Below are 42623 nucleotides of genomic sequence, written 5' to 3' on the forward strand. Positions count from 1 at the left end.
GGTCGGCGGGGGCTCGGCGTCGGCGCGGCGCGGCGGTCAGGCCACCGGCACCGCCGCCATCGGCGCGGCCACCGGCAGCACCGGGGCGGACCGGAACCACCGGCGCGAGCCGAACAGCAGCAGCCCGCCTAGGGCGATCCCGCCCACCGCGCAGAGCGCCACCGAGCGCAGCGACTCCTCCGCGAGCACCCCGGAGACCGCGTAGCCCAGCGAGTTGCCGGTCGCGAACAGCGTCACCAGCCAGGCGAACGCCTCCGTCACCGTGCCGACCGGCGCCAGCTCGGCGACCAGCACGAACGCCGCCGCCAGCAGCGGGGCCAGCGCCACCCCGGAGACGAAGGCCAGCACCGCCATCGGGTACGGGCCGGGCACCAGGAGCAGCGGAAGGTAGGAGAGCGCCATGACGAGCGCCATCACCCAGGTGCGGGTCGCCGTGCTGCTGCGCCACTGCACCGCGCCGTACGCCAGCGCCCCGAGCAGCCCGCCCAGGGCGGCGAGCGCGAGCAGGGTGCCGGCGCCGCCGGGCAGGGCGCCCGCGTGGTGGTCGGCGTACGCGATGAAGAGCACGTTCTGCGCGCCGACCGCCCAGCCGGCCCCGGCGAGGCCGATCAGCAGCAGCACCAGGCCGGGGGAGCGCAGCGGGCCGAGCAGTCCGGCGGAGTGCTCGCGCGCCGGCGCCTGCCAGGCGCGGGCCGGAGCGGTGGTGGCTACCACCAGTGCCCCGGCGAGGCCGAGGGCCGCGGCCACCCAGAGGGCGGCGACCGGGCTCGCCAGCCCGGCGATCCCGGCGACCGCGAGAGGTCCGGCCACGTAGAGGATCTGCTGCGAGGCGGAGTCGAAGGCGTAGGCGGTGTCGAGCTGCTCCTCGTCGACGACGTCCGGCCAGAGCGAGCGCAGGCAGGGCTCCAGCGGCGGCATCGCCAGTCCGGCGATCGCCGCGCCGACCGGGGCGGCCAGGACCGAGCCGGGGGCGAGGGCGAGCAGTGCGTACCCCGCCCCGGCGACGACGGCGGAGGCGATCAGCACCCGGGGCTGACCGGTGCGGTCGACGATCCGCCCGAGCACCGGGCCGCCGATCGCCGCCGAGATCGCGTACGCGCCGGTGGCCAGCCCGATCCGGCTGTACGGGGCCCCGGCCTCGCGCAGGGCGAGTGCGATCACCAGGGCGGTCATGCCGGCCGGGAGGCGGCCGAGCAGCGTGCCGAAGAGCAGTCGGCCGACGTTCGGGGCGCGGAGCAGGGCGACGTAGCCCATGGGCGGGGGCCTCCGGTTTCTGTGGGGTGCTCTTCGTGCGGCCTTGTGGTTGCCTCTTCAAGTTATACGTATAACTGGATGCCGGTCAATCGGCGCCGGCGGCAGAACTGATGGGGCGTCAGCTTCGTTCGTGGTCGGAGTGGCCATTGGGGTTGGCCGGAACTCAAACAACTACTTTGAACATCTCAAACCTTTACTGCTAACGTATCGGCCATGACCACCTCAGGCGCACCGCGGAAGAACGGCCCGGGCTCGATGCCCGCGACCGCCCGCGCGTGCCGTCTGCCGGGTGCTGTGGACGGCCCGCGGCCCTGTCGCGCGATGAGCTGTATGCGGGCGGCACGCCCCTGATCCCCCGGGTCCGGATCTCCCCGTCCGCCCCCGGCGCCGTGCCGCCGCCCCGCCCGTCACCCCTGTCTTCCTGACGCACTCCCCGGAGCCGCACCGTCATGTCCACAGCGCCCGAGGCGACCACGTCGCCCTCCGTGCTCGCCAGAATCCGCCGGACCCCGTTCTGGGCGCAGATCGTCGCCGGCCTCGTGCTCGGCGTCCTGCTCGGCTACATCGCCCGGACCGCCGAGATCTCCTGGCTGGCCACCACCCTGGAGACGATCGGCAAGATCTTCGTCCAGCTGCTGAAGCTCGCCGTCCCGCCACTGGTCTTCACCGCGATCCTGGTGAGCGTGGCCAACCTCCGCAACGTCACCAACGCGGCCCGCCTGGCCGCCCGGACGCTGCTCTGGTTCCTGATCACCTCGCTGATCGCCGTCGCCATCGGCCTCGGCCTCGGCCTGCTGACCAACCCCGGCGAGGGCACCGACCTCAAGACCGAGGGCCTCAAGGCGCCGAAGACCACCGGCAGCTGGATCGACTTCCTGACCGGCCTCTTCCCGACCAACATCGTCACGGCCTTCACCGAGGTCGAGGTCCTGCAGATCGTCTTCCTGGCGATCGTGGCCGGCGCGGCGATCCTCAAGCTCGGCGCCAAGGCCGAGCCGGTCCTCAAGCTCAGCGAGTCCGTGCTGGAGCTGGTGCAGACCGCGCTCTGGTGGGTCATCCGGCTCTCCCCGCTCGGCACCCTCGGCCTGATCGGCAAGTCCGTCGCCAAGTACGGCTGGGACCTCCTGGAGCCGTTCGCGGTCCTGACCGTCGACATCTACGTCGGCTGCGCGCTGGTGCTGTTCGGCGTCTACTCGCTGCTGCTGAGGTTCGCCGCCGGACTCAACCCGCTGCACTTCTTCAAGGGCGCCTGGCCCGCCATCCAGCTGGCCTTCGTCTCCCGCTCCTCGGTCGGCACCCTGCCGGTCACCCGCCGGGTCACCGAGCGCCTCGGCGTCCCGAAGGAGTACGCCTCCTTCGCCGTCCCGTTCGGCGCGACCACCAAGATGGACGGCTGCGCGGCGATCTACCCGGCCCTGGCCGCGATCTTCGTCGCCCAGGTGTACGGCATCCAGCTGGGCATCAAGGACTACCTGCTGATCGCCTTCGTCTCGGTCATCGGCTCGGCCGCCACGGCCGGTCTCACCGGCGCGATCGTGATGCTGACGCTGACCCTGTCCACCCTGGGCCTGCCGCTGGAGGGCGTCGGCCTGCTGCTGGCGATCGACCCGATCCTGGACATGATCCGCACCGCGACCAACGTGGCCGGCCAAGCGGTCGTCCCGGTCGTGGTCGCCGCCCGGGAGAAGACCCTCGACCTGGCCGCCTACAACAGCCCCAAGGGCGACCTGCTGGACGACGTCGAGCCCGCCGCCGTCATCCCCGCCCAGGCCGACGGCAAGGCCGTGGCCACCGCCTGACGGCCGCCGCCCCGCCCCACCGACCGCCCGCCCCCTGCGCCCGTTTCGCAGGGGGCGGGCTGCGTCGTGCGGGGGAGGGCGGGTACGAGGCAGGGGGCCCGCCGCGATTGGCGAGCCCCCTTGGGTACTGCTGTTTGTGCTCCTGAGGCGGCCCGTTGGGGGTCGCCGGCGGACCCGCGGGGTCCCGAGCGATCAGGTCATCAGAGGATGATCAGATAGCGGTGACGTTCTCCGCCTGCGGGCCCTTCGGGCCCTGGGTGACGTCGAAGCTGACCGCCTGGTTCTCCTCCAGCGAGCGGAAACCGCTCGCGTTGATGGCGGAGTAGTGGACGAAGACGTCGGGGCCGCCGCCCTCCTGGGCGATGAAGCCGAAGCCCTTCTCAGCGTTGAACCACTTGACGGTTCCCTGAGCCATGCCGTTCTCCTTGCGAGGGACGTGTCGGGCACCACACCGTGTGGCACCCGGTCCGCTGCGCTGATCGCCCTGCCTCCGGACGAGCCCGGAGTTTTTCGATATTGCTGAAAAACTACAAAAAGCCCGCGGTTACATGCTCCGCAGGCTTCAAGTACTGCAAGGGGAATCAAACTGCAACTGAGGGCAACGCTAGCATGCGTGCGCTGTCACGACCAGGGGTCACCAGCGGTCCGTACAGGTGTGTCGTAAGGCCCCCGGAGAGCCCTCCGGAAGGCCCTCCCGGGGCGTGTCGCAAGGCCGGTGCGGGCCTGCCGAAACCGGAGGCATACCCTGCGGGAAGGCGTACGAACAGCAAGGGAGCGCACGGTGGCGGTGCGGGAGACGACCGGCCGGGAGCCGGGCCGCGGGCTCGGGAACACCCCGGTCAGGCCGAGGGTCGGGCATATTCAGTTCCTGAACTGCGTACCCCTCTACTGGGGCCTCGCCAGGACGGGCAATCTGCTCGATCTCGATCTCACCAAGGACACCCCGGAGAAGTTGAGCGACCAGCTGGTCGGCGGATCTCTCGACATCGGCCCGATCACCTGCGTGGAGTACCTGCGGCACGCGGACGAACTGCTCGTCCTGCCCGACATCGCGGTGGGCAGCGACGGCCCGGTGATGTCCTGCGTGATCGTCAGCAAGGTCCCGCTCGCCGAGCTCGACGGCCGCCCGGTCGCACTCGGCTCCACCAGCCGCACGTCCGTCCGGCTCGCCCGCCTGCTGCTGGAGGAGCGCGAAGGGGTCCGGCCCGAGTACTTCGGCTGCCCACCCGACCTGGACGCGATGCTCGCCCGCGCCGACGCCGCCGTGCTGATCGGCGACCCCGCGCTGCGGGCCTCGCTGGAGCAGGCCCCCTCACAGGGACTGGCCGTGCACGACCTCGGTGCGATGTGGAAGGAGTGGACCGGGCTGCCGTTCGTCTTCGCCGTCTGGGCCGCCCGCCGGGACTTCGCCGAGCGCCGGCCCGACCTGACCGCCGCCGTCCACCGGGCCTTCCTGGAGTCCCGCGACCTCTCGCTCACCGAGGCCGGACTGGTCGCCCGGCAGGCCGCGCGCTGGGAGGCCTTCGACGCCGACGTGCTGGAGCGCTACTTCAGCGAGGCGCTGGACTTCTCGCTCGGCGAGCGGCAGCTGACCGGCATCGCGGAGTTCGCCCGCCGGGTGGCGCACGACAGCGGCTTCGCCCCCGATGTCACCGTTCGGCTGCTGGAGCCCGCCGTCGTCCTCTGACGGGCCGTCCTGCCGGTACGGTCGGCACCCGGGGCCGGACGCGCCACCGCGGGGCACGGCGCCCGGCGGCGGCGGGCGGCCGGGGCAGCGGTCGAGGGGAGCAGGCGGGCATGCAGGCACTGGAGTCGGACGACCCGCGTCAGGTGGGCGGCTACCGGCTGCTGCGGCGGCTCGGCGCGGGCGGCATGGGCCGGGTCTACCTGGGGCGGACGGCCGGGGGCCGCACGGTGGCCGTCAAGGTCGTCCGCGGCGAACTCGCCGAGGACCCCGAATTCCGCGCCCGGTTCCGCCAGGAGGTCGCCGCGGCCCGCCGGGTCGGCGGCGCCTGGACGGCACCCGTCCTCGACGCCGACACCGAGGGCCCCCACCCCTGGGTCGCCACCGGCTACGTGGCCGGACCCGCGCTCGGCGCCGCCGTCCAGACCTTCGGACCGCTGCCCGAGCCGGCCGTCCGGGCCCTCGGTATCGGGCTCGCGCAGGCCCTGGAACACGTCCACGGACTGGGGCTGGTCCACCGCGACGTCAAGCCGTCCAACGTCCTGCTCACCCTCGACGGCCCCCGGCTGATCGACTTCGGCATCACCCGCGCCCTCGACGTCACCAGCGCGCTCACCCGTTCGGGGTACGTCGTCGGCTCGCCCGGCTTCATGTCGCCGGAACAGGCCCAGGGCCGGACCGCAGGACCGCCCAGTGACGTCTTCTCGCTCGGCGCCGTGCTCGCCCACGCCGCCGGCGGGGTGCAGCCCTTCGGCGAGGGGCTCGGCGCGGCCGTCCTCCTCTACCGGGTGCTGCACGAGGAACCCGACCTGTCCGGAGTCGGCGGGCCGCTGCGCGGCATCGTCCGGGAGTGCCTGGCCAAGGACCCGGCCGACCGGCCCACCCCTGCCCGGCTGAGCGACCTGCTCGACCCGGACGGCTCGGTCGCCGCCCTGCTCGGCGCCCAGGGCGGCTGGCTGCCGCCGGCGCTGGCGGCGGCGGTCGGGCGCAGTGCGGTGGAGCTGCTGGACCTGGAGGCGGAGGCGGGGGCAGGCCCGGGGGCGGGTTCCTGGCCGGGGGCAGGTGGGGCTTCCTGGCCGGGTGCCGGCGGATTCGGGGTCGGGGCAGGGGGGCCGGAGGGTTCGACCGGGGGTGGGTTCGGGCCCGGGACGACCGAGCGGGTGGCGGCGGCCCGGTCGGGGCCCGGGCCTGACGCGGCGTCGGGCTCGGGTGCGTCGGGGGCGGGTGCGTCGGGATCGGGTTCCGGCGCGTTCGGGCCGGTGGGTGCGAACGGTGCGGCGACCGGGCCCGTGGACGTGCGGACCGCCCCGACCGGCCGCCGGGCCGGCCGTACCCGGGCCGCGGTGGCCGCTGTGCTGGCGGCGGCGGTGCTAGGACTCGGCGGCTGGGGCCTGTACGCCTGGCTGGGCCCGGACGGGCGGCACGACGAGGCCCGGGACACCGGCGGGACGTACACCGCCGCCCCGCCGGCCGGCACCGGCAGCCCGACCGCCGGAGGCACGGCCACCGCAGGCACGGCCACCGGGGGCACGGCCACCGGGACGACCGGGGGCACCCCGACCGGCGGGTCCGGCACCGTCCCCGCCGCCTTCCTCGGCACCTGGCGCGGCACCATGACCACCCAGAGCGGCAACCCGGGCGGCACCACGACCGTGGTGATCGGCGCCGCCACCGTCGGCCAGGAGAACACCACCAGCCGCAACCAGTCCGTCGGCCTCCCCATCGAGATCACCTGCCAGGGCGCCTGGACGCTCAGATCGGCCACCGACACCGAGCTGGTGTTCACCTCCCGGCTGACCGCCTCCTCGATCGCGGGCGTCTGCACCGGCGGCTCCAACGAGGAACGGCTGGCCCTCCAGAAGGACGGCACGATCCGCTTCAGCTCGATCGACCCGCTCGCCGGCAACCCGACCGGAACGCTGAGCAAAGTGGGCTGACGCGGACCCACGCAACCCCTGGCGTAGGCTGAACCGGCAGCACTGCCACGCCCGCCGGAGCGGCACACGGCAGGCGCTGCAGCCGTACGCGGAGCAGTACCGAACGCAGCACCCCGAGAGAGAGAAGGCCGTCAGGTGTCCGAGCTCGCAGCGACCACCCTCGATGCGCCCAGCACCGACCTGCAGGCCGTCCTCGACCGCGCCGCAGGCGGGGGCCGGATCACCCCCGAGGAGGCGCTGGAGCTCTACCGCTCGGCGCCGCTGCACGCGCTCGGCTCCGCCGCCGACGCGGTGCGCCGCCGCCGCTACGCGGGCGTCGAGCACATCGCGACGTACATCATCGAGCGGAACATCAACTACACCAACGTCTGTGTGACGGCGTGCAAGTTCTGCGCCTTCTACGTGCCGCCGAAGAGCGACAAGGGCTGGTCCCGCGACCTCGACGAGATCCTGCGCCGCTGCGCCGAGACCGTCGAGCTGGGCGGCACCCAGGTCATGTTCCAGGGCGGCCACCACCCGGACTACGGCGTCGAGTACTACGAGCGGGCGTTCTCCGCGATCAAGGCGGACTTCCCCCAGCTGGTGATCCACTCGCTCGGCGCCTCCGAGGTCGAGCACATGGCGAAGATCTCCAAGGTGTCGATCGAGGAGGCCATCACCCGCATCCACAAGGCGGGCCTGGACTCCTTCGCCGGCGCCGGCGCCGAGCTGCTCCCCGCCCGCCCTCGCAAGGCGATCGCCCCGCTCAAGGAGTCCGGCGAGCGCTGGCTGGAGATCATGGAGGCCGCCCACGGCCTGGGCGTCGAGTCCACCTCCACCATGCTGATGGGCACCGGCGAGACCAACGCCGAGCGCATCGAGCACCTGCGGATGATCCGCGACGTGCAGGACCGCACCGGCGGCTTCCGCGCTTTCATCCCGTACACGTACCAGCCGCAGAACAACCACCTCAAGGGCTCGACCCAGGCGACCGTCTTCGAGTACCTGCGGATGATCGCCGTCGCCCGGCTCTTCCTCGACAACGTCGCCCACATCCAGGGCTCCTGGCTGACCACCGGCAAGGAGGCCGGCCAGCTGTCGCTGCACTACGGCGCCGACGACCTGGGCTCGGTCATGCTGGAGGAGAACGTCGTCTCCATGGCCGGCGCCAAGCACCGCTCCAACCTCACCGAGCTGATCCACCTGATCCGGGCCGCCGACCGCGTCCCGGCCCAGCGCTCCACCACCTACCAGCACCTGCGGGTGCTGGACGACCCGGCGAACGACCCGGTCGACCCGCGCGTCGCCTCGCACATCGCCTCCACGGCGATCGAGGGCGGCACCGCGCACCCGGAGCTGAAGATCCTCGACAACAACTGAGCGACGCCGCCGACGACCGCCACCGACCACCGCCGCTGACCGCCGCCGTGCTGACCCTGCACCGGGCCGCCCTGCTGCTGCCGGACCCCGCCGCGTCCGGCGGGGCCGTGCTCTCCGTGCTCTCTGGGCCCTCGGTGGCGTCGGTGCCCTCGGTGCCCTCGGTGGTCTCGGTGTCGGACGGGGCGGTGGTGGTGCAGGGCGAGCGGATCGCCGCGCTCGGCCCGTACGCCGAACTGGCCGCCGCCCACCCCGCGGCCCGGGTGCGCGGCTGGGGCGAGGCGCTGCTCGTCCCCGGGCTGCGCAACCCGTACGGGCGGTGGCTGCTGGAGGACGCGTACCACCCGGACCCGCGCGAGGGGATCGGCAGCGAGCCGGTGCCGGGCGGCCTCGCCGCGGGCGCCGAGGGGGGCGGCGCCGATGACGTGCGCTGCGGGGCGAGCGCCCGGCGCGGGCTGCAGCGGATGCTCGGGTACGGAGTGACGGCGGTGGTCGGCCCGTTCGACCGCGCCGCGGTACGGACCGCCGTGGCCCGCTCGGGGCTGCACGTCCTGTCGGGGGGCTTGTCCGGGGGTCTGCCCGGGGGCCCGTCCGGAGACCCCTCCGAGGGCGCGTCCGGCGGACTGCCCGGGGGCCTTCCGGCGGTGGGGGGTTCCGGAGCCGCGCCCGGTGCGGGCCCGTTGGACCCGCTCGCCGCCCTGCCGCTCGCCGAGGCCGTGCACGGCCGGCTGGCCGTCGGCGGACGGGCCGACTTCGCCGTCCTCGCGCTGCGCGACGGCGCCCCCGGCGCGTGCCTGGCCACGGTGCTGGCCGGGCGGTTGGTGTACCGGCGGCGCTGATCCGGGGCGGGCGGTGCGTACCGCCGTCGAATGTACTGACAGGTAGCCGGATTCCCGTACGACCCCGCGCCCGTGCTTCGTGTGCGCCCGAACTCGGTTGCGCGTCAGAGCGGCTGATTCCCCCTTCGCCGTGACCTGAGGGCCCGCCAGCGGATACGATCCCGGACAGCTCACCCATCCGTACCCTCACCAACACCTCCGCCCGTGCCCGCGGGCGGCGGGGCCCCGTCCCAGGCCCCGACGTGCAAGCCAGGACAGGAACCATGCGACCCGCGACCGTCCACCCGCCGCGCTCCCCGCGGTTGGGCCGTGGTTGGTACCTCGCCGCCGTGCTCAGTGCGGTCTTCGCCGTCGGCATGTGCCTGCTCGGCTGGCGCCAGGCCGAGCAGGCCGACCGGATCGCCGCCCACCCGGTGAGAGTCGAGGGCGTGGTCACCCAGCTGCCCGGCGGCAGCGGTTCCTACAGCACCGTCAGCTACCGGGCCGCCGGCGTCGCGCACACCGCCGCCGCCCTGCCGCTGGCCGCGCACGCCCGGATCGGCGACGCCGTCTGCCTGGAGCACGCGGCCGACGACGCCGGGGCCGTCCGCGTCTGCGGCGACACCTACCCGCAGCCGGTCGGCATCGGGCTCGCCCGGATCGCCGTACCGATCGCCGTGGCGCTCTTCCTGATCTGCGTCCTGCGGATCCGCCGCCACCGCCGGGCCGTCGCCTTCCGGATGGGCCAGCACGGCCGGATCGCCAGCACCGTCGCCCTCGCCACCGGCGCCCTCGCCGACGGGATGCCCGCGATAACCCACGGCAAGCGCTCCCGCCGCAAGCGCCGCTCCACCGGGCGCCGGGCCGCGCACTGACGGCTGCGCACCGGCGGCTGCCCGCTGACGGGCCGCTCCGGGGGCGGGGCCGGTCGGCGGGGCCGGCCGGGGTCGGTAGGGGTATCGCCGGGGCAGGTCGGACACGTCGCCGGGTCGGCCCGTGTGCCCCCTTGGTCCGGGGCGCGGGGTGAGGGTGAAGAATGGGGGCGTGACCCGAGCCTCTCTGGACAAGCAGCCGCAGGAAGTCGCCGCCATGTTCGACGACGTCGCGGAGAAGTACGACCGCACCAACGATGTGCTCTCCCTCGGCCAGGCCCGGGCCTGGCGGCGGGCGGTGGCCGAAGCGGTGGCCGCCGGGCCGGGCGATCTGGTGCTCGACCTCGGCGCCGGCACCGGCACCTCGTCGCTGCCTTTCGCGGAGGCCGGCGCGCAGGTCGTGCCGTGCGACTTCTCGGTCGGCATGCTGGCGGAGGGCAAGCGCCGCCACCCCGAGCTGCCGCTCACCGCGGGCGACGCCACCCGGCTCCCGTTCGCCGACGGCACCTTCGACGCGGTGACGATCTCCTTCGCACTGCGGAACGTGCACGACACCGACGCCGGACTGCGCGAGATGCTGCGCGTCACCAAGCCCGGCGGCAAGCTGGTGATCTGCGAGTTCTCCACCCCGACCTGGACGCCGTTCCGCACGGTCTACACCGAGTACCTGATGCGCGCGCTGCCCCCCGTGGCCACCGCCGTCAGCAGCAACCCGGACGCGTACGTCTACCTCGCCGAGTCGATCCGCGAGTGGCCGGACCAGCCCGCCCTCGCCGCGAAGCTGCAGGAGGCCGGCTGGTCGAAGGTGGCCTGGCGCAACCTCACCGGCGGCATCGTCGCGCTGCACCGCGCGTACAAGGTCTGACCGCCCGCGGCCGGGCCGGTCGGGCGGTCGGGCGGGCCCTTCGTGGTGTGCCTCCGGGGTGCGCCTGCAGGGTGGGCCTTCGCCGTTCGCCTCCGGGGTGCGCCTTCGGGATGCCCCGGGGCCGCCGAACCGTCGACCCGACGTCCCGGGTGCGGCGGGCGCCCGAGTCGCGCCCGACCGCCGGTAAGCACCTCGTAGACTCGTCCAAGCCCAGCCGACCCGCAGCAGGAGTGTGCCCACCGTGTCCGAGACCGCAGTCGACCTGAGCGCAGGGGCCGTCGAGAGCACCGCCGACGTCATCGTGGTCGGTGCCGGCCCGGCGGGTGCCACCACCGCGTACTACCTGGCCCAGGCCGGGCTGGACGTGCTGCTGCTGGAGAAGACCTCGTTCCCGCGCGAGAAGGTGTGCGGCGACGGCCTCACCCCGCGCGCCACCAAGCAGCTGGTCGACATGGGCATCGACGTCTCGACCGAGAACGGCTGGCTGCACAACAAGGGTCTGCGCATCATCGGCGGCGGCGTCCGGCTGGAGCTCGACTGGCCCGAGCTGTCGGCGTTCCCCGACTACGGCCTGGTGCGCAAGCGCGCCGACTTCGACGAGCTGCTGGCCCGTCAGGCGGAGAAGGCCGGTGCCCGGCTGTACGAGCGCTGCAACGTCAGCGGCCCGGTGCTGGACGACCGGACCGGCCGGATCGTCGGGGTGACCGCCAAGCTCGGCGACGAGAAGCGCGCGGTCACCTTCCGCGCCCCGCTCGTCGTCGCCGCCGACGGCAACTCCACCCGGCTCTCGCTGTCGATGGGCCTGCACCGCCGCGAGGACCGCCCGATGGGCGTCGCCTACCGGACGTACTTCACCTCGCCCCGCCACGACGACGACTACCTGGAGTCCTGGCTGGAGCTCTGGGACACCCGTGGCGGTCAGCGGAAGCTGCTGCCCGGCTACGGCTGGATCTTCGGCATGGGCGACGGCACCTCCAACGTCGGCCTCGGCATCCTCAACTCCTCCCCGGCCTTCGGCGAGCTGGACTGGCGCGAGGTGCTGAAGGCCTGGTGCGCCGGCATGCCCGAGGAGTGGGGCTACACGCCGGAGAACATGACCGACCCGATCCGCGGCGCGGCCCTGCCGATGGCCTTCAACCGCCAGCCGCACTACACCCGCGGCCTGCTGCTGGTCGGCGACGCGGGCGGCATGGTCAACCCGTTCAACGGCGAGGGCATCGCCTATGCGATGGAATCCGGCCAGATCGCGGCCGGCGTCATCGTCCAGGCCCACGCGCGGGTGACGGAGGCGGGCCGGGAGCGTGCGCTCCACGCCTACCCGAGCATCCTCAAGGACGTCTACGGCGGCTACTACACCCTCGGCCGGGGCTTCGTGAAGCTCATCGGCAACCCGAAGGTGATGCAGCTCGCCACCCAGCGCGGCCTGACCCACCCGATGCTGATGCGCTTCGTCCTCAAGATGCTGGCGAACCTGACCGACCCGCAGGGCGGCGACGCCATGGACCGCATCATCAACGGCCTGGCGAAGGTCGCCCCGAACGCCTGACGCCCGCCCGGCCGACTTCCTGCGCGCTGCGGCGGCTCGTCCGGGGGCCTCGGCCTGCGTCCTTCTCCGCCCTTCGTCACCCTTCTTCGCCCTTCTGCACCGGCTCCCGCCTGCCCTGTCGGCTACCGTCCGGCCCCATCCGCCCTCATCCGCCCTCATCCGCCCTCACCGTCGGAAGAGGCGGGTGAGGGTGACGTCGTTCGCGAACGCGGTGCGCTCGGCGACCGCGAAGACCGTCGGGTCGAAACCGCCGTCGAACGCCGGGATGCCGGAGCCCGCGACGACCGGGTAGCTCTTGACGATCAGTTCGTCGATCTCGGGCAGCAGTGTGCCGGCGAGGCGCCCGCCGCCGCAGAGCCAGATGTCCAGCCCGCCCTCCTCCTGCTTGAGCGCGCGGACGGCCGTGAGCGGATCTGCCGCGATCACCGTGACCGCCGGGTCGTGGTCGGGCGCGAGGGTGCTGGACACCACGTACTGGCGCAGGTGTGCGTAGGGGCTGGTGATCCCGGCGTCCAGGGCCGGACGGTAGGTGCCCAGGCCCATCACCACCGTGTCGAACTGCCGGTTGGGCGCGTCGGCCAGGCCGACGGCTGCCCGCACCGGGGTGGGCACCGTCTCCGGGTACCGCGCATTGGTCCACCCGGCGTACGCGGCGGCCTGCCGCTCGTCGCCCTGCGGGAAGAAGCCGTACTCGCCGTCGGGGCCGGCGATACGGCCGTCGAGGGTGACGGCGATGTAGTAGACGAGCTTTCGCATTCGGATTAACTCCATCCGTAGTACTCTGACTGAAGTGGTCAGGAATTTAGTACTACGGATGGAGTGGTGTCAATGGCGCGACGGAATGACGAGCGGCGGGCTGCCCTGGTCGATGCCGCGATCGAAGTGCTGGCCAGAGAAGGCGCCCGCGGTCTGACCTTCCGGGCGGTGGACACCGAGGCCGCCGTGCCCGCCGGAACCGCGTCCAACTACTTCGCCAACCGGGACGACCTGCTCACCCAGGCCGGCGCCCGCGTCTACGAACGCCTCCAGCCCGACGAGGCGACCATCACCCGGCACCGCGCCGCCGACCGTGACCGGGAGACCTACGTGGAGCTCATGCACGAACTGGTCGGCCGGGTCTCCTCCTTCCGCACCGGCTACCTCGCGCTCCTGGAACTGCGCCTGGAAGCCACCCGCCGCCCCGAACTGCGCAAGGTGCTCACCGAGCGGGTTCGCGCGGACGTCGACGCCAACGTCGGCTACCACCTGGAATCCGGCCTCCCCGGCGACGCCACCGCCGTCAAGCTGCTCTACCTGGCCCTCAACTGGCTCATCGTCGAGCAGCTCACCCTGCCGGAGGTGTTCACCGAGGCCGAGCGGGACGCGCTGGTGCAGGCCGCGGTGGAGCGCATCGTGGAGGCCTGACGGCCGGGGCGCGGCTGGTGGTCGCGGCTGGTGGTCGGGCGGGAGTGGTGTTCGGGCGGGAGTGGTGTTCGGGGTCGACGGTCCGGAGGGGTCGGGGCGGGTGTCGGTCAGCGGTGGCGGGGCTCGACGTGCGCCTGGACGTAGGGCACGGCGAGCCCCTCCAGGGCTCCGGGCGCACCGAACGCGGGGTGGACGTTCACCTCGAAGATCACACCGCCGCTCTCCGCAGCCAGGTCGACGCCCGCGAACGGCAGACCGACCGCTGCTGTCGCCTCGGACGCCAGCCGGTGCAGGTGCGCGGGGAGCGCGTCGGGGTGGAGCGGAGTCGACGTGGCGCCCTGGGCGACGTTGCACGGGGCGTCCGGATCGGGCTGGACGTGCTCGGCTACCCAGATCACCCGCCCGCGGAGCACGACCACCCGGTACTGGTGGCGCAGACCGGACGGTCCGAAGTTGCGGGCGTCCCGGGTGAGCAGCCAGCGCTCCCCGGCGGCTGCGTAGCGGGCGGCCACCTCGGCGAGGACGTCCGCGGCGGTGACGTGGAAGACGTCCTGGCCGCCCATCCCCGACACCGGGCGGGCCCAGACGTCGCTGCCCAACTCCTCGAAGGCGCCGAGGACCGCAGCCGGGTCGGCATCCGGAGCGAGGCAGACCGAGCGCATCTGGCGAACCCCGGCCGCCGCCAGCGCCTTGACCATCAACTCCTTGTCGCCGGCGGCACGCCAGGCCACGGCATCCGTCCCCAGGCACGGGACCCCCGAGGCGGCCAACGCCGCCTGGAACGGTTCCAGCGCCGGCCGTGCGGCGGGCGGTATCTCGTACAGGACGACCGCCGCCGGGGCCTCGACCCGTACGCCGTCGGCCTCCAGGGCGAGCGCGGTGCCCGCCGGTGCACCCGTGACCGGGGCGGCGGGGTCGATGAGGCCGTCGCCGGTCGGGGTGAACCGGCGGGCGTCCAGGCAGACCGGAGCCTCGCCGGTGACCCGGCGGATCGCCTCGGCCAGCACGGCCCGGCTGCCCTCGTGCTCCCCGTGGTCGGTCACGAGCACCACCGAGCCCGTCAGGGTCCGGCGGTCGGAGGTGGTCGCACTGCGGCGGGCGGGCTGATCGAGGCTCGTCACGCGCCCATCCAACCGTCCGCAGGCAGATCGAATCAATGGGCCCGGAGGGCGAGTTCGGCGGGATCGCGTACGGGGGTGACGGGCGGGGCGATGCGAGGCGCCGCGGGGCGCCGCGGCGGGGTGGGCCGGCTCGGGCCAGCCGACTGAGGTGGGCGGGGTGAGGTGAGTCGGCCGAGGTGGGCGGGGTGCGGCGAGCAGGGTGGTGCAACGGCGGGGTGGGCGGGCCGCGTTGGTTCAGGCCTGGCGGCTGGCTGCCGATCGCTGCTCGACGTAGGCGAGGCGCTCGGCGAACACCCGGGCCGCGTCGGGCGTGAGGGTGCGCAGGGCGACCAGCGCCGAGAAGACGACATCGCACAGCTCGTGCTGGACGTCCTCCCAGCTGTGGGTGACCCCCTTGCGCGGGTTCTGCCCGGTGGCGCCTATGACCGCCTGGCCGACCTCGCCGACCTCCTCGGACAGCTTCAGGATGCGCAGCAGCCGCTCCTGGTCGGCCGGGAGGGTGCTCTCCGCGTCCAGCCAGGCGACCAGGTGGTCGACGCTCTCCCAGATCCTGCTGTCCATGTGCGCTCGCTCCCGTACGGCCTGCGGTACTCCGGTGACCTTCCCACCGTACGGGAGCGCGGCACGGCCGGCCGTCGGCCGGATCAGCGGGTGCTGATCTTCACATTGCGGAACTTGACCTTGAGGTTGGGGAATCCGTCGCCGGGGTTGTTCTGGTCGTCCTGGCCGGCGGCGGCGATCTTCTGCAGGACGTCCATGCCCTCGGTGATTCGGCCGAAGGGGGTGTAGGCGGGGGAGAGCTTGGTGTCCTTCCAGACGATGAAGAACTGGCTGCCGTTGGTGTTGGGTCCGGCGTTGGCCATGGCGACCGTGCCGGCGGGGTAGGTGGCGCCGGTGAGGTTCTCGTCGGGGAACGAGTAGCCCGGGCCGCCGCTCCCGGTGCCGGTCGGGTCGCCGCACTGCAGAACGAAGATCCGCTGGGTGGTGAGCCGGTGGCAGTGGCTGCGGTCGTAGTAGTCCCGCTCGGCGAGGAAGCGGAAGGAGAAGGTGGTGCACGGAGCCTTGTCGGTCAGCGCCTGGAAGGTGATCGCGCCCTGCGTGGTCTTCAGTGTCGCCTTGTAGGGCTTGGCGGCCTTCCTGGCGTCGAAGACCGGGATGCCCTTGAAGTTGTCGGCCGGTATCGCGGGGGTGTAGCTGCAGGTCACGGCGGTGGAGGCGGAGGGTGCCTCCGAGCCTCCGGCGCCGGCGGCGTGGGCGGTACCGGTGCCGACGGCGGTGAGCGGAAGTGCGGCGGCAGCGACGATGGTCAACGCACGGGTCCTGCGCTTCATGTGACGGGCCTTCCGGTGGGTGGTGGACGGCTTGCTTGTCATGGCGACATCATCCATGCCCGGTCGTCGATCCGGTAGACGGGTAAAACCGTTGATCGCACCGGGCCGGATGCGCAAGGATGGCGCCCCGCTCAGCAATACCGCCGCTCCGTCCGATGTCGCACGGGCCGTCTGCCACGGGTCGACCGACATGCGCCGCGCGCCGTGCGCTCGCCCCGGACCTGGAGGGTGTGAACCCATGCGTACGTCCAGCGGATTCGTCCGCGATCTGCCCGTGCTCCTGGTGGCCGTGGTCTGGGGGTCCTCCTTCCTGGCCGTGCAGCGGGTCGCCGACCCGGACACGGTGGTGGCGATGCTGGTCCTCCGGTTCGCGCTGGCCCTGCCGCTGCTCGGACTGATCGGGTGGCGCGCGCTGCGGGGGCTTCGGCGGGAGGAGTGGCTGGGCGGCATCGGGCTGGGTCTCGTACTCGCCGTGATCTTCCTCCTGGAAACCTACGGCGCGGTCCACACCTCGGCCACCAACGCCGGCCTGATCATCAGCCTCACCATGGTGTTCACCCCGCTCGCGGAGAGCGCCCTCACCCGTACCGCCCTGCCCAGGGCGTTCCTCGCGGCGGCCGGCCTGTCGGTGGTCGGAGTCGCCCTGCTGACCGGGGGAGGCGGGCTGCGGCCCCCGGCCTCCGGCGATCTGCTGATGCTCGGCGCGGCCGTGGTCCGAACGGTGCACGTGCTCACCATGGCCCGCGTCCGGGCCATTCGCGACACCGACTCGCTCGCGGTCACCTGGGTGCAACTCGCCACCGCCACGGTGGTGTTCGCGCTGATCTCGCCCCTCGCCGGCCCGATGCCGTGGACGCTCGCCGCCTCGTTCGACGCGGCCCAGTGGGCCTGGCTGCTCCATCTCGCCCTCCTGTGCACGTTGTTCGCCTTCCTCGTCCAGATGTGGGCCGTCCGTACCACCTCCCCGTCGCGGGTCAGCCTGTTGCTGGGCACCGAACCGCTCTGGGCCGCCGTCTTCGGCATCACCCTCGCCGGTGACCACCTCGGAGCGTCGGCGCTGCTCGGTGGCGTCCTCGTCCTGGTCGGCACCGAGTGGGGCCGCCGGACGGCCGTGCCCGTGCCGGCACCGGCACCGGCACCGGCGAGCGAACCGCCGTCGAGCCCGGGGTCGGCGAACCCGGGGGCAGCGGACCCCTGGTCGGCAGATCCGGCGCCGTCGGACGCTGATCGGTCGGGTCCGGCGTCGGCGGGGCCCGTGCCCCCGTCGGGTCCGGCGAAGCCCGATTCGGAGGCGGACGCGGCGTCGGTACCCGCCTGACCGTCGGCGTCGGGCGGACGTCCCCGGCCCCCCGGAGTTCCCAGAGCCTCCGGAGCCCCCGGACGGCAGGAGCGGTCCCGCTCATGCGCATCGCTGCCCACCGGCCCGCTCACCTCCGGCGCAGGGTGCGCCGGGCGTAGTCGAAGGTGACCAGGCCGAGTAGCGGGCCCCAGGCCACCAGCGGCAGGTAGGCGAGGGTCATGACCAGCCCGGCGAAGCCCTGGGGAGACTCGGGCGAGCCCATGTTCTCCGGGCTGCTCCAGGCGATCGCGCCGAGTATGCCGAGGGTGGTGAGGAGCAGCGCCCCGAGCGCGGCCGGGACGACTGCGGCGAGGGGGCGCACCCTGCGCCGGCCCAGCAGGGGCACCCAGGCCGGCACCACCTGCCCCCAGGGGCGGACCAGGCCCACGGTGAGCAGGGCCAGCGCCTCGGCGAGCAGACTGAGCGAGATCATGTAGACCGAGCCCATGCCCGGGACGTCCTGGTGCAGCGAGGCGAGTTCCGCGCCGGAGAAGCCCATGGTGGCGCCCGTGGCGAAGCAGATCCGCCAGAGACCGGACGGCACGGTGGTCCAGATGGCGGCCTTGGCGGTGACCTCGGCCCAGCGGGGGGCGGCCCGCACCGCGGAGGCCCGGGGGACCACGCCGGGGCGGCGGTCGGCCGGGTCGCCGGAGGCACCGGAGTCACCCGAGGCACCGGGGACGACGGGGCCGGTCGCGGTCGGTGCGGCCGCGGTGGTGCCGGCGGTGGCGGTGGTGACAGCAGCCATGGTGACGAACTCCTCCCCGGAAAGCCCGAGCGGCTGTCCGACTGCCTCAAGCGTCGTCACCGGGAGAGGCCGGCAACAGATGCCGATCGGCAGGTACTTGCTGGTCGGATCGCTCGAAAGATGTGCCGATCGGCAGACGCGAAACGCCCCTGACGGTCCGTAGGCTGACGTTCTGTGGGAGAAGTGATCTGGCAGGCGGTGTCGGCCCTGGCCGTGCCGGTGGTGGTTCTGGTCGGGCTGCCGGCCCGGCGGCGCTATGGAGCGGAGGCGGTGATGGAGACGACGGGGTTGGTCTCGGTGGCCGTCACCGTTGCCATCTGGGCCGCCGGGCGCTGGACGGAGGCGGATCGGGTACCGGGCCTCATCGGACTGGTCGAGCTGGCCGCCCTGCTGGTGCTCGTGGGGCTGGCAGTGCGCAGTGGACGGGCATGGCGGGGTTCGGCCGCAGCTCTGGCGGGCGGCGTCGCGGTCGCGCTCTGGCCGTCCCGGTTCGAGGGCGTCGGAGGGCCGGGCGAGGCGCTGACGCTGGTGGGCTTCGGGGCCACCTTCGTGGTTCCGGCGGCCCTGGCCGGCCGCTACCTGCGGCGGCTGGACGAAGGCCGACGTGCTTCGGTGGCCGCCGCCCGGCGCACGCAGCGCATCGAACTCGCCCACGATCTGCACGACTTCGTGGCGCACGACGTCAGCGGCATGGTCGCGCAGGCGCAGGCCGGCCTGGTGCTGGCCGCCTCCGACCCGGCGCGGGCGGCCGCCCTGTTCGAGCGGATAGAGGCCGCCGGGCAGCAGGCCCTGGCCTCACTCGACCGCACCGTGCACCTGTTGCGGAGCGAGGAGGAGGACGGGGGCGCCGGGCGCGGGCCCCAGCCGGGCCTGGGCGACCTCCCGGCCCTGACCGAGCGGTTCACCGAATCGGGACGTGTGGTCGTGCGACTGGAGGCGCCACCGGCAGGCAAGGAGGTACCGCGGGAGGCGGCGGCCACGGCGTACCGGATCGTGGTCGAGGCGCTGACCAACATCCGGCGGCACGCCCCGGGCGCCCGCGCCGTGGATATCCGGGTACGACACGTGGGTCGAGAACTGGAGGTGACCGTGACCGACGACAACAAGGCTCCGCAGAAGACAAGTTCCCGCAGGAGCGGCAGCGGGCTGGCGGGCCTGGCGGCCCGGGTGGAGGCGCTGGGCGGAACGCTCACTGCCGGACGGAATGCCGACGGCGGCTGGCAGGTCGCCGCAACGATGTCCCTGGAGGGGCGATGAGCATCAGGGTCCTTCTGGCCGACGACGACGAGGCCATCCGCAGCGCCTACCGGATCATCCTGGACGCCCAACCCGACATAGAGGTGGTCGGCGACGCGGCCGACGGTGTGGAGGCGCTCGAACTGGCAGAGCAACTCCGTCCGGACGTGGTGCTCGCAGACATTCGGATGCCGCGGCTGGACGGCCTGGAGCTGACCAGGCGCCTGGGCGAGGAGTTCCGTGTGGTCGTGGTGACCACCTTCGACCTCGACGAGTACGTGCACACGGCACTGCGGGCGGGTGCGGCGGGCTTCCTGCTGAAGCGCTCGGGCCCTGCCCTGCTGGCGGAGGCGGTGCGGGCAGCTGTGGCCGGGGATGCGTTGATCAGTCCGCAGATCACCGTCCGCCTGCTGCGTCGGCTCTCCGGTCCTCCGGGCCCCGAGAGCAGTGGGACGCCCGGGTCGTCGGGCATCGGGACGGCGCCCGCCGGGGCCGTGCGTACGGCAGCGCCGGCGGCGACCCTGGCGGAGGTGTCGACCGAGTCGCTGACCGCGCGGGAGGTGGAGATCGCCCGACTCGTCGGGGACGGTGCGACCAACGCCGAGATCGGAGCCGAACTCTTCATCACCGCCGGGACGGTGAAGAATCACCTGGCTGTGATCCAGCGGAAGATCGGCGCGCGCAACCGGGTCGGTATCGCCGCCTGGGCCTGGGAGACCGCCCGCCAGGAGTGCGGGAGGGGGAGTAGGGAGAGAGGAGAGGTGTAGGGAGAGAAGAACAGGGAGGCGTCGAGGAAGCGAGGGGCGGCAGGGCCGTCGGGCCAATGGCCGGGAGTACGACGTCCGGCGCCCGGCGCGAGCCTGCAGCTCAGCCCTGGGCCGGTACAGGCGTCGGCGCGGCACCGTACGTGAGCCACCGCCCCGCTGGTCGGGCAGTCGTGGCCGTGGCTACCTCCCGTCACCCCCGACCCAGTGCCCCGCACCCAGTGCCCCACACGCACGCTCCGGCACTCAGTGGCCCACACCCAAGATCCGGCACCCGCCGCCCGGCGCCCGCCCCCCCGGCACCCGCCGCCCGGCGCCCGGCGTCCCCCCTCGGTACCAGCCGCCCGGCACCCCCACCCGGCACCCGCCGCCCCGCCCCGCCCCGACCCGGCCCCCACCGCGGCCGCGCGAGCCCGGTACCGCGGGCCGACGCGCCCTCCGACGCCTGCCGTCCACCAACTCCCGCTGTGCGCTTGTGAACGAAGGGTCAAGCGCACGTTCGTCGTTCGCCACCCCTCCGAGTGAGCCCCCGAAGGCCGCTATAACACGTCAACCTGGCGCCCAGAAATTTGCTCTGAGCGGCGCATAGTTGATATAGGAGCGTGGCCCTGACCAGCCGCTTCGCAGTTGAATGCGACTGCTTGTGACCATTTGACTCCCTTGTGTTGATAACTCAGGGCATGTTCGCTTTCATCGCGATTCGCGAGGTGTCGCAGATCACAAAGATCGTCGTGACACGCGTGTCGCAGATCACAAGTGGACAGGCATAGGATGCGCTCGTTCCAGGCTTTGTGAACTGCCTCACATGGGGTGGATCTCGGGAACTGGAACGCGGGTCCACCACAGCGTGACCCGTCGGTTCCGATCTGCAGTCAAGGACGACTGGACGGAGGGAGCGGGGGCTTATGAATGCCTACGCGCCGATCCTCGTACTCGGTGCCATCGCGGCGGCGTTCGCGGTCGGCTCCGTCGTGATGGCCTCACTGACCGGGCCCAAGCGGTACAACCGGGCCAAGTTGGAGGCGTACGAGTGCGGCATCGAGCCGACCCCGCAGCCTGTGGGCGGCGGTCGGTTCCCGATCAAGTACTACCTGACGGCGATGCTCTTCATCGTCTTCGACATCGAGATCGTCTTCCTCTACCCGTGGGCGGTCACCTTCGACGCCCTGGGGATCTTCGGGCTGGTCGAGATGCTCCTGTTCATCGCCACGGTCTTCGTCGCGTACGCCTACGTCTGGCGGCGCGGCGGTCTGGAGTGGGACTGATCGCAAGGCCGCCCCGGAGGCCGGCCGCTGGATTCGCCGCAGGGCTCACCGCCGCCCTTGTGAACGGGCGGACAAGCCAAAGGACTTGAAGGCACTGAGAGGGAACTGATGGGAATCGAGGAGAAGCTGCCGAGCGGCTTTCTGCTCACCACTGTGGAGTCAGCCGCCGGCTGGGTGCGCAAGGCGTCGCTCTTCCCGGCCACCTTCGGACTGGCCTGCTGTGCGATCGAGATGATGACCACCGGTGCCGGTCGTTACGACCTGGCCCGGTTCGGCATGGAGGTCTTCCGCGGTTCGCCCCGGCAGGCCGATCTGATGATCGTGGCGGGTCGGGTGAGCCAGAAGATGGCCCCGGTCCTCCGCCAGGTGTACGACCAGATGGCGAACCCGAAGTGGGTCATCTCGATGGGGGTCTGCGCCTCCTCCGGCGGGATGTTCAACAACTACGCGATCGTCCAGGGTGTCGACCACATCGTGCCGGTGGACATCTACCTGCCGGGCTGTCCGCCCCGCCCGGAGATGCTGCTGGACGCGATCCTGAAGCTGCACGAGAAGATCCAGCACGAGCCGCTGGGCGTGAACCGGCGCCGCGCCGAGGAGCGGGACGAGGAAATCGCCCTGCAGGCCACCCCGATCAGCGAGATGCGGGGGCTGCTGCGATGAGCGACCGCGACCAGCAGGGCAGCAGCACCCCCAACGCCGCCGAGACCCCGGGCGACCGGCCCGCCGCCGCCCTCGAGCCCACCACCCAGGCTCCCGGGAAGGCGCCCGCGCAGTCCGCCACGCCCGCCCCCGCGCAGCCCACCACCCCGGCTCCCGGAAAGGCCCCCGCGCCCACCCCCACCCCCGCCCCCGAGCAGGTCCCCGTAGCCCGCCGGGAGATCCCGATCGAGGTGGTGGGCCGTCGCCAGGGCATGTTCGGGGCCCAGGGCAGTGGTGACACCTCCGGCTTCGGCGGCCTGGCTGCGCCGATCGTGCTGCCGGGTGCCTCGGAGCGCCCGTACGGCGGGGTCTTCGACGAGATCGCCGACGAGTTCGAGGGTGCGCTGGAGGAACAGGGCCTGGATCCGGCCGAGGTGATCGAAAAGACCGTCGTGGACCGCGGCGAGCTGACCTTCCACATCGAGCGCGAGCACCTGCTGAGGGCGGTCCGCACGCTGCGCGACGACCCGGCGCTCCGCTTCGAGCTCTGCCTCGGCGTGAGCGGCGTGCACTACCCGGGCGACACGGGCCGTGAGCTGCACGCGGTCTACCACCTGCGCTCGGTCACCCACGGCCGCCTGCTCCGCCTGGAGGTCACCGCGCCGGACGCCGATCCGCGGGTCCCGTCCGTGGTCAGCGTGTACCCGACCAACGACTGGCACGAGCGCGAGGTCTACGACTTCTTCGGCCTGGTCTTCGACGGCCACCCGGCGCTCACCCGGATCATGATGCCGGACGACTGGCTGGGGCACCCGCAGCGCAAGGACTACCCGCTCGGCGGCATTCCCGTCGAGTACAAGGGCGCCCAGATCCCGGCGCCCGACCAGCGGAGGTCGTACAGCTGATGAGCACCCAGCACTCCGCGCACGCGGAACACAGCGCCGGACACAACGCCGGTGCCGGACACAACGCCGGTGCCGAGCACAACCCCACCGACCCCCAGCACAACCCCGCCGCCGACCCGTACGAGGAGGCCGGCGCCCGGGACACCACCGAGGGCCGGGTGTTCACCGTCACGGGCGGTGACTGGGGCGAGGTCGTGGAGGCCGTCGGCCGGGCCGACGACGAGCGGATCATCGTCAACATGGGCCCCCAGCACCCGTCCACCCACGGCGTGCTGCGGCTGATCCTGGAGATCGACGGCGAGACGGTGACGGAGGCCCGCTGCGGCATCGGGTACCTGCACACCGGCATCGAGAAGAACATGGAGTTCCGCAGCTGGGTCCAGGGCACCACCTTCGTGACCCGCATGGACTACCTGACCCCGCTGTTCAACGAGACGGCCTACTGCCTGGCGGTCGAGAAGCTCCTCGGGATCACCGACGACATCCCGGACCGCGCCACGGTCATCCGGGTCATGATGATGGAGCTCAACCGGATCGCCTCGCACCTGGTGTGCCTGGCCACGGGCGGCATGGAGATCGGCTCCACCACCCTGATGATCTACGGCTTCCGCGACCGCGAGATCATCCTGGACGTCTTCGAGCTGGTCACCGGCCTGCGGATGAACCACGCGTACGTCCGTCCGGGCGGCCTCGCGCAGGACCTTCCGCCGGGTGCGGTCGACCAGGTCCGCGAGGCGGTCAAGCTGCTGCGCTCCCGGATGCACGAGTACGACAAGCTGGCCACCGGCAACCCGGTGTTCAAGGCCCGCCTGGTGGACGTCGGCTTCCTCGACCTGGCCGGCTGCCTGGCGCTCGGTGCGACCGGCCCGATCCTGCGGGCCACCGGCCTGCCGCACGACCTGCGCAAGTCCGACCCGTACTGCGGGTACGAGGACTACGAGTTCGAGGTGGCCACGGCCGACACCGCGGACTCCTTCGGGCGGTTCCTGATCCGCCTGGAGGAGATGAAGCAGTCGCTGCTGATCGTCGAGCAGTGCCTGGACCGGCTGCGGCCGGGCCCGGTGATGGTGGCCGACAAGAAGATCGCCTGGCCCGCCCAACTGGCCGTCGGCCCGGACGGGATGGGCAACTCCCTCGACCACATCCGGAAGATCATGGGCACCTCGATGGAGGCCCTGATCCACCACTTCAAGCTGGTCACCGAGGGCTTCCGGGTCCCGGTCGGCCAGGCGTACACGGCGGTCGAGTCGCCCAAGGGCGAGTTGGGCGTGCACGTGGTCAGCGACGGCGGGACGCGGCCGTACCGGGTCCACTTCCGGGATCCGTCGTTCACCAATCTGCAGACGATGGCGGCGATGTGCGAGGGCGGCCAGGTGGCCGACGTGATCGTCGCGGTGGCCGGGATCGACCCGGTGATGGGAGGCGTGGACCGGTGAGCAACGTCGAACTCGGACTGCCGGCGCTGCCGGCCAAGCCGTACCCCGAGGAGGTGCACACCAGGCTGGCCGCGGACGCCCGCGAGCTGATCGGCCGCTACCCGGTGGCCCGGTCCGCGCTGCTGCCGCTGCTGCACCTGGTGCAGGCCGAGGAGGGCTTCGTCAGCCCGACCGGCATCCGCTTCTGCGCCGAGCAGTTGGACCTCACCACGGCCGAGGTCACCGCCGTGGCGACCTTCTACACGATGTACCGGCGCCGGCCGGCCGGGAAGTACCACGTCGGCGTCTGCACCAACACGCTCTGCGCGGTGCTCGGCGGCGACCAGATCTTCGACGAGCTCCAGCAGCACCTGGGCATCCGCAACAACGAGACCACCGGCGACGGCGAGATCTCGATCGAGCACATCGAGTGCAACGCGGCCTGCGACTACGCCCCCGTGGTGATGGTCAACTGGGAGTTCTTCGACAACCAGACCCCCGGCAGCGCCAAGCAGCTGGTCGACGAGCTGCGGGCGGGCCGGGAGGTCCACCCGACCCGGGGCGCCCGGCTGTGCAGCTTCAAGGAGTCCGCCCGCATCCTGGCGGGCTTCCCCGACGAGCGCCCCGGCGCCGTCGACGAGTCCGGGGCCGGCGGCGCGCCCTCGCTGGCCGGGCTGCGGCTGGCGAAGGGCGAGGCACTGCCCGGCACCGGCGAGGCCAAGGTCGTCTCGCCGCGCCACGAAGGGACCGAAGCGTGATGACCTCCGCCGAGCCGGCCGAGAAGCTGCTCACCCCCGTGCTCTCCGCCTCCTGGGACGACTCCCGCCCCTGGACCCTGTCCACCTACCTCCGCCACGGCGGCTACGAGGGCCTCAAGGCGGCCCTCGCGATGCCCCCGGACGACGTGATCGCCCTGGTCAAGGACTCCGGGCTGCGCGGCCGCGGCGGCGCCGGCTTCCCGACCGGCATGAAGTGGCAGTTCATCCCGCAGAACGACGGCAAGCCGCACTACCTCGTCGTCAACGCGGACGAGTCCGAGCCGGGCACCTGCAAGGACATCCCGCTGCTCTTCGCCAACCCGCACTCGCTGATCGAGGGCATGATCATCGCCTCGTACGCGATCCGCTGCGACCACGCCTTCATCTACCTGCGCGGCGAGGTCGTCCCGGTGCTGCGCCGGCTGCAGGCGGCGGTCGCGGAGGCGTACCGGGCCGGGTTCCTCGGCAAGGACGTGCTCGGCTCCGGCATCGACCTCGACATCACGGTCCACGCCGGCGCCGGCGCGTACATCTGCGGCGAGGAGACGGCCCTGCTGGACTCGCTGGAGGGCCGCCGCGGCCAGCCCCGGCTGCGCCCGCCGTTCCCGGCGATCGCCGGCCTGTACGCCTGCCCGACGGTGGTCAACAACGTCGAGTCGATCGCCTCGGTGCCGCCGATCCTGGCCCGGGGCAAGGAGTGGTTCAAAGGCCTGGGCACCGAGAAGTCCCCGGGCTTCACGCTCTACTCGCTCTCCGGGCACGTCACCAACCCCGGCCAGTACGAGGCGCCGCTCGGCATCACGCTGCGCCAGCTGCTGGACGTCACCGGCGGCATCCGGGCGGGCCACCGGCTGAAGTTCTGGACCCCGGGCGGCTCCTCCACCCCGATGTTCACCGACGAGCACCTCGACGTCCCGCTCGACTACGAGGGCGTCGGCGCGGCCGGCTCGATGCTCGGCACCAAGGCGCTGCAGGTCTTCGACGAGACCACCTGCGTGGTGCGCGCGGTGACCCGCTGGACGGAGTTCTACGCCCACGAGTCCTGCGGCAAGTGCACGCCCTGCCGCGAGGGCACCTACTGGCTCGTCCAGTTGCTGAAGCGGATCGAGGCCGGGCAGGGCGTCCAGGGCGACCTGGAGAAGCTGCTCGACATCGCCGACAACATCAACGGCAAGTCCTTCTGCGCGCTCGGCGACGGTGCGGCCAGCCCCATCGTCTCCTCGCTGCAGTACTTCCGGGCCGAGTACGAGCAGCACCTCGACGAGCGCCGCTGCCCGTTCGACCCGGCCGCCTCCACCGTCTGGGCCGACGGCCCCCGCCCCGGCCACCAGTCCGCCACCGAAAGGGAGGTGCACGCGTGACGATCACAGAGCCATCCACCTCCAAGGCCGCGGTCGAACTGGTCACGCTCACCATCGACGGCGTCGAAGTGCAGGTCCCCAAGGGGACGTTGGTGATCCGGGCCGCCGAGCAGATCGGCACCCAGATCCCGCGCTTCTGCGACCACCCGCTGCTCGACCCGGTCGGCGCCTGCCGCCAGTGCATCGTCGAGATCGAGGGCCAGCGCAAGCCCGTCGCGTCCTGCACCATCCCGGTCGCCGAGGGCATGGTGGTCCGCACCCAGCTCAGCTCGCCGGTCGCCGAGAAGGCGCAGCGCGGGGTCATGGAACTGCTGCTGATCAACCACCCGCTGGACTGCCCGGTCTGCGACAAGGGCGGCGAGTGCCCGCTGCAGAACCAGGCGATGTCCACCGGGGACACCGACTCCCGCTTCGAGGGGATGAAGCGCACCTACGAGAAGCCGGTGCCGATCAGCAGCCAGGTGCTGCTGGACCGGGAGCGCTGCGTGCTCTGCGCCCGCTGCACCCGCTTCTCCCAGCAGATCGCCGGGGACCCGTTCATCGACCTGGTCGAGCGCGGTGCGCTCCAGCAGGTCGGTACCGGCGAGGGGGACGACTTCGAGTCGTACTTCTCCGGCAACACCATCCAGATCTGCCCGGTCGGTGCGCTCACCTCGGCGGCTTATCGTTTCCGCTCCCGGCCCTTCGACCTGGTCTCCTCGCCGAGCGTCTGCGAGCACTGCTCGGCCGGCTGCGCCCAGCGCACCGACCACCGGCGGGGCAAGGTGCTGCGCCGGCTGGCCGGCGAGGACCCGGAGGTGAACGAGGAGTGGAACTGCGACAAGGGCCGCTTCGCCTTCCGGTACGCCCAGCAGCGCGACCGCCTCACCACCCCGCTGGTCCGCGGCGCGGACGGTGAACTCGCCCCCGCCTCCTGGCCGGAGGCGCTCGCCCGGGCCGCCGAGGGGCTGCGCGGGGCGCGCACCGGGGTGCTCACCGGCGGCCGGGTCACGGTCGAGGACGCGTACGGCTACGGCAAGTTCGCCCGGACCGTGCTCGGCACCAACGACGTGGACTTCCGGGCCCGCGCGCACAGCGGCGAGGAGGCCGACTTCCTGGCCGCGGCGGTCGCCGGCCGGGGCGTCGACCTGGACGGCGAGGGGGTGGGCTACGCCGATCTGGAGGCCGCGCCGGCCGTCCTGCTGGCGGGCCTGGAGCCCGAGGAGGAGGCGCCGATCGTCTTCCTGCGGCTGCGCAAGGCCAACCGGGCCGCGGGCCTGCGGGTCTTCTCGGTCGCCGCGCACGCCTCCCGGGGCCTGGCCAAGCTGCGCGGTGCGCTGCTGCCGGCCGCGCCGGGCACCGAGGCGGAGTGGCTGGGCGCGCTGGCCGCTGACGAGGCGCTCGGCGACGACGCCGGCCGCGCCGCCGAACTGCTGCGCGCCCCCGGCGCCGTGATCCTGGCCGGCGAGCGGCTGGCCGCGGCACCGGGTGCGCTGACCGCCGCGCTGCGGCTCGCGCACGCGACCGGTGCCCGGATCGCCTGGGTCCCGCGCCGGGCGGGGGAGCGCGGCGCCGTCGAGGCGGGCGCCCTGCCGGGCCTGCTGCCCGGCGGCCGTCCGGTCTCCTCCCCGGCCGCCCGGGCCGAGGCCGCCGCCGCCTGGGGCGTGGCCGAACTGCCGGCCCGCCCGGGCCGGGACACCGACGGGATCCTGGCCGCCGCCGCGCACGGGGAGCTCGACGCCCTGCTGGTCGGCGGCGTCGACCCGGACGACCTGCCGGATCCGGCGCTGGCCGACGAGGCCCTGGCCGCCGTGCCGTTCGTGGTCTCGCTGGAGCTGCGTCCGTCCGCCGTGACCGCGCACGCCGACGTGGTGCTGCCGGTCGCCGCGGTCGCCGAGAAGGCCGGCACCTTCCTCGACTGGGAGGGCCGGGTGCGGCTGTTCGAGGCGGCGCTCAAGCCGGACCAGCAGATGGGCCGTCACCTGCACTCCGAGCTGCGGGTGCTGACCATGCTGGCCGACGCGCTGGGCCACCGGCTCGGCCTGCCGGACGTGCGGGCCGCCCGGAGCGAGCTGAACGCCTTCACCCCGTGGACCGGCGACCGCCCGGCCGACCCCGCCGCGCATCCCGCGCTGCTGCCCCGGCCGGCCACCGGCCAGGCGGTGCTGGCGGGTTGGCGCCTGCTGCTGGACAACGGCTCGCTCCAGCAGGGCGATCCGCACCTGGCCGGCACCCGGCACCCGGCGGTCGCCCGGATCTCCCCGGTCACCGCCGAGGAGATCGGTGCGAGCGGGTCCCCCGCGCTGCGGCTGACCGGTCCGGCCGGCTCGCTCGTCCTCCCGCTGGAGGTCACCAAGGACATGCCGGACCGCACGGTGTGGGTCCCGCTCAACTCCACCCCGGGCGGTGCGGTCCGCACCCTCGGGACCACCGTCGGCCACCTGGTCACCATCGCGGCCGAGGCCGCCGTTCCCGCCGAGGAGGAGCAGCAGTGACCCTCGCCGCGTACGAGACCCTCGGCTACTTCGGCCGCGACCCCTGGTGGCTGGTGCTGCTCAAGGCGGTCTTCTGCTTCGCCTTCCTGGTCGGCACCGTGCTGATCGCGATCGTCTGGGAGCGCAAGGTGGTGGCCTGGATGCAGTTGCGCATCGGGCCCAACCGGCACGGGCCGTGGGGCCTGCTGCAGTCGCTCGCGGACGGCGTGAAGCTGGCGCTCAAGGAGGACCTGGTCGTCAAGCACGCCGACAAGGCGGTCTACGTCCTCGCCCCGGTGGTCGCCGCGATCCCGGCCTTCATGGCCTTCGCGGTGATCCCGTTCGGCCCGCCCGGCAACGAGGTGTCGATCTTCGGCACCCGCACCCCGCTGCAGCTGACCGACCTGCCGATCGCCCTGCTGTACATCCTGGCGGTGGCCTCGGTCGGCATCTACGGGATCGTGCTGGCCGGCTGGGCGTCCGGGTCGACGTACCCGCTGCTCGGCGGGCTGCGCTCGGCGGCCCAGATGGTCAGCTACGAGATCGCGATGGGCCTGTCCTTCGCGGGGGTGTTCATCTACTCGGGCTCGATGTCGACCTCGGAGATCGTGGCCTCGCAGCAGCCGACCTGGTTCGCGGTGCTGCTGCCGGTCTCGTTCATCGTCTACATCATCGCGATGGTCGGGGAGACCAACCGGGCGCCGTTCGACCTCCCGGAGGCCGAGGGCGAGCTGGTCGGCGGCTTCAACACCGAGTACTCCTCGCTGAAGTTCGCGATGTTCATGCTGGCCGAGTACATCAACATGGTCACCGTGTCGGCGGTCGCCGCGACGCTCTTCCTGGGCGGCTGGCGGGCCCCGTGGCCGGTCTCCACCTTCTGGGAGGGCGCCAACCACGGCTGGTGGCCGATGCTCTGGATCACCCTGAAGATCCAGCTGCTGCTGTTCTTCTTCATCTGGCTGCGCGGCACCCTGCCCCGACTGCGCTACGACCAGTTCATGAAGCTCGGCTGGAAGGTGCTGATCCCGGTCTCGCTGGCCTGGCTGGTGATGGTGGCGAGCGTGCGGGCCCTGCGAAACGAGGGCTACGGCTTCGGCGAGGTGGTGCTGTACGTCGGTGCCCCGGTCGGCGGGCTGCTGCTGATCGGGCTGGTCCGGGACGTCTTCAGGGACAGGTCGCGGGAGCGCTCGGCGCTCGCGGAGGCCGGCCAGGAGGCCGCGTTCGACCCGATGGCCGGCGGCTATCCGGTACCGCCGCTGCCGGGCCAGGAGCTGCCGCCCGTGCCGCGCCGGCGCAGTCGGGCCCCGAAGCAACTGCAGGACGCCCTCAACGGGGCCGACCAATCCGAAGGGAGCTGACCGAGATGTCGTCCGACAAGACGGACAAGCCGTCGATTCTCGGCCCGGCCGCCGGCTTCGGCGTGACCTTCAAGGCCATGTTCAAGAAGCGGCTCACCGAGCAGTACCCGGAGCAGAAGAAGCCCACCGCTCCGCGCTTCCACGGCCGCCACCAGCTGAACCGGCACCCGGACGGCCTGGAGAAGTGCATCGGCTGCGAGCTGTGCGCGTGGGCCTGCCCGGCCGACGCGATCTACGTGGAGGGCGCCGACAACCGGGACGACGAGCGCTACTCGCCCGGTGAGCGGTACGGCGCGGTCTATCAGATCAACTACGCCCGCTGCATCCTGTGCGGGCTGTGCATCGAGGCCTGCCCGACCCGCGCGCTCACCATGACGAACGAGTACGAGCTGGCGGACTCCTCCCGCAAGGACCTGATCTTCACCAAGGAGCAGCTGCTGGTCGGCCTCTCCGAGGGGATGGTCGACAGCCCGCACTCGATCTTCCCGGGTGCCGACGAGGGCGCCTACTACCGCGGCGAGGTGACCCGGGCGGCTCCGGGCACCGTGCAGCAGGAGCGGACCGACCGGGAGAAGGAGGTGCAGCAGTGACGGCTCTCGACCTCGCCGCCACCGGGACGACCTCCATCGGGGAGGCCGTCCAGTTCTGGGTGCTCGCGGTGATCGCCGTCGGCGGTGCGCTCGGCATGCTGCTGCTGCGCAAGGCGGTGCACAGTGCGCTCTGCCTGGCCGTCACGATGCTGGCGCTGGCGGTCTGCTACATGGCCCAGGGCGCGGTGTTCCTGGGGGTGGTGCAGATCGTCGTCTACACCGGCGCGATCATGATGCTCTTCCTCTTCGTGGTCATGCTGGTCGGTGTCACCAGCGCGGATTCGCTCAAGGAGCAGTTGAAGGGCCAGCGGTTCGCCGCGGTCTTCTGCGGGCTGGGCTTCGGCGTGCTGCTGCTCGCCGGCATCGCCAACGCCAAGCTGGACACCTTCACCGGTCTCGCCGAGGCGAACGCGGGCGGCAACGTCCAGGGCCTGGCCCGGCTGATCTTCACCAAGTACGTGTGGGCCTTCGAGGTCACCGGTGCGCTGCTGATCACCGCGGCGATCGGCGCGATGGTGCTGACCCACCGGGAGCACGTGAAGGCCCCGAAGACCCAGCGCGAGCTGGCCGCCCAGCGGGTCAAGGACAACCTCCAGCTGCCGCCGCTGCCCGCCCCGGGCGTGTACGCGCGGCACAACGCGGTGGACATCCCCGCGCTGCTGCCGGACGGCACCGTCGCCGAGGACTCCGTCATGGAGACCCTGCGCGAGCGCGGCCAGATCCGCGACGTCAGCCAGGAGATGCTGCAGCGGATGGCCGAGCTGGAGAACTCCACCGCGGACTGGCTGGGGCGCCCGTCGTCCGAGCGCCCGCCGGTGGCGGGACCGCGCGAGGCCGGCCGCAAGGCCCTGGAGCCCGTACCCAACCACGAGGAAGGTGCGGAGTGAATCCGGTCAACTACCTCTATCTCTCCGCCCTGTTGTTCACCATCGGCGCCTCCGGGGTGCTGATCCGGCGCAACGCGATCGTGCTGTTCATGTGCGTGGAGCTGATGCTCAACGCCGCGAACCTGGCCCTGGTCACCTTCTCCCGGCTGCACGGCAACCTGGACGGCCAGATCATCGCGTTCTTCACCATGGTGGTCGCGGCGGCCGAGGTCGTGGTCGGCCTCGCCATCATCGTGTCCATCTTCCGGACCAGGCACTCCGCTTCGGTCGACGACAGCAACCTGATGAAGCTGTAGGCGGAGGACCTCCGGTGAACTCTCTCATTCCGCTGCTCGTGGCGGCCCCGCTGGCCGGCGCCGCCCTGCTGCTGCTCGGCGGGCGCCGGCTCGACCGGTTCGGCCACTGGCTGGCCACCGCGCTCGCGGCGCTCTCCTTCGGCTTCGGGCTCGCGCTGTTCGCGGACCTCCTGGGCCGCTCGGCCGACGACCGGACGATCACGCAGCACCTGTACAGCTGGATCCCGGTGAACGGCTTCCAGGCCGACGTCGCCTTCCGGCTGGACCAACTGTCCGTCACCTTCGTCCTGTTGATCAGCGGCGTCGGCACTCTGATCCACCTGTACTCGATGGGCTACATGGCGCACGACGAGCGCCGGCGCCGCTTCTTCGCGTACCTCAACCTGTTCCTGGCGGCCATGCTGCTGCTGGTGATCGCGGACAACTACCTGCTGCTGTACGTCGGTTGGGAGGGCGTGGGCCTCGCCTCGTACCTGCTGATCGGCTTCTGGCAGCACAAGCCGAGTGCCGCGACGGCCGCCAAGAAGGCGTTCATCGTCAACCGCGTCGGCGACCTGGGCCTGTCGATCGCGATCATGCTGATGTTCGTGGAGTTCGGCTCCTTCGCCTTCGGGCCGGTCCTCGGCTCGGCGGATCAGGCGAGCGAGGGCAAGCTGACCGCGATCGGCCTGATGCTGCTGCTGGCGGCCTGCGGCAAGTCCGCCCAGGTGCCGCTGCAGTCCTGGCTCGGGGACGCCATGGAGGGCCCGACCCCGGTGTCGGCGCTCATCCACGCCGCGACCATGGTGACCGCCGGCGTCTACCTGATCACCCGCTCCGGTGAGATCTTCAACCTGGCGCCGGACGCCCAGCTCGCGGTCGTCGTGGTCGGTACGGTCACCCTGCTCTTCGGTGCGATCGTCGGTTGTGCCAAGGACGACATCAAGAAGGCGCTGGCCGGCTCGACCATGTCGCAGATCGGCTACATGATCCTCGCGGCCGGCCTCGGCCCGATCGGCTACGCCTTCGCGATCATGCACCTGGTGACCCACGGCTTCTTCAAGGCCGGGCTCTTCCTCGGCGCCGGGTCGGTCATGCACGGCATGAACGACGAGGTGAACATGCGTCACTACGGCGGCCTGCGGAAGTACATGCCGGTCACCTTCGTCACCTTCGGCCTCGGCTACCTCGCCATCATCGGCTTCCCGGGACTGTCCGGCTTCTTCTCCAAGGACAAGATCATCGAGGCGGCCTTCGCCAAGGGCGGCACCGAGGGCTGGATCCTCGGCGCCTGCGCCCTGGTCGGTGCGGCCGTCACCGCGTTCTACATGACCCGGGTGATGATCATGACCTTCTTCGGCGAGAGGCGCTGGCAGCCGGACGCCGAGGGCAACGACCCGCACCCGCACGAGTCGCCCGCCAGCATGACGCTCCCGATGATCGTGCTGGCCTTCGGCTCGGTCTTCGCGGGCGGCCTGTTCGTCCTGGACGACTCCTTCGTGCGCTGGCTGGAGCCGGTCACCGGCTACGAGCACGGGCACTCGCCGCTCACGCCGATCACCGTCACCCTGATCACCACCGCCTGCGTGGCGGCCGGCGTCGCCGTCTCGTACCTGATGTACGGCCGCTCGTCCGTCCCGGTGGTGCCGCCGGTCGGCTCCCCGCTCACCCGGGCCGCCCGCCGCGACCTGCTGCAGGACGACGTCAACCACGCCGTCCTGGTCCGGCCCGGCTCGGCGCTCACCGCGGCGCTGGTCTACTTCGACAGCAAGGGGGTGGACGGCTTCGTCAACGGTCTGGCCGCCACCATCGGCGGGATCTCCGCCCGGCTGCGGCGCATCCAGAACGGCTACGTCCGGACGTACGCGCTCTCCATGTTCGGCGGCACGCTGGTGCTGGTCGCCACGACTCTCCTGATGAGGTCCGTCTGATGAGCAAGCCATCCGAGGAGGTGCGGCCATGAGCTACCTGCTGACCGCCACCTGCGCCGTCCCGGCGGCCGGCGCGGTGCTCACCGCCGCCCTGCCCGCCGGCTCCACCGAGGGCCGGCGGCGCACCACCAGGCTGGTCGCCCTGGCCGTCTCGGCGGCGACCCTGGCCCTGGCCGCCGTGGTCACCGCCCGCTTCGACACCGCCCCCGGCGCCGCGCAGTACCAGCTGGCCGAGTCCTACAGCTGGATCCGCTCCTTCGGGATCACCTTCTCGCTCGGGGTGGACGGCATCGGCGCGGTGCTGGCCCTGCTCACCGCCGTGCTGGTGCCGATCGTGATGCTGGCGTCCTGGCACGACGCCGAGCCGTCGGCCGCCGAGGGCACCTTCGAGAGCCGCCGGCGCACCCAGGGCTACTTCGCCCTGATCCTGGCGGTCGAGGCGATGGTGCTGGTCTCCTTCTACGCCACCGACGTCTTCGTCTTCTACGTGTTCTTCGAAGCCATGCTGATCCCGATGTACTTCCTCATCGGCGGCTTCGGGGACCGGGCGGGCGGCCCCGAGTCGGCGCGCCAGCGCTCGTACGCGGCCGTGAAGTTCCTGCTGTACAACCTGCTCGGCGGGCTGGTCATGCTGGCCGCGGTGATCGGCCTGTACGTCATCGCGCAGGAGCAGGGCTTCGGCACCTTCGACCTGCAGACCCTGACCACCGCGGTCCGCGACGGCAGGCTGCAGCTCAGCGACACCGCCGAGAACGCGCTCTTCCTGGGCTTCTTCTTCGCCTTCGCGGTGAAGGCCCCGCTCTGGCCGCTGCACACCTGGCTGCCGAACGCGATGAGCGAGTCCACCGCGGGCACCGCCGTCCTGATCACCGCCGTGGTCGACAAGGTCGGCACCTTCGCGATGCTCCGCTTCTGCCTCGGGCTCTTCCCGGACGCCTCCAAGACCTTCGCCCCGACGATCATGGTGCTCTCGGTGATCGGGATCCTCTACGGCGCGCTGGTGGCCGTCGGGCAGAAGGACATCAAGCGGCTGGTCGCGTACGCATCGATCTCGCACTTCGGCTTCATCATCATGGGCATCTTCGCGATGACCAGCCAGGGGCAGAGCGGCGCCACCCTCTACATGGTCAACCACGGCATCTCCACCGCCGCGTGGATGCTGGTCGCGGGCTTCCTGATCTCCCGTCGGGGCTCGCGCCTGATCGCCGACTACGGCGGCGTGCAGAAGGTCGCCCCGGTGCTCGCCGGCACCTTCCTGATCGGCGGCCTGGCCACCCTGTCACTGCCCGGACTCGCCCCGTTCGTCAGCGAGTTCCTCGTCCTGGTCGGCACCTTCACCCGCTACCCGGCGCTCGGCATCGTGGCCACCTTCGGCATCGTCCTCGCCGCGCTGTACGCGCTGCTGCTCTACCAGCGCACCATGACCGGCCCGGTCAAGGACGGCGTGCGGACCATGGAGGACCTCAAGGTCCGCGAACTCGCCGTGGTCGCACCGCTGGTGGCGCTGACGATCCTGCTCGGCGTCTACCCGAAGCCGCTCACCGACATCGTCAACCCGGCGGTGGACCGGACCCTCTCGCAGGTCCACCGCACCGACCCGGCGCCGGCCCACCCGGTCGCCGCCACCCCAGGAGGTGAGCGCGAGTGAGCACCACCGGATGGCTCGCCGCCGCGGGCGGCAACAGCGCCAGCATCCCGGCCCCGACCGTCGAGTACGGCAAGCTCGCCCCGATGCTGGTGGTGTTCGCCGCAGCCGTCGTCGGCATCCTGCTGGAGGCCTTCCTGCCCCGCCGGTTCCGGCACTGGGCGCAGGTGACGCTGTCGCTGCTCGCCCTCGGCGGGGCGTTCGCCGCCGTCGTGGTGCTCGCCGCCCAGGGCCACGGCTCCGACCCGGGCAAGGTCGACCTGCTGGCCATGGGCGCGGTCGCCCTCGACGGCCCGGCGCTCTTCCTGCAGGGCGTGATCCTGCTGGCCGCGATGGTCGCGGTACTCACCTACGCCGAGCGGCGGCTGGAGCCGAAGGCCGGCGGGCTGCCCGCCGACACCTTCGCCGCCCAGGCCGCCGCCACCCCCGGCGGCGAGCACGAGCGCGCCGCGATCCGGGCGGGCTTCACCACCACCGAGGTCTTCCCGCTCACCCTGTTCGCGGTCGGCGGCATGCTGCTCTTCCCCGCCGCCAACGACCTGCTGACCATGTTCGTGGCGCTGGAGGTCTTCTCCCTCCCGCTCTACCTGCTCTGCGCGCTGGCCCGGCGCCGCCGGCTGCTCTCCCAGGAGGCGGCGGTCAAGTACTTCCTGCTCGGCGCCTTCGCCTCGGCGTTCTTCCTCTTCGGCACCGCGCTGCTGTACGGCTACGCGGGCAGCGTCCGGCTCGGCGACATCGCGGACGCCATCTCCGGCCGCGCCCTGCCGACCCCGGCGCTGCTCTCCACCACCCAGAACGACGCCCTGCTGCTGGTCGGCCTGGCCATGCTCGCGGTCGGCCTGCTCTTCAAGGTCGGCGCGGTGCCGTTCCACTCCTGGACCCCGGACGTCTACCAGGGCGCCCCGACCCCGGTCACCGGCTTCATGGCGGCGGCCACCAAGGTCGCGGCGTTCGGCGCGGTGCTCCGGCTGTTCTACGTCGCCTTCCCCGGCCTGCGGCTCGACTGGCGGCCGGTGATGTGGGGCGTGGCGATCCTGACCATGGTGGTCGGCGCCGTCCTGGCCGTCACCCAGCAGGATGTGAAGCGGCTGCTCGCCTACTCGTCCATCGCGCACGCCGGCTTCATCCTGACCGGTGTCATCGCCACCAACCCGCAGGGCCTCGGCTCGGTGCTGTTCTACCTACTGGCGTACTCCTTCGCGACGCTCGGCGCCTTCGCCGTGGTCACCCTGGTGCGCGACTCCAAGGGCGAGGCGACCCACCTGTCCAGCTGGGCCGGCCTCGGCCGGCGCTCGCCCCTGGTCGCGGGGGTGTTCGCGCTGTTCCTGCTGGCCTTCGCGGGGATCCCGCTGACCTCCGGCTTCACCGGCAAGTTCGCGGTCTTCCAGGCGGCGGCGGCCGGCGGGGCGACCCCGCTGGTGATCGTCGGTGTGCTGAGCTCGGCGGTGGCCGCGTTCTTCTACGTCCGGGTCATCGTGCTGATGTTCTTCTCCGACCCGCAGCCCGGCGGCCCCAGCGTCGCCGTCCCGAGCGCCTTCACGGCCACCGCGATCGGCGTCGGGGTGCTGGTCACCCTGGGGCTGGGGCTGCTGCCGCAGTACTTCCTGGACCTCGCCTCGAAGGCTTCGATCTTCGTCCGCTGAGTTCCGCCGAGTTCCACCGGGCTCCGGCGAGGCCCGCCGAGCCTCGCCGGGCTCCGCCGAGTTCCGCCGGGCTCCGGCGAGGCCCGCCGGGGCCGCCGCCGTGCACCACCCGGGGCCGTCGGGCCCCTCGTACGTCCGGGTCGCGCCCTCGTCCGCGCGGCCCGGACGTGCCGTGTCCGGACCCGCCCCGACCTGCGGAGCAGGCCCGATCACGACCGGACCCGCACGCCCGTGCAGTGATCCACTCGTGACCGGATACCCTGCCTGTAAGGCCAGCGGCGGCGCACACGGACCAGACCGCCAGATCGACCAGGGCAGAGGAGTGGTCTTCGTGACCGTCGTGGGACCCTTTGGGCTCAGCGTGCAGGACCGCGATCTGACCCGCGACGTCCAGGCCGGGATGGACGCGGTCGAGGCGGCGCTGCTGGAGGCCGTCAAGAGCGACGTGCCGTTCATCACCGTCACGGCCAGCCACCTCATCGAGGCCGGCGGCAAGCGCTTCCGCCCGCTGCTGGTGATGCTCGCCGCCCAGTTCGGCGACCCCTACGCGCCCGGGGTCGTCCCCGCCGCCGTGGTCGTCGAGCTGACCCACCTCGCCACCCTCTACCACGACGACGTCATGGACGAGGCCCCCAAGCGCCGCGGCGCCCCCAGCGCCAACTCCCGCTGGGACAACTCGGTCGCCATCCTCACCGGCGACTTCCTCTTCTCCCGCGCCTCCCAGGTGCTCTCCGACCTGGGCCCGGACGCCGTCCGCCTCCAGGCCGACGCCTTCGAGCGGCTGGTCACCGGCCAGATCCTGGAGACCGCGGGCCCCGGCGCCGACGACGACCCGCTGCGCCACTACCTCGACGTGATCGCCGGCAAGACCGGCTCGCTGATCGCCGTCTCCGGCCGCCTCGGTGCCCAGATGGCCGGCGCCGAGCAGTGGATCGTCGACATCCTCACCGAGTACGGCGAGCGCATGGGCACCGCCTTCCAGCTCGCCGACGACGTGCTGGACATCGCCAGCGACAGCCACGAGTCCGGCAAGACCCCCGGCACCGACCTGCGCGAGGGCGTCCCCACCCTGCCGATCCTGCTGCTCCAGCAGATGCCGGCGGACGAGGCCGACCCGGCCGACCTGCGGCTGCGCGAACTGCTCACCCTCGACCTGGCCGACGACGAGCTGCACGCCGAGGCGCTGCGCCTGCTGCGCCGCCACCCGGCGCTGGAGCACGCCCGCCGGGAGACCCTGCGGCACGCCGAGGAGGCCCGCGCCCTGCTGGAGCCGCTGCCGGACTGCCCGGCCAAGGCGGCCCTCCAGGGGCTCTGCGACGCGGTCGCCATCCGCACCATGTGAGGCAGGCGGGAATCCCCGCCCCGGCCGTCCGGCGATAGGGAAGACTGGCACCCGTCAGCCCGTCTCTGCCGGAAGGCCGCCATGCTTCGCGTCGTCATCGCCGAGGACTCCGTACTCCTGCGGGAGGGTCTGACCAGACTCCTCACCGACCGCGGCCTGGAGGTCGTCGCGGGTGTCGGCGACGGCGAGGCCCTGCTGAAGACCGTCCACGAGCTGGCGGCGGCCGGCACGCTCCCGGACGTGGTGGTCGCCGACGTCCGGATGCCCCCCACCCACACCGACGAGGGCGTCCGGGCCTGCGTCACCCTGCGCGGCCTGTACCCCGGACTGGGCGTCCTGGTGCTGTCGCAGTACGTGGAGGAGCGCTACGCCTCCGAGCTGCTGGCCGGCTCCACCCGGGGTGTGGGCTACCTGCTGAAGGACCGGGTCGCCGAGGTGCGCGAGTTCGTGGACGCGGTGGTCCGGGTGGCCGGCGGGGGCACCGCACTGGACCCCGAGGTGGTGCAGCAGCTGCTGAGCCGCAGCCGCAAGGGCGACGTCCTGGCGGGGCTGACCCCGCGCGAGCGCGAGGTGCTCGGGCTGATGGCCGAGGGCCGGACCAACACCGCGATCGCCAAGCAGCTGGTCGTCTCGGACGGCGCGGTGGAGAAGCACGTCAGCAACATCTTCCTCAAGCTGGGCCTGGCCCAGAGCCCCGAGGACCACCGCCGGGTGCTGGCGGTTCTCACCTATTTGGACTCGTAGCCCCGGGACGCTCCGGGCCGCCGCGGAGCCGGCCCGGAGCCCGTGCACAGGCGCCGCGGAGTCCGGGTACAGGCCCGCTCGACGGCCGCCGGAGCGGGCCGGCCGGTATGGCCGGATTGGCGGACGTTGTTGCACTTGGTGTGCGGCGATCACCGGCCGCGGCATGCGGGAGTTCCGTCCGCGACCTACCCCGCGCGCATAGGATGCGAGAGGTGCACCAGGCGGACGGGGCACACGGCTCACGCCCGCGGCTGGTGCCCACGAGGAGGTCCGCGGCAGTGACCAGTCAGGTCGATCAGTCAGAGGCAGTGGACGGCCCGGGCGAGGGCAACGGTCGCAGTGGCCCGCCCGCCCCGGGAGGCCCGCAGCCGAGGCGTGCCAAGCCGATCCGCAGGCTGGACCGGGTGATCATCCGGTTCGCCGGGGACTCCGGCGACGGGATGCAGCTCACCGGTGACCGCTTCACCTCGGAGACCGCGTCCTTCGGCAACGACCTCTCCACGCTGCCCAACTTCCCCGCCGAGATCCGGGCCCCCGCCGGCACCCTGCCCGGTGTCTCCTCCTTCCAGCTGCACTTCGCCGACCACGACATCCTCACCCCCGGTGACGCGCCGAACGTCCTGGTCGCGATGAACCCGGCGGCCCTCAAGGCCAATCTCCCGGACCTGCCGCGCGGCGCGGAGATCATCGTCAACACCGACGAGTTCACCAAGCGCGCGCTGGCCAAGGTCGGCTACGGCGCCGACCCGCTTGGGGACGGCTCGCTGGAGGCGTACCACCTGCACAAGGTGCCGCTCACCACGCTCACCCTGGAGGCGCTCAAGGACAGCGGCCTGGCCCGCAAGGACGCCGAGCGGGCGAAGAACATGTTCGCGCTGGGCCTGCTGTCCTGGATGTACCACCGGCCCACCCGCGGCACCGAGACCTTCCTGCGCAGCAAGTTCGCCAAGAAGCCGCAGATCGCCGAGGCCAACGTGGCCGCCTTCCGGGCCGGCTGGAACTTCGGCGAGACCACCGAGTCGTTCGCGGTCTCCTACGAGGTGCCGCCCGCCCGGCTCCCGGTCGGCCGCTACCGCAACATCTCCGGCAACCTGGCACTCTCCTACGGCCTGATCGCCGCCGCCGAACGCTCCGGACTGCCGCTCTACCTGGGCTCGTACCCGATCACCCCGGCCTCGGACATCCTGCACGAGCTGTCCAAGCACAAGAACTTCGGCGTCCGCACGTTCCAGGCCGAGGACGAGATCGCCGGCATCGGCGCCGCCCTCGGTGCGGCCTTCGGCGGGGCGCTGGGTGTCACCACCACCTCCGGGCCCGGCGTGGCGCTGAAGAGCGAGACGATCGGCCTGGCCGTCTCGCTCGAACTGCCGCTGCTGGTCGTCGACATCCAGCGCGGCGGGCCCTCCACCGGTCTGCCGACCAAGACCGAGCAGGCGGACCTGCTGCAGGCGATGTTCGGCCGCAACGGCGAGGCGCCGGTGCCGATCGTCGCCCCCGCCACCCCCGCCGAGTGCTTCGACGCGGCCCTGGAGGCGGCCCGGATCGCGGTGACCTACCGCACCCCGGTCTTCCTGCTCTCCGACGGCTACCTGGCCAACGGCTCGGAGCCCTGGCGCATCCCCGAGGTCGACGAACTCCCGCTGATCGCACCGGACTTCGCCACCGGCCCGAACGGCGAGGACGGCTCCTTCCGGCCCTACCAGCGCGACCCGAAGACCCTCGCCCGCCCGTGGGCCGTGCCCGGCACCCCCGGCCTGGAGCACCGGATCGGCGGCATCGAGAAGCAGGACGGCACCGGGAACATCTCCTACGACCCGGCCAACCACGACTTCATGGTCCGCACCCGCCAGGCCAAGGTGGACGGCATCGCCGTCCCGGACCTGGAGGTCGACGACCCCGACGGCGGGGCACGGCTGCTGGCCCTCGGCTGGGGCTCCACGTACGGGCCGATCACGGCCGCGGTGCGCCGGGTGCGCGCCGACGGCGGCAAGGTCGCCCAGGCGCACCTGCGCAACCTCAACCCCTTCCCCGCCAACCTCGGTGCAGTGCTGAAGGGTTACGACAAGGTCATCGTCCCCGAGATGAACCTCGGGCAGTTGGCGCTGCTGCTGCGCGCCAGGTACCTGGTGGACGCGCAGTCCTACAACCAGGTGCGCGGACTGCCCTTCAAGGCGGCCCAGTTGGCGGACGTGCTGTGGGCGGCGCTCGGCAACCTGGAGGAGAAGTGATGGAGAGTCTTCGACTGGTGCCCAAGGCGGAGGCCGTGCAGAGCGCCAAGGACTTCAAGACCGACCAGGAGGTGCGCTGGTGCCCCGGGTGCGGGGACTACGCGATCCTGGCCGCGGTCCAGGCGTTCATGCCCGAGCTGGGGATCCGGCGGGAGAACACCGTCTTCGTCTCCGGCATCGGCTGTTCCTCGCGCTTCCCGTACTACATGAACACCTACGGCGTGCACTCGATCCACGGACGGGCGCCGGCCATCGCCACCGGGCTGGCCTCCTCGCGCCAGGACCTCTCGGTGTGGGTGGTGACCGGCGACGGCGACGCCCTGTCGATCGGCGGCAACCACCTGATCCACGCCCTGCGGCGCAATGTGAACCTGAAGATCCTGCTGTTCAACAACCGCATCTACGGACTCACCAAGGGCCAGTACTCGCCGACCAGCGAGCTCGGCAAGATCACCAAGTCCACCCCGATGGGTTCGCTGGACGCCCCGTTCAACCCGCTGTCGCTGGCGATCGGGGCGGAGGCCACCTTCGTCGCCCGCACCATCGACTCCGACCGCCAGCACCTGCAGTCCGTGCTGCGGGCGGCGGCCGAGCACCGCGGCACGGCCCTGGTGGAGATCTACCAGAACTGCAACATCTTCAACGACGGTGCCTTCGAACTCCTGAAGGAGCCCGGCACCCGCGACGAGGCGCTGATCCGCCTGGTGCACGGCGAGCCGATCCGCTTCGGCGCCGACGGCTCCCAGGGCGTCTTCCGCTCCGCGGGCACCGGTGAGCTGTACACCGCCGCGGTGACCCCGGGGAACGAGGCGGACGTCCTGCTGCACGACGCGCACGCGGCCGGACCGGCCGCCGCCTTCGCGCTCTCCCGGATCGCCGACGCCGACACCCTGCACCACACCCCGATCGGCGTGCTGCGCAGCGTCGAGCGGCCGGTGTACGACGAGTTGATGGCCGCCCAGCTGGAGACCGCCGCCGAGCGCAGCGGCCCCGGCGACCTGGCGGCGCTGCTGGCCGGCGGCGACACCTGGACGGTGGAGTAGCCCGCGCGCAGGGGTGTCCCCGGCCGGGGGGGGCGGGGAAACCCCGGTGTGGTCCGCGGTGGCC

General features: G+C 72.3%; 37 protein-coding genes. 30 read left to right on the top strand and 7 right to left on the bottom strand.

Going from position 1 to position 42623, the window contains the following annotated elements; all coding sequences use genetic code 11:
- Positions 1–36 precede the first annotated feature (36 nt).
- Positions 37–1254: an MFS transporter gene (locus ACWGB8_RS02805; RefSeq protein ID WP_452209573.1), complete on the bottom strand. Its 1218-nt coding sequence runs from the start codon at positions 1252–1254 to the stop codon at positions 37–39.
- Positions 1255–1703: 449 nt separating this feature from the next.
- Here ACWGB8_RS02805 and ACWGB8_RS02810 point away from each other — a divergent pair, with 449 nt between their 5' ends.
- Entirely contained in the window at positions 1704–3053 is a 1350-nt protein-coding gene (locus tag ACWGB8_RS02810) for a dicarboxylate/amino acid:cation symporter (protein ID WP_452209575.1), read from the top strand.
- A gap of 211 nt (positions 3054–3264) precedes the next feature.
- Here the strand turns inward: ACWGB8_RS02810 and ACWGB8_RS02815 are convergent, their stop codons facing one another.
- Positions 3265–3468: a cold-shock protein gene (locus ACWGB8_RS02815; RefSeq protein WP_452209577.1), complete on the bottom strand. Its 204-nt coding sequence runs from the start codon at positions 3466–3468 to the stop codon at positions 3265–3267.
- 366 nt (positions 3469–3834) lie between these two features.
- Between ACWGB8_RS02815 and ACWGB8_RS02820 the strand changes: the two genes are divergently transcribed.
- From ACWGB8_RS02820 to ACWGB8_RS02850, 7 genes are all read left to right on the top strand, one after another.
- Positions 3835–4740, top strand: a complete 906-nt coding sequence (locus tag ACWGB8_RS02820) for a menaquinone biosynthetic enzyme MqnA/MqnD family protein (RefSeq protein WP_452209579.1) — start codon at positions 3835–3837, stop codon at positions 4738–4740.
- Between the two features lie 110 nt (positions 4741–4850).
- The gene (locus ACWGB8_RS02825; RefSeq protein ID WP_452209581.1) at positions 4851–6674 is read left to right on the top strand and encodes a serine/threonine-protein kinase; all 1824 of its coding nucleotides are present in this window, start codon (positions 4851–4853) and stop codon (positions 6672–6674) included.
- A 135-nt stretch (positions 6675–6809) separates the two neighbouring features.
- A complete protein-coding gene (gene mqnC / locus ACWGB8_RS02830; RefSeq protein ID WP_452209583.1) occupies positions 6810–8033 on the top strand; it encodes a cyclic dehypoxanthinyl futalosine synthase in 1224 nt (407 codons plus the stop codon).
- Between the two features lie 47 nt (positions 8034–8080).
- Entirely contained in the window at positions 8081–8869 is a 789-nt protein-coding gene (locus ACWGB8_RS02835; RefSeq protein ID WP_452209585.1) for an imidazolonepropionase-like domain-containing protein, read from the top strand.
- Between the two features lie 263 nt (positions 8870–9132).
- Positions 9133–9723 (top strand): hypothetical protein, encoded by a 591-nt coding sequence (locus tag ACWGB8_RS02840; protein WP_452209586.1) that lies wholly within the window; start codon positions 9133–9135, stop codon positions 9721–9723.
- Between the two features lie 169 nt (positions 9724–9892).
- Complete coding sequence (locus ACWGB8_RS02845; protein ID WP_452209588.1) at positions 9893–10585, top strand: demethylmenaquinone methyltransferase; 693 nt, start codon at positions 9893–9895, stop codon at positions 10583–10585.
- Positions 10586–10847: 262 nt separating this feature from the next.
- On the top strand, positions 10848–12131 hold the full coding sequence (locus ACWGB8_RS02850; RefSeq protein WP_452209748.1) for a geranylgeranyl reductase family protein: 1284 nt from the start codon (positions 10848–10850) through the stop codon (positions 12129–12131).
- 165 nt (positions 12132–12296) lie between these two features.
- Here the strand turns inward: ACWGB8_RS02850 and ACWGB8_RS02855 are convergent, their stop codons facing one another.
- Positions 12297–12887 (bottom strand): dihydrofolate reductase family protein, encoded by a 591-nt coding sequence (locus ACWGB8_RS02855; RefSeq protein ID WP_452209590.1) that lies wholly within the window; start codon positions 12885–12887, stop codon positions 12297–12299.
- 72 nt (positions 12888–12959) lie between these two features.
- Here ACWGB8_RS02855 and ACWGB8_RS02860 point away from each other — a divergent pair, with 72 nt between their 5' ends.
- Positions 12960–13535 carry a TetR/AcrR family transcriptional regulator gene (locus tag ACWGB8_RS02860; RefSeq protein ID WP_452209591.1) on the top strand — a complete coding sequence of 192 codons (576 nt, stop codon included), beginning with the start codon at positions 12960–12962 and terminating at the stop codon, positions 13533–13535.
- A 107-nt stretch (positions 13536–13642) separates the two neighbouring features.
- Here the strand turns inward: ACWGB8_RS02860 and ACWGB8_RS02865 are convergent, their stop codons facing one another.
- From ACWGB8_RS02865 to ACWGB8_RS02875, 3 genes are all read right to left on the bottom strand, one after another.
- On the bottom strand, positions 13643–14656 hold the full coding sequence (locus ACWGB8_RS02865; protein WP_452209593.1) for an ATP-grasp domain-containing protein: 1014 nt from the start codon (positions 14654–14656) through the stop codon (positions 13643–13645).
- Between the two features lie 234 nt (positions 14657–14890).
- Positions 14891–15217: a MazG-like family protein gene (locus ACWGB8_RS02870; protein WP_452209595.1), complete on the bottom strand. Its 327-nt coding sequence runs from the start codon at positions 15215–15217 to the stop codon at positions 14891–14893.
- Positions 15218–15300: 83 nt separating this feature from the next.
- Complete coding sequence (locus ACWGB8_RS02875; protein ID WP_452209597.1) at positions 15301–16029, bottom strand: peptidylprolyl isomerase; 729 nt, start codon at positions 16027–16029, stop codon at positions 15301–15303.
- 196 nt (positions 16030–16225) lie between these two features.
- Between ACWGB8_RS02875 and ACWGB8_RS02880 the strand changes: the two genes are divergently transcribed.
- Positions 16226–17305, top strand: coding sequence for a DMT family transporter (locus tag ACWGB8_RS02880; RefSeq protein WP_452209599.1), 1080 nt, complete (start codon positions 16226–16228; stop codon positions 17303–17305).
- A gap of 109 nt (positions 17306–17414) precedes the next feature.
- On the opposite strand, the gene ACWGB8_RS02885 is transcribed toward ACWGB8_RS02880, so the two are convergent.
- Positions 17415–18074, bottom strand: coding sequence for a hypothetical protein (locus tag ACWGB8_RS02885; protein ID WP_452209601.1), 660 nt, complete (start codon positions 18072–18074; stop codon positions 17415–17417).
- 174 nt (positions 18075–18248) lie between these two features.
- Here ACWGB8_RS02885 and ACWGB8_RS02890 point away from each other — a divergent pair, with 174 nt between their 5' ends.
- The 20 genes from ACWGB8_RS02890 (at position 18249) to ACWGB8_RS02985 (ending at position 42559) form a co-directional block, all read left to right on the top strand.
- The gene (locus ACWGB8_RS02890) at positions 18249–19331 is read left to right on the top strand and encodes a sensor histidine kinase (protein ID WP_452209602.1); all 1083 of its coding nucleotides are present in this window, start codon (positions 18249–18251) and stop codon (positions 19329–19331) included.
- A complete protein-coding gene (locus tag ACWGB8_RS02895; protein WP_452209604.1) occupies positions 19328–20077 on the top strand; it encodes a response regulator in 750 nt (249 codons plus the stop codon). Before ACWGB8_RS02890 ends, ACWGB8_RS02895 begins: the two co-directional genes overlap by 4 nt.
- Positions 20078–20979: 902 nt before the next feature.
- Positions 20980–21339 carry an NADH-quinone oxidoreductase subunit A gene (locus tag ACWGB8_RS02900; RefSeq protein WP_030060100.1) on the top strand — a complete coding sequence of 120 codons (360 nt, stop codon included), beginning with the start codon at positions 20980–20982 and terminating at the stop codon, positions 21337–21339.
- 108 nt (positions 21340–21447) lie between these two features.
- Positions 21448–22002, top strand: coding sequence for a NuoB/complex I 20 kDa subunit family protein (locus ACWGB8_RS02905; protein WP_452209606.1), 555 nt, complete (start codon positions 21448–21450; stop codon positions 22000–22002).
- Positions 21999–22886 carry an NADH-quinone oxidoreductase subunit C gene (locus ACWGB8_RS02910; protein WP_452209608.1) on the top strand — a complete coding sequence of 296 codons (888 nt, stop codon included), beginning with the start codon at positions 21999–22001 and terminating at the stop codon, positions 22884–22886. Before ACWGB8_RS02905 ends, ACWGB8_RS02910 begins: the two co-directional genes overlap by 4 nt.
- Positions 22886–24322, top strand: coding sequence for an NADH-quinone oxidoreductase subunit D (locus ACWGB8_RS02915; protein WP_452209610.1), 1437 nt, complete (start codon positions 22886–22888; stop codon positions 24320–24322). Before ACWGB8_RS02910 ends, ACWGB8_RS02915 begins: the two co-directional genes overlap by 1 nt.
- A 17-nt stretch (positions 24323–24339) precedes the next feature.
- On the top strand, positions 24340–25059 hold the full coding sequence (gene nuoE, locus ACWGB8_RS02920) for an NADH-quinone oxidoreductase subunit NuoE (protein ID WP_452209750.1): 720 nt from the start codon (positions 24340–24342) through the stop codon (positions 25057–25059).
- A complete protein-coding gene (gene nuoF, locus ACWGB8_RS02925; protein WP_452209612.1) occupies positions 25059–26420 on the top strand; it encodes an NADH-quinone oxidoreductase subunit NuoF in 1362 nt (453 codons plus the stop codon). The genes nuoE and nuoF overlap by 1 nt, the downstream gene beginning before the upstream one ends.
- Complete coding sequence (locus ACWGB8_RS02930; RefSeq protein ID WP_452209614.1) at positions 26417–28894, top strand: NADH-quinone oxidoreductase subunit G; 2478 nt, start codon at positions 26417–26419, stop codon at positions 28892–28894. Before nuoF ends, ACWGB8_RS02930 begins: the two co-directional genes overlap by 4 nt.
- Positions 28891–30231, top strand: coding sequence for an NADH-quinone oxidoreductase subunit NuoH (gene nuoH / locus ACWGB8_RS02935; RefSeq protein WP_452209616.1), 1341 nt, complete (start codon positions 28891–28893; stop codon positions 30229–30231). Before ACWGB8_RS02930 ends, nuoH begins: the two co-directional genes overlap by 4 nt.
- 5 nt (positions 30232–30236) lie before the next feature.
- The gene (gene nuoI, locus ACWGB8_RS02940; RefSeq protein ID WP_452209618.1) at positions 30237–30821 is read left to right on the top strand and encodes an NADH-quinone oxidoreductase subunit NuoI; all 585 of its coding nucleotides are present in this window, start codon (positions 30237–30239) and stop codon (positions 30819–30821) included.
- Positions 30818–31708, top strand: coding sequence for an NADH-quinone oxidoreductase subunit J (locus ACWGB8_RS02945; RefSeq protein ID WP_452209620.1), 891 nt, complete (start codon positions 30818–30820; stop codon positions 31706–31708). Before nuoI ends, ACWGB8_RS02945 begins: the two co-directional genes overlap by 4 nt.
- The gene (gene nuoK / locus ACWGB8_RS02950; RefSeq protein ID WP_238951209.1) at positions 31705–32004 is read left to right on the top strand and encodes an NADH-quinone oxidoreductase subunit NuoK; all 300 of its coding nucleotides are present in this window, start codon (positions 31705–31707) and stop codon (positions 32002–32004) included. The genes ACWGB8_RS02945 and nuoK overlap by 4 nt, the downstream gene beginning before the upstream one ends.
- Before the next feature lie 14 nt (positions 32005–32018).
- Positions 32019–33914 carry an NADH-quinone oxidoreductase subunit L gene (gene nuoL / locus ACWGB8_RS02955; protein WP_452209623.1) on the top strand — a complete coding sequence of 632 codons (1896 nt, stop codon included), beginning with the start codon at positions 32019–32021 and terminating at the stop codon, positions 33912–33914.
- Between the two features lie 28 nt (positions 33915–33942).
- The gene (locus tag ACWGB8_RS02960) at positions 33943–35562 is read left to right on the top strand and encodes an NADH-quinone oxidoreductase subunit M (RefSeq protein ID WP_452209625.1); all 1620 of its coding nucleotides are present in this window, start codon (positions 33943–33945) and stop codon (positions 35560–35562) included.
- On the top strand, positions 35559–37202 hold the full coding sequence (gene nuoN / locus ACWGB8_RS02965) for an NADH-quinone oxidoreductase subunit NuoN (protein ID WP_452209627.1): 1644 nt from the start codon (positions 35559–35561) through the stop codon (positions 37200–37202). Before ACWGB8_RS02960 ends, nuoN begins: the two co-directional genes overlap by 4 nt.
- 331 nt (positions 37203–37533) lie before the next feature.
- On the top strand, positions 37534–38544 hold the full coding sequence (locus ACWGB8_RS02970) for a polyprenyl synthetase family protein (protein WP_452209629.1): 1011 nt from the start codon (positions 37534–37536) through the stop codon (positions 38542–38544).
- A gap of 81 nt (positions 38545–38625) precedes the next feature.
- Entirely contained in the window at positions 38626–39288 is a 663-nt protein-coding gene (locus ACWGB8_RS02975; protein ID WP_452209631.1) for a LuxR C-terminal-related transcriptional regulator, read from the top strand.
- A gap of 278 nt (positions 39289–39566) precedes the next feature.
- Positions 39567–41516 carry a 2-oxoacid:acceptor oxidoreductase subunit alpha gene (locus ACWGB8_RS02980; protein ID WP_452209633.1) on the top strand — a complete coding sequence of 650 codons (1950 nt, stop codon included), beginning with the start codon at positions 39567–39569 and terminating at the stop codon, positions 41514–41516.
- Positions 41516–42559: a 2-oxoacid:ferredoxin oxidoreductase subunit beta gene (locus ACWGB8_RS02985; RefSeq protein WP_452209635.1), complete on the top strand. Its 1044-nt coding sequence runs from the start codon at positions 41516–41518 to the stop codon at positions 42557–42559. Before ACWGB8_RS02980 ends, ACWGB8_RS02985 begins: the two co-directional genes overlap by 1 nt.
- Positions 42560–42623 lie beyond the last annotated feature (64 nt).

The organism is Kitasatospora sp. NPDC054939 (assembly GCF_053610105.1).

Coding starts and splice junctions, on each gene's coding strand:
- ACWGB8_RS02805 (WP_452209573.1), bottom strand. CDS start 1,254: ATGGGCTACGTCGCCCTGCTCCGCGCCCCGAACGTCGGCCGACTGCTC.
- ACWGB8_RS02810 (WP_452209575.1), top strand. CDS start 1,704: ATGTCCACAGCGCCCGAGGCGACCACGTCGCCCTCCGTGCTCGCCAGA.
- ACWGB8_RS02815 (WP_452209577.1), bottom strand. CDS start 3,468: ATGGCTCAGGGAACCGTCAAGTGGTTCAACGCTGAGAAGGGCTTCGGC.
- ACWGB8_RS02825 (WP_452209581.1), top strand. CDS start 4,851: ATGCAGGCACTGGAGTCGGACGACCCGCGTCAGGTGGGCGGCTACCGG.
- ACWGB8_RS02840 (WP_452209586.1), top strand. CDS start 9,133: ATGCGACCCGCGACCGTCCACCCGCCGCGCTCCCCGCGGTTGGGCCGT.
- ACWGB8_RS02855 (WP_452209590.1), bottom strand. CDS start 12,887: ATGCGAAAGCTCGTCTACTACATCGCCGTCACCCTCGACGGCCGTATC.
- ACWGB8_RS02860 (WP_452209591.1), top strand. CDS start 12,960: ATGGCGCGACGGAATGACGAGCGGCGGGCTGCCCTGGTCGATGCCGCG.
- ACWGB8_RS02870 (WP_452209595.1), bottom strand. CDS start 15,217: ATGGACAGCAGGATCTGGGAGAGCGTCGACCACCTGGTCGCCTGGCTG.
- ACWGB8_RS02875 (WP_452209597.1), bottom strand. CDS start 16,029: ATGACAAGCAAGCCGTCCACCACCCACCGGAAGGCCCGTCACATGAAG.
- ACWGB8_RS02880 (WP_452209599.1), top strand. CDS start 16,226: ATGCGTACGTCCAGCGGATTCGTCCGCGATCTGCCCGTGCTCCTGGTG.
- ACWGB8_RS02885 (WP_452209601.1), bottom strand. CDS start 18,074: ATGGCTGCTGTCACCACCGCCACCGCCGGCACCACCGCGGCCGCACCG.
- ACWGB8_RS02895 (WP_452209604.1), top strand. CDS start 19,328: ATGAGCATCAGGGTCCTTCTGGCCGACGACGACGAGGCCATCCGCAGC.
- ACWGB8_RS02900 (WP_030060100.1), top strand. CDS start 20,980: ATGAATGCCTACGCGCCGATCCTCGTACTCGGTGCCATCGCGGCGGCG.
- ACWGB8_RS02905 (WP_452209606.1), top strand. CDS start 21,448: ATGGGAATCGAGGAGAAGCTGCCGAGCGGCTTTCTGCTCACCACTGTG.
- ACWGB8_RS02910 (WP_452209608.1), top strand. CDS start 21,999: ATGAGCGACCGCGACCAGCAGGGCAGCAGCACCCCCAACGCCGCCGAG.
- ACWGB8_RS02915 (WP_452209610.1), top strand. CDS start 22,886: ATGAGCACCCAGCACTCCGCGCACGCGGAACACAGCGCCGGACACAAC.
- nuoF (WP_452209612.1), top strand. CDS start 25,059: ATGACCTCCGCCGAGCCGGCCGAGAAGCTGCTCACCCCCGTGCTCTCC.
- nuoI (WP_452209618.1), top strand. CDS start 30,237: ATGTCGTCCGACAAGACGGACAAGCCGTCGATTCTCGGCCCGGCCGCC.
- ACWGB8_RS02960 (WP_452209625.1), top strand. CDS start 33,943: ATGAGCTACCTGCTGACCGCCACCTGCGCCGTCCCGGCGGCCGGCGCG.
- ACWGB8_RS02975 (WP_452209631.1), top strand. CDS start 38,626: ATGCTTCGCGTCGTCATCGCCGAGGACTCCGTACTCCTGCGGGAGGGT.
- ACWGB8_RS02985 (WP_452209635.1), top strand. CDS start 41,516: ATGGAGAGTCTTCGACTGGTGCCCAAGGCGGAGGCCGTGCAGAGCGCC.